The sequence below is a fragment of the Micromonospora sp. DT47 genome, from assembly GCF_049844475.1.
Taxonomy (GTDB): Bacteria; Actinomycetota; Actinomycetes; order Mycobacteriales; family Micromonosporaceae; genus Micromonospora.
This window is the reverse complement of sequence record NZ_JBNCLC010000004.1, coordinates 164,290-220,898: the sequence shown is the minus strand read 5'-3', so window position 1 is coordinate 220,898 and position 56,609 is coordinate 164,290. Positions and strand designations below refer to the sequence as shown.

Sequence of the window (56,609 nt, the reverse complement as noted above, 5' to 3'; positions counted from 1 at the left end):
GAAGTCGCCGAGGGCGGCCGGGGACTCGAGGGTGAGGTCGGCGGCGTCGGCGACCTCGTGACCGGTCTCCGGGTTGGCCACCGCCACGCAGACGCCGAGGAAGTCGGGGTCGGCGGCGGACCGGGCGCGCAGCGCCGCGAAGGCCTTGATGTCGGAGACGTCGTCGCCGAAATACCACGCGCCACCGGCGTCCCGGACCACCTCGCCGATGACCAGGCCCTTGTCCCGGCCGACCGGGGGCTTCAGCTCCAGCACCATCCGGCCGGCCTGCACCTTCAGCCCCAGCCGCTCGGCCTGGGCCCGGCCCCACCGCTCGACCTCCGCCCCCAGGTGCGGCGCGGTACGCCAGTGCAGCGCGACGCTCAGCCGCTTGAACTCCACCAGCGCGCCGGCCGGCAGCTCGGCCCGGGCGAGGTCGGCAAGCTCGGCCATGGTCGGCACCCAGGGCAGGGCGGCCGGCTCGGTGACCGTCTCGCCGCCGGAGTGGCTGTGCTCCAGGCCGTACAGGCCGTAGAGGTCGATGCCGGCGAGACCGCCGAGGTGGTCCCGGAGGAAGTCCACCGGGCGCGCGGAGACGATGGCCACCCGCTGCACCACCGGGGCGAGCGCCTCCAGCGCGGCCAGCACCTTCGGCGCGGGCTGCACCGCGGTGGGGTCGTCGTCGACCGGCGCGAGGGTGCCGTCGAAGTCGAAGAAGAGCACGGTGTCGGCCGCCCGCACGGCGGTGGCACGCCAGGCGTGTTCGGCGTCCAACGGGGTCTTCGGCTGCTGGTTGCCCAGATTCAACGACGGCACGCGCGACAGCGTACCCCGGCGGCGGCGGCTCATTCGTGACCGCGAGACGACGCATTGACACCACCGGGACGGGGTCTCCGGGGAGGGTTCGGTCAGCGCTCGGCGGCCCCCCGACCCCGTCGTCCGAACGGCACCACGGCCGCGTCCTGGCCGTGGCTGAGCAGGTAGCCCTCCACGAAGCCGGTGTTCCGGTCGCCGGTGTGCGTCTCGATCTCGTTGAGCCGGGCCACCAGGAACTCGGTGAGCGCGCTGACCCGGTCGTTGAGCCGTTCGTGCAGCTCGGCGACCACGGCCAGGACGACCGCGGTGCCGGCGGTGGTGAGCGCGAATAGGTTGACGACCAGGGGAATCTGCTCGCCCTCGACCGCGCCGATCACCACGTTGGCGGTCACGCACGATGTCGTCGACACCGCCGCGACCACGACTGCCCACCATTTCAGGGTCACCGAGAGACCCCTCCTTCTGTCCCGCAGGGCTGGGTTCGGCCTTGCCCGTCCCCCCGCCGACGACGAGCCCAAGCAGTACGAATACGGACGCTAGCGCGCCCGTTCCGGCCCCGGAGCGAAACGATCGGGTCTGACCAGCCGTTCTTTCGCCATTTGAGGAACTACCCGGCCTGTTCCTCTCGTTTTCGGACATCGACCGGCAGGGTCGGGCGATATGCGAGGTAGCGGATGGTTTCCCGAATGTGGAACTTCTCCGCGTCCGACACCGCCGGGTCGACCAGCCGACGCAGCAGCGCCTCGACGTCCGGATCCATCGGCGGCGGGGACGTGGTGCTCCGGGGCGCGGCGGCCCGGTCCCAGCCCAGCGCGGCGAAGGCGGCCGCCGGGTTGAGGCCCAGCCCTTCGCAGAAGGCGACCACCCGCTCCGCCTCGGGGTCGCTGGCCCAGTCGCCGCGAACCCAGCGGTTGATGGTCTGTCGGGAGACGCCGGTGCGGCGGGAGACCTCGGTGCCGGTCCAGGCCCGCATGGCCCTTGCGTCCTCGAGGGCGCGGCGGACGAACGTGGCGAAGGCGATCTTCCGTGCGGGGGCGGTCTCGGTCACCTCGTGACGGTACGGCGCGGGAGTCGCCCCGGACTGCCCGGGCATGCGTTTGTCACGTAGGTGGGACGGTCGTCCGGGGTGGCGGGTAAACGATCCAGCGGCCTTTCCGAGGGGTGTCACCTGGGCAGAATAGAAGGACTTAGGTGCGGGGGTAACCGGACGAAAAGCTGATACTGTCACGTTCACGGGACAATCTACGGTGTGTCACGTGCATGAGACGATCAGTGTTCACATGCGTCACGCCGCTGTCTGCGCGAGGGGGGTGTGGTGACCGAGCTCGCGACCCGTGCCCAGGCCTTCGGCCTGGTCGCGGAGGGGGTCGCCGCGGGACTGAGCGCGCCCTGGCGCCTCTACCTCGCCCGGGGTTGCCGCTACCTGTCCCTGAGCGTCGGGGACCGGGCCGAGTGGAACGCCTGGCGTACCCATCTCGGCTGCCCCGAGCTGAGCGTCCGGGTCTACGACGCGGGCGGGGAGATCCGGCGTTCCTCAATGGCCGAGGTGGTCCTGGACGGCTGCCGGATCAGTGTCGAGCTGGTCGAGGAGGTCAGTACCGACGACCTGGAACGCCTGCTGGTCGTCGACCCGACCTCGACCGAGCCGGAGGACCGGTGACCGCGCCGGCGCGGCGCGCGGGAGCCGCCGGATGAGTCCCTTCCTCGCGGTCTTCCTCGTCCTCGTCCTCGGCGCGACCAGCTACGCGGCCGGCCGGCTGCACGGCCAGCTCAGCTACCGGATCGGGTACCGCTTCGGCTACCGGCAGGGGTACTTCGACGGCGACCGGGGGGCGTGGCACCGGCGGCGCCGGGACGCCCAGGCGGCGATCACCTCGGCCCTGTCCGTGCCGGTCAGCGCCCCGTCGGTGACCACCACCCGGGTCGTCCCGACCGGCGGCGCGGCGGCCGGCGGTGCGGCGGCCGGCGGTGCGCCGGGCGCCGGCGTGGTGACCAGCACGGCCGTCCGCCAGGGCACCACCTACACCGGCTCCTCGTTCACCGCTGCGGTCGCGCCGGCCACCGCCCGGCAGCCTGCCGGGACCCTGGTCCGGCGGCAGGGCTGAGGCCGGACCGTACGGCCACCTGACCCGGTGCGTCGTCCGCGGCGGATACGCACCGTCGGGGCCACCTCAGACCGGTGACGGTGGTCCCACCGGCCGGGATGCGCGCAGGGGGCATGCATCCCGGCCGGTCCGCCGCGCCCGGGTTCACGTACCGGTCGGGGGAGATCCACGTGCGACCTCTAGCCGAGGGGGCGCGCCGCAGCTAGCGTCTAGGCATGGCGCGGGGTTCTCCCGGGCCAGCCGGTCCGCCCGGATCTGCGACCTCGCGCACGGGGTTCCGCATCCGACCCCGTGTCCCCGGGCACCGGAGGAGGCGGAACGCGGGTGGCGGGTGCCCATCCGTCGGAGCAGGCCTGTGACCACTCGCCGTACGACCGCCGGTGCCGACCAGACGCCGGCCGCGACCGCCACGACCCGCCGAGCCACCCGGAGCCGCCGTACGACGGCCGCCGCTCCGCCCGGCACCGAGGAGCCCCGACCAGCCGGCCAGGCCTTCGTCCTGGACACCTCGGTGCTGCTCTCCGATCCGGCGGCCTTCCACCGCTTCGCCGAGCACGAGGTGGTGCTGCCGCTCGTGGTCATCTCGGAACTGGAGGGCAAGCGCCACCACCCGGAGCTGGGCTGGTTCGCCCGGCAGTCCCTGCGGATGCTGGACGACCTGCGGGTCAAGCACGGTCGGCTGGACCACCCGGTGCCCGCCAACGACCAGGGCGGCACGCTGCGGGTCGAGCTCAACCACTCGGACGACGGCGTGCTGCCGCCCGGCTTCCGCTCGGGGTCGAACGACGCCCGGATCCTCTCCGTGGCGCTGAACCTCGCCGCCGAGGGGCGGGAGGTGACGCTGGTCAGCAAGGACATGCCCTTGCGGGTCAAGGCCGCCTCGGTCGGCCTGCGCGCTGACGAGTACCGGCACGGCCAGGCCAGCGACCCCACCTGGACGGGCATGTCCGAGTTGGAGCTCGGGGAGGACGAGATCGGCCGGCTCTACGCCGGCGAGGCGCTCGACCTGGGTCAGGCGGCCGGACTGCCCTGCCACACCGGCCTGGTGCTGCACTCCGCGCGCGGCTCGGCGCTGGGCCGGGTGCTGCCCGACAAGACCGTACGGCTGGTCCGCGGCGACCGGGAGGCGTTCGGCCTGCACGGGCGCTCGGCCGAGCAGCGGGTCGCGTTGGACCTGCTGCTGGACGAGTCGGTCGGCATCGTCTCGCTCGGCGGGCGGGCCGGCACCGGCAAGTCGGCCCTGGCGCTCTGCGCCGGGCTGGAGGCGGTGATGGAGCGCCGCCGTCACAAGAAGGTGATCGTCTTCCGCCCGCTGTACGCCGTCGGCGGCCAGGAGCTCGGCTACCTGCCCGGCTCGGAGTCGGAGAAGATGTCGCCCTGGGCGCAGGCGGTCTTCGACACCCTCGGCGCGGTGGTGCACGAGAACGTGCTGGAGGAGGTCACCTCCCGGGGCATCCTGGAGGTCCTCCCGCTGACCCACATCCGGGGCCGGAGCCTGCACGACGCCTTCGTCATCGTCGACGAGGCGCAGTCGCTGGAGCGGGGGGTGCTGCTCACCGTGCTGTCCCGGATCGGTCAGGGCTCGCGGGTGGTCCTCACCCACGACGTCGCCCAGCGCGACAACCTCCGGGTCGGCCGGCACGACGGCGTCACGGCGGTGATCGAGACGTTGAAGGGTCACCCGCTCTTCGCGCACGTGACGCTGACCCGTTCCGAGCGGTCGCCGATCGCGGCGATGGTGACGGATCTGTTGGAGGACATCCCGCACTGACCGGCCCCGGGGGTGAATCGCCCCCCTTCGTCCACATTCATTTTGTGGCGCAGGTCACAAATGGGGCTCTTGGTTTCCCATCAGCCTCACTGTGCGCGATGGTGTCCAACGAGCGCCCACGCCCCGGCAAGATCAATGGGGATCGCTCGCCCCACCCCCGGGCGAGCCTTCTCGCACCGCCGGTGCGTCGGTCGCGACCGGCTCAGGTCGGGGCGCTCGCGGCACGACCGCGCCCGCAGAGGCCGGCCCGCGCCGCTTCCTTGCCCCCGACGAAGGGACCACTTCGTGAGTCGGCTGTGGAGCCGGTTCGGCGCCCGCACGGCCGCTGTCGCGCTGCTCTCCGTGGGCGTTGCCGGCGGTTTCTACCTGGGCGAAGACCGGGAAACCCAGCAACAGGGCCTGACCGCCCAGGTCGGCCTCGAGGTCGACCAGGCCGAGTACGACTACCAGCGCGAACTGCAGGCCGAGCACCGGGTGCAGTCCGCGAAGCAGCGGGCCGCCGAGTACCAGGCGAAGCTGCGCGCCGCCGAGGCGGCCAGGGAGGCCGCCGAGCGGGCCCGCGAGGCCGAGGCCGCGGCGGCGTCCCGGAAGAAGGCACGCGAGGCGGCGGCGAAGGAGGCTGCGGTCGCCAAGGAGGCGGAGACCAAGCCGTTCGCCGGCCCGATCCCCGCCTCCTGCAACGAGTTCAGCGGCAACCGCGAGATCGGCTGCGCGCTGCTGCTCGGCGCCGGGTTCAAGATCGACCAGATGCCGTGCCTGGACAAGCTCTGGACCAAGGAGAGCGGCTGGAACCACAAGGCCAGCAACCCCTCCTCCGGGGCGTACGGCATCCCGCAGGCGCTGCCGGGCAGCAAGATGGGCTCGGTCGCGGACGACTGGCGGACCAACCCGGCCACCCAGATCAAGTGGGGCCTCGGCTACATCGAGGGCCGGTACGGCGACCCGTGCGGCGCCTGGGCGCACAGCCAGAGCGTCGGTTGGTACTGATCGACACCGCGACGGCGGGGCGGGTGGGCGACCACCCGCCCCGCCGTCGTCGTACCCCGCGTCACTGGGCCGCCCGGGTGGCGGTACCGGACGAATGCTGATAGCTCTGTTCAGGTGACCCTGCACCCGACCGGCGGCGGCGACCCGAACCGCTTCGGTACCGAGGCGTTCTACGCCGCGCTCGGCCGCGCCTTCGTCGCCATGTGCGCGGTGGTGCCGTTCCTCTTCCTGATCGAGGCGCTCGACCAGGGGCTCGACTTCGGTCTCGACGTCTCCGCGGGGGTCATCCCGCACCGGATCCAGGGGCTCGACGGGGTCTTCTTCTCGCCGTTCCTGCACCACGGCTTCGACCACCTCTACAGCAACAGCATCCCGCTGATCCTGCTCGGCACCTTCGTGCTCGCCGCCGGCACCCGCCGGTTCCTCTGGTCCACCCTGATCATCATGCTGGTCAGCGGGCTCGGCATCTGGTTCACCGGCTCACCCAACTCGGTGGTGGTCGGGGCCAGCGGGGTCATCTTCGGCTACCTCGGCATCCTGCTCACCCGGGGCGTGGTCGAACGGAGCTGGTGGAACCTCGCGGTGGTGCTGCTGGTCGGCCTGCTCTACGGCTGGCAGCTGCTCGGCATCCTCCCCACCGACGAGCGGATCTCCTGGCAGGGGCACCTGTTCGGGCTGCTCGGCGGGGTGGTCGCGGCGATCCTGTTCCGGCGCCGCCGGCCCGACCCGCACGGGCCGTACCACTCGGAGTCGACTCTCAGCCTGCCCTGACCCCGGCGACCCGCCGGCAGGCGGCGGGAGTGGGGACATGCTTGCCCGAGCCGGGTGGCGGGCCTACCGTCGGCATCAGCACGCGTTGATCCGCCAGCGGAAAGCGACGGTACGCCCATGCGCGAGGTCGATGTCGCCGTGATCGGGGCCGGCCCGGCGGGCCTCTTCGCGGCGTACTACGCCGGGTTCCGCGGGCTCTCCGTGGCGGTGGTCGACGCACTGCCCGAGCCCGGCGGGCAGATCACCGCGATGTACCCGGAGAAGCTGATCCTCGACGTCGCCGGCTTCCCCGCCGTCAAGGGGCGGGACCTGGTGGCCAACCTGGTCGCCCAGGCCGCCCCGTTCTCCCCGCACTACCTGCTCGGCACCCGGGCCGAGAAGCTCTCGTACACCGACGGGCGGCCGGTGCTCGGCCTCGCCGGCGGTGAGCAGCTGAGCTGCGGCGCGGTGCTGGTCACCGGCGGGCTGGGCAGCTTCACCCCGCGCCCGCTGCCGGTCGCGGACAGCTTCGTCGGCAGCGGGATCGTCTACTTCGTACCGGAGCCGGCCGCGCTGGCCGAGCGGGACGTGCTGATCGTCGGCGGGGGCGACTCGGCCTTCGACTGGGCGCTGACCCTGCAGCCGCTGGCCCGCTCGGTGACCCTGGTGCACCGGCGCGAGCGGTTCCGCGCGCACGCGGCCACGGTGTCCCGGGTGCAGGCCCTGCCGGTGCGGGTGATCGTCAACGCCGAGGTGACCCGGCTGTACGGCGAGGACGCGGTGACCGGCGCCGAGATCACCGAACGCGGCGGTGCCGCCGAGACGCTGCCGGTCGACACGGTGGTCGCGGCGCTCGGCTTCACCGCCGACCTCGGCCCGCTGGCCGAGTGGGGGCTGCGGCTGGACCGCCGGCACATCGTGGTGGACAGCGCGATGGCGACCAACCTGCCCCGGGTCTTTGCCGCCGGGGACATCACCGAATATCCGGGCAAGGTGCGGCTGATCGCCACCGGCTTCGGCGAGGCCGCCACCGCGGTGAACAACGCCGCGGTGGTCATCGACCCGACCGCCCACCTCTTCCCCGGCCACTCCTCCGACGCCGCCTGACCGCCACCACCACGCCGTCGATCTTGCAGTTTCGGCCCGTGATCTGCACCGTCTACCCGATTTGTCGGGGCGGCAAGTGCAAGATCGCGAGGGAGGGGGAGGGGGTCAGCGGGGGAGGGGGTGGGGGTCAGCGGGGGAGGCCGATGAGGTCGGCCATGAGGGCGGTCTGGTGGTCGAAGTAGGCGTCCCGGTGCGAGACGGTCCGGTTGAGCCGGCCGAAGAGCTCGAAGCTGATCAGCCCGAACAGTTGCGTCCAGCCGGCCATGCCCCGGGCCAGCAGCGCCTCGGGCAGGCCGGGGAAGAATCCGGCGACGATCTCGGCCAGGTCGGCGCGGACCGGCTCGGGCAGCTCGTCGCCCTCGGGCGCGGTGAGCCGGCCGTCGGCCAGGCCGTCACGCAGGATGCCGACCAGGGTCAGCGGGGGGCGCTGGGCCGGCAGGACGGTGTCGTCGGGGGCGGCGTACCCGGGGACGGGGCTGCCGTAGAGCAGGGCGTACTCGGCGGGGTGGGCGAGCGCCCAGCCCCGGGCCGCGCGGCACACCGCGTGCCAGCGCCCGCGCAGGTCGGCCCGGTCGGCGGCGGCGTCGGCCGCCTCCACCGCGTCGCCGAGCGCGTCGTACGCCTCCAGGATCAGCGCGGTGAGCAGCTCGTCCCGGCTCGGAAAGTAGCGGTAGATCGCGGACGAGACCATGCCCATGTCCCGGGAGACCGCGCGCAACGAGAGGTCGGCGCCGTCGGTGGCCAGGTGGCGGCGGGCCACCGCCTTGATCTCGTCGATCATCTCGGCGCGGACCCGGGCGCGGATCGAGGGAGCGGGCATGAGTTCACTCTGCCACGAATTGGATCGGCAATCAAAAACGAGAGCACCGCTCTTGACGGACCGATGCGGACGGGCCATGCTGGGAACCAACACAACGAGAGCGGTGCTCTCGATTTGGATCCCCGCTTCGAAAGGCGCTCCCATGTCGCTGCACGTCATCGTCGGTTCCGGTCCGGTCGGCACGGCCACCGCCCGGCTCCTCGCCGAGCGGGGCGACCGGGTCCGGGTGGTCACCCGGCGCGGCACCGGCCCCACCCACCCGGCCGTCGAGCGGGTCGCCGCCGACGCGGCCGACGCCGACCGGCTCACCGCGCTGACCGAGGGCGCGGTCGCCCTCCACAACTGCGCCAACCCGGCCTACCACCGCTGGCCGACCGACTGGCCGCCGCTGGCCGGCGCGCTGCTCGCCGCCGCCGAACGCACCGGCGCGGTGCTCGCCACCGTCGGCAACCTCTACGGGTACGGCCCGGTCGACGGCCCGATGACCGAGGAGACCCCGCTCGCCGCCACCGGCGTCAAGGGGCGGGTCCGCAACCGGATGTGGGCCGACGCGCTGGCCGCCCACCGGGCCGGTCGGGCCCGGATCACCGAGGTCCGCGGCTCCGACTACCTCGGCGCCGGCGGCACGTCCCTGCCGATGCTGGTGCTGCCGAGGGTCCTCGCCGGGCAGCGGGCCCTCCTCCCGGTGAACTGGGACGCCCCGCACAGCTGGACGTACATCGAGGACGTCGCCCGTACCCTCGTCGCCGCCGCCACCGACCCCCGGGCCTGGGGCCGGGCCTGGCACGTGCCCAGCGCGCCCGCCGTCTCCATGCGGGAGCTGGCCACCCGGGCGGCGGCCCTGGCCGGCGCGCCCGCACCGAAGCTGACCCGGATGCCCTACCCGGTGCTCTGGCTCGGCGGCCTGGTCAACCCGTTCGCGCGCGAGCTGCGGGAGACCGCCTACCAGTTCGACCGGCCGTTCCTGATGGACTCGGACGCGGCCACCGCCACCCTCGGCATCGCGCCGACCCCGCTGGACCGGTCGTTGAAGGAGATCGTCGCCGCGCTGCGCGGCTGACCGCGACGCCGGTCGGCGTCAGCGGCGGGGCGCCGGCCCGAGCGCGGCCACCAGCACGGCGACCAGGGTCAACCCCGCGCCGGCCAGGGTCGCCGGCCCGGGGTGCGAGGCCTCGGTCGGCAGGGCCAGATCCAGCAGTACGGCGCCGACGATCTGCCCGGCGATGGTGGCCAGGCCGAGCAGCAGCACCCCGGTGAAGTGGACGATGGCCGCCGCGATCGCGATGAACACGATGCCGATCGGGCCGCCCAGATAGAGCCACGGCTCGCCCGGGAAGCTGCCGGCCGGGCGGCCGCGCACGGCCACCTCGACGGCGAAGGTGACGAGCAGGGCGACCGTGCCGACGGTGAAGTTCACCAGGGTGGCGGCGAGCGCGCTGCCCGAGGCGGCCCGGACCCGCCCGTTGACCGCCTGCTGCCAGGCGATGCCGATCCCGGCCAGCAGCGGCAGCAGGGCCAGCGCCAGGGCGCCCGGATCGCCGAGCCGGTCGCCGACCGCCAGCACGACGGCCAGCACGGTCAGCGCCGCGCCGGCCAGCCGGGCCGCGGTGACCGGCTGCCGGCCCATCGGGCCGATCCCGGCCCGGTCCACCGACAGGCCGCTCGCCGACTGGCCGGCGACCACCGCCACGGTGAAGACGGCCACGCCGAGCGTGCCGATGGTGAGCCCCTGGGTGGCGACGAGGAACGCCCCGCACACCCCACCCAGGCACTGCCAGGGGCGCAACGAGCCGTCCCGCAGCGCCGTGCGCAGCTCGGCCATTCCCCGCCGCCCACCCGGGATGGCGGGGACCAGCACCAGCAGCACCAGCAGACCCAGCCCGAACGAGACGACCGCGGCGGCGATCCCGTCGGCCAGGCGTACCCCCAACTCGCCGTTGATCCGGGACTGCACGGCCACAGCGACCCCCGAGGCGGTCGCCAGCCCGATGCCGGCGACCCGCCGGGACGCCGGGACGGTGGCCGGGGCCGCCGTCCCGGTCGCGCTCACTCCTGCTCGGCCAGCGGCCGGCCGTCGAAGTCGACCGCCGAGTAGAGGGCCAGCTTCTCCAGCCGGTGGTACGAGTCGATCACCCGGATCGTGCCGCTCTTCGAGCGCATCACGATCGACTGGGTGTACGCCCCGCCGGCCTTGTAGCGCACCCCGCGCAGCAGGTCGCCGGAGGTGACGCCGGTGGCCACGAAGAAGCAGTTGTCCCCGGTGACCAGGTCGTCGGTCAGCAGCACCCGGTCCAGGTCGTGCCCGGCGGCGAGCGCCTTCTCCCGCTCCTCGGGGTCGCGCGGCCAGAGCTTGGCCTGCATCGCCCCGCCCATGCACTTGAGCGCGCAGGCGGAGATGATCCCCTCTGGCGTGCCACCGATGCCCATCAGCACGTCGACGTCGGACTCGCCGCGGGCCGCGGCGATCGAACCGGCGATGTCTCCGTCGGAGATGAACCGGATGCCTGCCCCGGTACGCCGGATCTGCGCGACCAGGTCGTCGTGCCGGGCGCGGTCCAGCACGCAGACCGTGACCTCGGAGACGTCGGTGCCCTTGACCTTGGCGATCCGCCGGATGTTCTCGGCCGCGCCGGCGTTGATGTCCACCACGTCGGCGTACATCGGGCCGACCGCGAGCTTCTCCATGTAGAAGACCGCGCTGGGGTCGAACATCGCGCCCCGCTCGGAGACGGCGAGCACCGCCAGCGCGTTCGGCATACCCTTGCTCATCAGGGTGGTGCCGTCGACCGGGTCCACCGCGACGTCCACCTCGGGACCGCTGCCGTCGCCCACCTCTTCGCCGTTGAAGAGCATCGGCGCGTTGTCCTTCTCGCCCTCGCCGATCACCACGATCCCGCGCATCGGGATCGAGTTGATCAGTTTGCGCATCGCGTCGACGGCTGCCCCGTCACCGCCCTCCTTGTCGCCCCGGCCGACCCACCGGCCGGCGGCCATGGCCGCGGCTTCGGTGACCCGGACCAGGTCGAGGGCAAGGTTGCGGTCGAGATCCTGGGGGATCCGCGTCCTGGTGTTGGTCATGACGGCTTCCTCCTCGCGACGTTGCGGGGTGGACCGGCAGGTTGCGGCCGTCGCCGCTGCCGGCTTTGTCGCTGATCCTCACACGATGACAGGTCCGCTGTCGGGGCGGGGCGGTGGTGGGCCGGATCGGTCACCCGGACGGCTGCGAGAATGGACCGGTGGAACCCGCACAGCCTGCCGACCGCGTGCCCGCCGACCGGACCCCGCCGGACGGTCAGCCGCCAGTGACCCCGACCGGCCCGACCGGCGCGGTGGCCGGGTCCGGGGCGGCGACGCCCGGGACCGGCCCGACGCCCGCCGGCACCCCGGCGGAGCCGGAGACGGCGCTGGTCGAGTCGCCGGCCGGTCCGGCGACCGGTGAGCCGGCGCTGGTCGAGCCGACGGGCGCCCAGCCGGCGGGCGGCGACTCGGCGCAGGGCGAGCCCACCGACGTGCCGCCGGCCCGTCCGGCCCGGCCCGCGACGCCGGGCGGGAAGGAGAAGTCCCGCGCCGAGCGGTCGCCGAAGGACATGGCGCTGTCGCTGCTGGTGCTGCTCGTCCCGATCGCCCTGCTGATCGCCTTCTACCGGGGCTTCCTCGGCGGCGAGCAGCCGACCACGGTCGACCCGACTCCCGCCTACGAGCAGGCCCGCTCGGCGAACGCCTTCCCGGTCAGCGAGCCGGCCGGGCTGGGCTCCGGCTGGCGTACGGTCAGCGCCAGCTACCGCACCGTGGAGGGCGGCGCCAACCTGCGGATCGGCTACCTCACCCCGGAGGGGCGCGGCGCCCAGCTGGTGCAGAGCAACGTACCGCCGGAGCAGCTGTTGCCCGTCGAGCTGACCGACCAGGGGCAGCCGCAGGGCCCGGCCGACCTGCCGGGGGGCAACTGGCAGCGGTACACCGGCCGGGGCAACGAGCAGGCCCTGGTGCTGCTCGAACCGAACCGCACGGTGATCGTGGTCGGCGACGCCCGGGAGAACGAGCTGCGCCAGCTTGCCGGCGCGCTGCGCTGACACCCGTTTGAGCGAAGCGGACAACAGGGAGATTGTGGAGGACGGCGACAGGGAACAGAAACCAGGTGACCCGACCGGCCGGCCTCGCCGGGCGGACGGGGAGCGTCCAGCTTCCGGCGCCGCTGTGGGCCGGACGACCCACTTGGAGAGTTCCCGTGACTGTTACTGTTCGCCGCTGGAGCGCGGCGGTGTTCGCCGCGACCCTTCTCACCCCCGGCCTCGTCGCCTGCAACGCCAACGGGACGGCCGACCCGGCCGCCTCCGGTTCCGTGACGCCGACGGCGTCCGGCTCGGCCATCGCGCCGAGCGGCAACGCGGACGCCAAGCAGGCCCTGCTGAACTCCACCAACGAGATCCGGAAGGGCAACTTCCGGTTCACCATGGCCGGGGCGGGCTCGACCGCTGAGGGGCAGGTGCACGAGCCGAGCCAGAGCGCCCAGATGAAGGTGACGATCGGTGACCCGTCCTCGGACCTGATGATGAACCTCGACCTCATCCATGCCAAGCCGGACAGTTGGGTGAAGCTCGACCTCGGCGGCAAGTCCGCCAGCAGCATCCCCGGCAGGCAGAAGCTCAACCTCGGCAAGTACCAGCACCTCGACCAGACCCGGATCAAGGGCAACAAGGCGCTGGGCTTCGACTTCGACAAGGTCGACCCGGCCGGCAGCGAGGTGCTCACCCAGGGCATCACCGAGGTCCGGCAGACCGGCGAGGGCACCTACGCCGGCACCCTGGACGTGTCGAAGGCGGCCGAGGCCGGGTCGGTGGACCAGACGCTGATCACCGCGCTCGGCCCGCAGGCGAAGTCGGTGCCGTTCACCGCGAAGCTGGACCCGCAGGGCCGGCTCAGCGAGATGGTGCTCCAGATCCCGGCCGCCGGCCAGACCGCGGCGCAGGACATCAAGGTCACCTACTCCGACTACGGCAACGCCGCCGCCGCGCAGAAGCCGTCGGCCGACCAGGTCGTCGAGGCGCCGCAGGAGTTCTACAACCTGTTCAGCTGAGCCGTCTCCGGTGGCGGGGCGGCGTCGGCCGTCCCGCCACCGCGCGTCTGCGGCCGTCGTCCGACAGCCGGTCAGGAGTCGGCGGCCTGCCGGGCGGCGTCGATCCGGGCCCGGGCGCCGTCCAGCCACCGCTGGCAGACCTCGGCCAGCTTCTCGCCCCGCTCCCAGAGCGCCAGCGACTCCTCCAGCGAGGTGCCACCGGCCTCCAGCTTCTCGACCACCTGGGCCAGCTCGGCGCGGGCCTGCTCGTAGCTGAGCCGCTCGTCCTGCTTCTCGTCAGTCATCGCACCCATCCCACCACATCCGGTCCCCGTCACCTGCCATCGTCTCCGCGCCGCGGAAGGCGGGTCAGCCGTCGACGGTCGCGGCCAGCTCGCCCTCGGCGAGGCGCACCCGCAGCGGGTCGCCCTTGCCCACCTCGGTCGCCGCCCGCACCACGTGCCCGTCGGCGCGCTGCACGATCGCGTACCCACGGTCGAGAGTGGCCGCGGGGGAGAGGGCGCGCAGCCGGGCCAGGGTGTGCCGCAGGTCATCGGCGGCCGCGCCGAGCCGGTGGTCCAGGCAGCGGCCGGTCCGGTCGCGCAGGGCGGTCACCTCGGCGGCCCGCTGGTCGACCATCACCTGCGGGCGGGCCAGCACCGGGCGGGAGCGCAGCAGGTCGAGCCGGTGCGACTCCCGGTCGACCAGGTTGCGGACCGCGCGCTCCAGCCGGGATCGGGCCTGGCCGATCAGGCGTACCTCCTCGGTGAGGTCGGGCACCACCCGCTTGGCCGCGTCCGTCGGGGTGGACGCGCGGACGTCGGCGACGTAGTCGACCAGCGGCGTGTCCGTCTCGTGGCCGATCGCGCTGACCACCGGCGTACGGCAGGCGAAGACCGCCCGGCAGAGCGCCTCGTCGGAGAAGGGGAGCAGGTCCTCGATGCCACCGCCGCCCCGGGCGATGATGATCACGTCGATGCTCGGATCGGCGTCGAGCACCTTCAGCGCGTCGACGATCTGGGGCACTGCGCTCGGCCCCTGCACCGCCACGTTGACGGTGCGGAACTCCACCGCCGGCCAGCGCCGCCGGGCGTTGGTCAGCACGTCCCGCTCGGCGGCCGAGGCGCGGCCGGTGATCAGGCCGATCCGCTGCGGCAGGAACGGCGGCCGGCGCTTGCGGGCCCGGTCGAAGAGCCCCTCCGCGGCGAGCAGCTTCTTGAGCTTGTCCAGCCGGGCCAGCAGCTCACCGAGCCCCACCTGGCGGATCTCGTCGGCCCGCAGGCTCAGCGTGCCCCGGGCCGCGTAGAACTCCGGCTTGGCGTGCAGCACCACCCGGGCGCCCTCGCGCAGCTCCGGCGCGCCGGAGTCGAGGACGTCCCGGTTGGTGGTGACGGTGAGGCTGAGATCCGCCGACGGGTCGCGCAGGGTGAGGAAGACGGTGCTGGCGCCGGGGCGCCGGCTGATCTGCGCCACCTGCCCGTCCACCCAGACCCAGCCGAGGCGGGCGATCCAGGCGCCGACCTTCTGGCTGACCACCCGGACCGGCCAGGGCTCCTCGGGGGTGCTGCGCGGGGCGTCGGTCACCCGCCCACCCTACGGTCAGCCCCCGACGACCTGCGGGAGCCCCGACAGAGCGTGCCGCTCGCCGGGGCGGGCGGTCAGCACCCACGGCCCCTGCTCGGTGATCGCGACCGTGTGCTCCCAGTGCGCGGCGACCGCGCCGTCGATCGTGCTGATCGTCCAACCGTCGTCGGCCACCGTGAAGCCGGGCGAGCCGAGGGTGAACATCGGCTCGATGGCGAAGACCAGGCCGGGCCGCAGCCGCATCCCGCGACCGGGCCGCCCCCGCCCCGGCACCAGCGGGTCCTCGTGCAGCTGCCGGCCGATGCCGTGCCCGCCGACCACGTGCCCGTCGTGCTCCGCGATCACCCCCAGGTCGTGCCGGTCGGCCTCCGCGCCGATCGCGTACGACACGTCGCCGAGCCGGTTGCCGGGGCGCAGCGCGGCGATGCCCCGCCAGAGCGCCGCCTACGCGGCGTCGACCAGCGCGAGGGTGCGCTCGTCGGCCTGCTCCCGGCCGCCGACCACCCAGGTGCAGGCGGCGTCGGAGTGGTACCCGTCCACGACCACCCCGCAGTCCAGCGACACCACGTCACCGGCGCGCAACCGGACGTCGTCGGCGGGAAAGGCGTGCACGATCTGGTCGTTGACCGAGGTGCAGAGGGTGGCCGGATAGCCGTGGTGGCCGAGGAAGGAGGGCTCGGCTCCGCGCGCCGCGATCCCGGCGGCGGCTAGGGCCAGCTCGGCGGTGCTGACCCCGGGGGCGACCGCGTCGGCCACCACCTCGTGCACCTCGGCCAGGACGGCGCCGGCCCGGGCCATCAGCTCGATCTCGTCCGGGGACTTCTGGATCACCATGGCGCGCGTCCTCTCGTACCCGAAAAGGGGTTTCGGGTGGTGCCGGTGGCCCTGCGCGCTGCCGGTCCGCCCATTCTGCCAGCCCGGGCCCCGGCTGTGGTACGGGTCGCAGCCGCTGCCGTCGGCAAACCGGGCACGTACGATGGTCGGGTGACCGAGGCTCAGGCAACCCCCCGGACCGGCAAGCGCGTGCTCCTGGCCAAGCCCCGCGGCTACTGCGCGGGCGTGGACCGGGCGGTGCAGACCGTCGAGGAGGCGCTCAAGCTCTACGGCGCCCCGATCTACGTGCGCAAGCAGATCGTGCACAACAAGCACGTGGTACGCACCCTGGAGGCCGAGGGCGCGATCTTCGTGGAGGAGAACGAGGAGGTGCCCGAGGGCGCCACCGTCATCTTCTCCGCGCACGGCGTGGCCCCCGAGGTCTACGAGCAGGCGAAGGCGCGCTCGCTGAAGGCGATCGACGCGACCTGCCCGCTGGTGACCAAGGTGCACCAGGAGGCGAAGCGGTTCGCCGCCGACGACTACGACATCCTGCTGATCGGCCACGAGGGGCACGAGGAGGTCATCGGCACCGCCGGTGAGGCCCCCGCGCACATCCAGCTGGTGGACGGCCCGGACGGCGCCGACAAGGTCACCGTGCGGGATCCGAACAAGGTCGTCTGGCTCTCCCAGACCACCCTGTCGGTGGACGAGACGCTGGAGACCGTGGCCCGGCTCAAGCAGCGGCTGCCGCTGCTCCAGTCGCCGCCCAGCGACGACATCTGCTACGCCACCTCCAACCGGCAGCACGTGGTCAAGGAGATCGCGCCCGAGTGCGACGTGGTGATCGTCGTGGGTTCGGGCAACTCCTCCAACTCGGTCCGGCTGGTCGAGGTCGCCCTTGACGCCGGAGCCCGCGCCGGCCACCTGGTCGACTTCGCGCACGAGATCGACGACGCCTGGCTGGCCGGCGCCGGCACGGTCGGCGTGACCTCCGGCGCCAGCGTCCCGGACGAGCTGGTGCAGGAGGTGCTGGCCCACCTCGCCGAGCGGGGCTTCACCGACGTCGACGAGATCACCACGGCCAACGAGCGGCTGACCTTCTCGCTGCCGCAGGAGCTCAAGCGGGACATGAAGGCCGCCGCCGCCCGGCGCTGACCCGGAACGGACCACCGACGGGATGCGTCGAAGGGGTATGAAGACTCCTCGGATGGCCCTCGCCGCCCTGGTCGCCTGTGCGGCGTTGAGCGGCTGCGGCGGCCAGGGCGGCGACGACCGGTCGGCCGCCCCGAGCCCCCCGGAAGGATCGCCGGTGACGACCTCACCCGAGCCGGTGGACCCCACCGCGTCGGCGCCTCCCGCGCCGACCGTGGCGCCGCCGACCGCGCTACCGCCGACCGGACGCCCGCCGAGCCGGCCCAGCCGGCCGCCGGGCCCGGGTGCCACCACCATCACCGGCACCGTCCAGCCCGGGGTGGAGCCGAACTGCCTCCTGATCGACGGCTACCAGCTGATCGGCGGCCCCCGGGACGTGCTCGCCCCCGGCGCCCGGGTCACCGTCACCGGCCGGCCCCAGCCCGACATGATGACCACCTGCCAGCAGGGCACCCCCTTCGTGGTGGAGAGCGCGAGGCGGGCCTGACCCGGCTCGGAGCCGGCCACGACGAGTGAGAGGCCCGCCCCCGACGGGGACGGGCCTCTCACCCTGGTAGAGGTGGTCAGCTCACGCTGTGCACCACCACGTCACCGCTGCCGATGAGGATGTTCGTGTCGGTACGCACCTGGACGGTGCCGTAGAGCACCCGGCCGCTGCCCGGAGCCGCGTTCGCGGTCACCGCGCCCGGCACCTCCCACGTCACGCCGCTGGGGCGCGCCGCGTTGGCGTCGGTCACCGACACCGACCCGAAGGCCGGGTTAGTGAAGACGTCGATGTAGTTGTAGGTGGTCGAGCCGGCGGGCACGGCGTACCCCTCGACGCGCACCTTCCAGGCGCCCGGCGCCGGGTTGGCGAGGGTCACCGACTCCTCGGAGTCGCCGTCGGCGCTCCGACCGGCCTCCACACACGTCCCGGACGTGCAGTTGAGCACGTACAGGTCCAGGTCGGCTCCCGGGTCGGAGGTGCCGCCGATGGTCGCCCGCAGCTGGGTCGACCCCGGCGTCACCGTCAGGTCGTACTCCTGGGTCTGGTGGGCGGCGACGGTGAACGGACCCTGCCGGGCGCTGCCCAGCGCGCCGCCGCCGACCGCCCGGCCGGTGAACGAGCCGAGCGTGCTGGTCAGCGTGTACGACCGGGCCACCGGCGTGCCGGTGGTCGCGGAGGCGATCACGTCCGGGTTCGGGGTGACCGTCGCGCCGAGCACCGACGCGGTGAGCGTGAACGGCGTCCACTCCGCGTCGGAGGTGCGCCGACCGTCCACGGTGACCTCCCAGACCCCGGCCAGCGGGTTCGAGGTGGTGCGGGTGTTCGGCGAGCCGGTGGCGCAGACGCCCGCGCTCGGCGAGTAGCAGGAGTTCGACGCGTTGCTGTCGATCGCCACGCCGTACGGGTGGTAGCGCAGGAACCGGGCCTGACCCGTGCCCGCCGCACCGGACGGACCGGTGAAGTCCACCTTGAGCGCGGGGGTGCCGGCCGGCACCGTGAAGAAGTAGTGCAGCGACTGGTTGCGACCGACCTTGTCGGTGATCTGCACCTGGTGGTTGGCGGCCGGCGCGAAGGTGTACGGCGCGATCACCGTGTTCAGCGTCTGCCGGTCGATGCCGGTGGTGGCCGGGTCGTCGAGGCGAAGGACCGCCGAGTGCGCGCCCGGGGTCGCCGGGTTGATCTTCACCGCGACGGTGACCGGCTTGTTCAGCGGCAGCGAGACCGACGCGGCGGTCGCGAAGGTGCCGTCGTTGCCGACCCAGGACAGGTTGTAGGTGATCGCCTTCGACCCGCCGCTGGTCCGGGTGAAGGTGTACGTGCGGGTGTACTCCCGGCCGACGGCGACGCCCTCCCGGTCGTAGATGCCGACGCCGACGCCGGGCGTCGCGAGGAACCCGGAGAGCGCGGTGCTCACCGGCACCGAGGAGCTGATGTCGACCGTCCTGATGTTCTTGCGCAGCAGCTCGTACGCCGCCGTCACGTCGATCAGCCCGGCGCCCTGCTCGTACGCCCCGGCGGTGTCGATGAACCGGGCGGACGACATCATGGCCTGCCGGAGCTGGGCCGGCTTGCGCTGGAAGCCCTGCGCCCTGGCGGCGCCGACGAGCAGCGCCCCGGCGCCCGCGGCCTGCGGCGAGGCCATCGAGGTGCCGTTGAACATCGCGTACCCCGGGGGCAGCTGGTACGTGCCGGGGACCGGCCCGCCCGGCTGCCAGGTGGGGATCGTCGAGATCGCCGAGCCCGGCGCGATCACGTTGGGCTTGAACCCGCCGTCCTCACGCGGGCCGCGGGAGCTGTAGTAGTGCAGGCTCTCGGCGTACGGCGAGCTGGAGCCGTAGTTGGCCCGCCAGGTGGCGTCGGTGACGTACGAGCCGATGCTCATCACCTTCTCGGCCACCGACGGGTCGCCGACGGTGTTGGTGCCGGGCCCGCTGTTGCCGGCCGAGATGAACATCTGCACGTCGTACTGGTCGATGAGCCGGTTGTAGAGCACCGCGCGGGTGTTGTTGCCGTCGTTGAGCGAGGGCAGGCCGCCGATCGACATGTTGATGACGTCGACGTTCGCCTGCTTCGCGGCGAAGATCATGCCCTCGATGAGCGCGCTGGAGGTGCAGCCGGCCACGAAGAGGCAGACCCGGACGGAGACCAGCTTGGCGCCCGGAGCGGCACCGGTCATCGCGCCGCCGAAGAGGCCGTTGCCGGCGGTGATGCCGGCGACGTGGGAGCCGTGGGCCCCGGAGACGATGCCGATGTTGACGAACTTGCGCGTGCCGTCGACCTGGACGACGAACGGCATCGACTCGTTGATGGCGGTCGCCGGGTTGTCGGTGCCGAACGTGCCGACGTCGTTGCGGACCTTGTACTCGGTCATCGCGGCCTGGTCGGCGAAGGAGCCGTCCTGGTCGGCGTCGACCCAGACGGTGCTGCCGCCGTCCCACAGCACGCCGAACAGGCCGTTGCTGCCCGCCGGGTTGCCGTCCCGGTTGACGTCGTTGCCCAGCTCGCCGCCGAGGTTGGCGTCGCGCTCGTTGAAGACACCGAATCGATACGAGCCCGCCCCGGGCGCCGTCCACGTCCGGCCGTCCACGGTGAAGCTCGGGCCGGAGACGTTCCGGCTCATGCTGATCCAGGTCGGGTCGGCGTCGTCGGTCGGGTGGGTGGCGGTGACCCAGTCGACGATCTTGCGCTCGCCGGTCGTGGTCTTCTTCAGCGCGGGGTGCGACAGGTCGATGCCGGTGTCGAGGATGCCGACGGTGACGCCGCGGCCGTCGACGGTGGGGTGGTCGGCCATGAACCGGGTGGCGCCCATGTCGCGGATCGGCATGTACGGGTTGTCCGCCGGGGTGCCGGCCCCCGGGGCCGGCTGCGCCGCCGGCGCCTCGCTGGCCTCCGGGCGCGGGTCGGGCAGCGGCACCGCCGCGTCGATCTCCGCCGCCTGTACGCCGGCGAGCTGGGCGGCCCGGTCGGCCCGCTCGGTCGCCACCTCGGCGCGCAGGTAACCGAGGTCGTCGTCGCGGTAGAGCACGGTGGCGCCGAGGCCGGCGAGGCTGTCCGCCGCGGTGGCGGTCTCACCGGTCCGCGCCGCGACCAGCACGGTGACGCTCTGCCGGCCCTCGGCCCTGGCCTCGGCCAGCCGGTCCTGGTCGGTGGGGGTCCAACCGGTGCTGCTGCTCTTGGGCACATCGGTGGTGGGCTCGGCGCCGGCGGGACTGCCGACGAACGCCAATGTCATGGCGCCGACGGTGACCGCCGACGCCATGAGCGCGGCCGGGGTACGGCCGCGCCGGAAACGGGATGTGCTCACGTCTCTTCCTCCGGGGGAGAGCGAGGGGCCCTGGGGGTGCGGGCCGGGGAGGCACGGCACGCGTCGGGTGACGCGGGCCGCCGTCACTACTCCAGCGACCGTGGTGAACGGGTCGTTACGTGAGTCGATGACCCGGCAACGGTGACGCGAACAGTTGCTCGACAGCAAGCGATAACGGTCAGGACCGGCCGCCCGATCGTCTACTCCGGAGCATCCAGACGGAGGGGGTCACGGCTCGGGTCCCCGACGGGAGGGCCCACCAGCTCCGGGGACTGCGGCTGCCGGGGCGCCACCTCGACCTGGGCGGGGGCGGCCAGCTCCTGGTCGGAGACGCCCAGCTCGGCGAGCTTGCGGGCGCTGACCAGCACCCGCGCCTCCAGCGACCCCACCGCCCGGTTGTACGCGGTCACCGCACCGCCGAGCGACGCGCCCAGCTTGCCGACGTGGTCGCCCAGGGTGGACAGCCGCCCGTACAGCTCGCGGGCCAGCGAGTGCACCGCGACCGCGTTGCGGGCCAGCGCCTCCTGCCGCCACGAGTACGCCACCGTGCGCAGCAGCGCGACCAGGGTGGCCGGTGTCGCCAGCACCACGTTGCGGGCGAACGCGTGCTCCAGCAGCGTCGGATCGCGCTGCAACGCCACGTCCAGGAACGGGTCGGCCGGCACGAAGAGCACCACGAACTCGGGGGTGGAGTCGAACGCCGCCCAGTAGGTCTTGGCAGCCAGCGCGTCCACGTGCCCGCGCAGGTGCCGGGCGTGCGCGTCGAGGTGAGCGTCCCGTCCCCGCTCGTCGCGGGCCTCCATCGCGGTCAGGTAGGCGTCGAAGGGCGCCTTCGCGTCCACCACCACGCTGCGGCCGCCGTGCAGCCGGACCACCAGGTCGGGGCGCACCCCCTGGTGGTCGGTGGCGGCGGTGACCTGCTCGTCGAAGTCGCAGTGCTCCAGCATGCCGGCGGCCTCGACGATCCGGCGGAGCTGGAGCTCGCCCCACCGACCGCGGACCTGTGGCGCGCGCAGCGCCGCCACCAGCTGCTTGGTCTCGGTGCGCAGCTCGCCGGAGACGGCGCTCATCGACCGGACCTGCTCGCGCAGCTCGGCGTAGGCGTCCACCCGGTCGTGCTCCAGCTCGGCCACCCGCTGCTCGTAGCGCCGGAGGGTGTCGTGCAGCGGGGCCACCGCGCGGGCCACCGCCTCCTGCGACTGGGCGGTCGCCTCGTAGGTCAGCGCGCGCATGGACTGCTCCAGCCGCCCCTCACCCTCGCGGGTGGCCGCCAGGGTGGCCTCCAGCCGGGCGATCTCGGTCGCCGACCGGGTCCGGGCGGCGTACCAGCCCACCGCGCCGCCCGCGACGAGGCAGACGACCACCACGGCCAGCGTCGAGAAGTTCATCACCAGAGCTTGCCAAACGGGTACGACTCGACGCCGGTGGGTACGTTCGGGTCATGGAATTTGTGCTCGTGGTCGTCCTCGTGGCGCTGCTGGTCGGTGGCTTCCTGTGGTGGCGCCGGGACAGCGCCGACCGGCGGGCCCGCGCCCTGGGCGACGCGCGGGCGGAGGCCCAGCGCTGGTACGAGCGCCTCGGCGGCCAGGTGATGAACCTGCACGGCGACGATCCCGCCGTACGGCAGGCGCTGCTGGACGCGGGCGAGCGCTACAACGCGGCCGGCAGCCAGCTGGAGCAGGCGCGCACCCCGCAGCAGTTCGCGCTGGCGCGGGAGACCGCGCTGGAGGGACTGGCCTACATCCGGGCGGCCCGGACCGCGCTCGGCATCGACCCTGGTCCGGAGCTGCCGCCGCTGGCCGCCGCGCAGGGCGCCGGGCAGCTCACCCGGGAGCGTCAGGTCGACGTGCAGGGGCAGACCTTCAAGGCAGGCCCGCAGCCGGGCCGGGAAACCCCCTACTACTACCCGGGCGGGCGCTACCAGGGTCGGCCGGTGCCGGCGGGCTGGTACTCCACTCCCTGGTGGAAGACCGCGCTGGGCGCGGGCGCCGGCGTGCTCGGCGGCATGCTGATCGCCGACGCGCTCTTCTCGCCGGCCTTCGCCGACCCCGGCTACGGGGCCGGCTACCAGGAGGGCTTCGGCGACGGCGCCGACCACGGCGACCAGGGCGGGGACGCCGGCGGCGACCAGGCCGGCGACGTCGGCGGTGACCCGGGCGTGGGCGGTGACCCGGGCGTGGGCGGTGACTACGCCAGCGGTGACTTCGGCGGTGCCGGTGGCGGTGGCGACTTCGGTGGTGGCGACTTCGGCGGAGGGGACTTCGGCGGCGGCGACTGGTGACCGCGCACGACGAGGTGCCCCGGTCGCGGCGACCGGGGCACCTCGTCGTCCGTCAGCCGGTGTTGCGCATGCCGGCGGCGATGCCGTTGACCGTGGTCAGCAGCGCCCGCTCCAGCGCCGTACCGTCGCTCGGGGCGCGGCGGCCGCCCGGCGCGGTCGCCACCGCGCGCCCGGCGGCACCGGAGTCCCGGTACTGCCGCAGCAGCGCCACCTGGAGGTGGTGCAGCGGCTCCAGGTAGGTGTCCCGCACCGCGAGGGTGCGCCGGAGCACCGGCGAGTTCTCCAGCAGGGCCGGGGAGGCGGTGACCGCCAGCACCTCCTGCTTGGTCAGCTCGTACTCCTGCTCGATCTTGTCGAAGATCGGGTGCAGCTTCTTCGGCACCAGCGTCTCGACGTAGCGGCGGGCGATGGTCAGGTCGGTCTTGGACAGCATCATCTCGACGTTCGACAGGAACGTGCGGAAGAAGTGCCAGTTCCGGTTCATCTCGGCGAGCACGTCCTCCAGCCCGGCCGCCCGGGCCGCGGCCAGCCCGGAACCGACGCCGAACCAGCCCGGCACGATCTGCCGGGTCTGCGTCCAGCCGAACACCCACGGGATGGCCCGCAGGCCGGCCAGCCCGGCCCCGGTGTTCGGCCGCTTCGCCGGCCGGGAACCGATGTTCAGCGCGCCCAGCAGCTCGGTCGGGGTGGAGGCCCAGAAGTACGCCGGCAGGTCCGGATCCTCGACCAGCCCCCGGTACGACCGGTACGCCGACTCGGAGACCACGTCCATCGCCGCGTCCCAGCGTTCCAGCATCTCGGCCGGCTGCCGGGGCGCGGTGTGCAGCAGCGTCGCCTGGAGCACCGCGGCGACGGTCAGCTCCAGGTTCTCCCGGGCCAGCGCCGGCAGCGTGTACTTGTCGGAGATGACCTCACCCTGCTCGGTCACCTTGATCGCACCGTCCAGGGTGCCGTACGGCTGGGCCAGGATCGCGTCGTGGGTGGGGCCGCCGCCCCGGCCGACCGTGCCGCCCCGGCCATGGAAGAGCCGCAGGTGCACCCCGTGCCGGGCGGCCACGTCCCGCAGTGCGCGTTGCGCCCGGTGGATCGACCACTGGCTGGTGGTGATGCCCGCCTCCTTGTTGGAGTCGGAGTAGCCGAGCATCACCTCCTGTACGTCGCCCCGGGCCGCGACGAGGGCCCGGTACGCGGGCAGCGACAGCAGCTCGTCCAGCAGGTCGCCGCCGGCGTTCAGCTCGGTCGGGGTCTCCAGCAGCGGCACGATGCCGATCCGAGCCCGGCCGCTGTGCACGTCGACCAGGCCGGCCTCGCGGGCCAGCACCACCGCGGCGAGCACGTCGTCCACGCCGAGGGTCATCGAGATGATGTACGACTCGATCACCTCGGAGCCGAACCGGTCCTGCGCCTCGCGGATCGCCCCGAACACGTCGAACGTCTTATGCGCGTTCTCGGTCAGCGGGGTGTCCAGCGTGGAGAGCGGCCGGCGGCCGGCCAGCTCGTCGGCGAGGAGCTTGGTCCGCTCCAGCCGGGTCAGCGACGGGTAGTCGGAGACCTCGCCCACCGCCGCGTAGAGCTGGGCGAGCACCGCGTGGTGCGCGTCGGCGTGCTCGCGGACGTCCATGGTCGCCAGGTGCAGGCCGAACGCGGAGACGGTACGGATGGTGGAGGCGAGCCGGCCGACGGCGGTGAGCTGCCCGGCGTTGCGGGCCAGCGAGGCGCGCAGCAGCTCCAGGTCGGCGATCAGCTCGGCGGAGCCGCGGTAGTCCCGGCCCGGCACGTGCGCGGTGCCCGCGCGCAGCCGCTCCCGGGTGTTGGCCAGCTTCGCCTTCACGCACCGGGCCTTGAGCCGGTACGGCTCCTCGGCGTTGACCCGGCGGAACCGGGGCGCGACCTCGGGCAGCGCGTCGAGGTCGGCGGCGAGGCTGGCGGAGAGGTCCAGCGACACCGCGCGCAGCCGGCGGGAGACCGACACCTCGTTGATCAGGTGTTCCATCGCCGTTTCGGTGGCCGCGATGCCGTGCTCGTGCTGGATGCGCAGCACCTCGCGGGTGACCGTCGGGGTGACGAACGGGTTGCCGTCCCGGTCCCCGCCGATCCAGGTGCCGAAGGTCAGCGGGCGGGACGTCGGCGAGGTCTCCACGCCGAGGGTGCGCAGCGTGTCGGCGAGGTCGTCGAGCACCTGCGGGGCGGCCTCGGCGTGCAGGTCGCGCAGGTAGTAGATGGCGTTGCGGGCCTCGTCGGTCGGGTCCGGCCGGTCCAGCCGCAGCTCGTCGGTCTGCCACATCAGGTCCAGCAGTTCGGCCAGGCGCCGGTTGGCCGGCCCCTCGTCGCTGGCGCCGTAGAGGATCGCGTTGGCGGTCTCGGTGTCCAGCTCGTCGGCGATCGCGCGGAGCTTGGACAGGATCGACCGGCGGGCCGCCTCGGTCGGGTGGGCGGTGAAGACCGGGCGTACCGCGAGCCGGCGGGCCGCGGCGGCGATCTCCTCGGCCGGCACCCCGCGCTCGGCGATCATCTTGGCCGCCTGGTCCAGCCAGCCGCCGTGCATCGCGCGACGCCGGCGCAGGTCCCGGGCCCGGTGCACCTGCTCGGTGATGTTGGCCAGGTGGAAGTAGGTGGAGAAGGCCCGGGCCAGCTTGGTCCCGGTGGTCACGTCGAGCCCGCCGAGCCGCTGCGCGGCGGCCGGGGCGTCGGAGCGGACCTGGGCGCGGATCTCCTCGACGAGGTCGAGCAGCGGCCGGCCCTCCTGGCGGGCCAGGGTCTGCCCGAGCAGGGTGCCGAGGCGGCGGATGTCGGCCCGCAGTGCGGCGTCCGGGCCGTCGTGGTCGTGCTGGTCGGTCACGGTGCGCTCCCTACGTGAGTACGAAGGACAGCGCTGTCCGACTCCCTGGATCGTATCCGCGCCGGCCCCGCCGGAAGGAGGGGGCCGGCGTGATGATCTGCACTCTGGGACGGGCGGGACGGCAGGCGCAACCCGTTGTCCGGGCCGGAGGTGAGCACCGCGTACACCTCGCGGGTGGTCAGTCCGTCGTCGGCGGCCTGCGGACTGTCGTACCGGATCGGTTTGATCTTGTCGGTCCGGGCGCGCAGGGCGGCCATCACCTGCTCCGCGCGCTGATCGCCGACGACCACCCCGACCGGCACGTCGCGCGGGGCGGGCTGGTGCAGCGCCCCCACGTAGGCGGCGATGGACGCGGTGGCCAGGGCGAGCGCGCCGACCAGCAGCGCCGCGGTTCGCGGCAGCCAGTCCCGCACCGCGAGTTCCCGGTCCTCGTCCACGTCGCCAGCCTAGGGTCGCGGTTCGCCCTGGTTGTGGGGTTTCGCCGCCCCGCGCTCCGGCCGGTGCCACCGTCTGAAAACCCCTTGGTCCGACTCGGTAGCGTTCGATCATGGACCTGCCGCGCTATCCGTCGAAGCCCCGCCCCGGCGACCGCGTCGCCGTCGTGTCCCCCTCCGCCGGCCTGCCGGGTCTCTTCCCGCACGTCCAGGAGCTGGGGCTGCGCCGGCTGCGCGAGGAGTTCGGCCTGGAGCCGGTGGAGTACCCGACCACCCGGGTGATGGGCGCCGACCCGCGGGACCGGGCCCGGGACCTCACCGCCGCCTTCGCCGACCCGACCATCACCGCGGTGCTCGCCACCGTCGGCGGGGACGACCTGATCACGGTCACCCCGCACCTGGACGACCAGGTGCTGCGGGCCAACCCGAAGCCGTACTTCGGCTACTCGGACAACACCAACGTGCTCAACCACCTGTACCGGCTGGGAATCGTTTCCTACCACGGCGGGTCGGTGCTGGTGCACCTCGGCCGGCCGGGGGAACCGCACCCGCTGACCTTCGACTCGCTGCGCGCCGCCCTCTTCACCACCGACTGGTACGACCTGGCGCCCGCCCCCGAGTGGGGCGACGAGCCGAACGACTGGCGGGACCCGTCCACCCTGGCCCACGAGCCGGTGATGTTCCCCGGCACCGGCTGGCGGTGGCAGGGGCCGGCGACCGTGGTGCAGGGGCGTACCTGGGGTGGCAACCTGGAGATCCTGCACTGGCTGATGGCCGCTGACCGGGTCGGTACGGTGTCGGACCACGCGGGTGAGGTGCTGATCATCGAGACCTCGGAGGAGCTGCCCTCGGCCACCGAGGTCTTCCGGATCCTGCGCAACATGGGGGAGCGGGGGCTGCTCGCCGGCTTCCCGGCGGTGCTCGTCGGCCGGGCCAAGGCGTGGGACTTCGACCGCCCGCACACCCTGGACGAGCGGCGGGAGTGGGCCGACGCGCAGCGGGACGCGGTGACCCGGGCGCTGGCCGCCTACAACCCCGACGCCGTGGTGGTCTTCGACGTTGACCTCGGCCACACCGACCCGCAGTTGATCATCCCGTACGGCGGCGAGGTCCGGGTGGACGCCCTCGCGCGCCGCATCTCGGTGCGGTACTGATGAGCAACTCGCGGGCGTACCCGATCCTGCGTACGCCGGACATCGACCGGGCGCTGCACGCCGTCGGCCACCTGCTGAGCGTGGCCGACCTGCGGGACACGGAGGTGCAGCTCTGGGCGCGTACGGGGCGGCACTCGGGCCTGCCCCGCTACCTCGACGCGTACGGCCACTGGCTGGGGGCCGACGGGGAGGACCGGATGTGCGTGGACGCGGCTAGCCAGAAGGAGACCGGTCCACAGGACCCGGCGGATCCGCTGGTCGACGTCGAGGTGCTGGTGCACGGTCTCGGCCTGGTGGAGGGGCGGTTGGCGGAGACCGTCGGGCCCGACATGGCGCGGCTGGAGTGGTGGCACCATGGCTGGCCGGCCGTGCCGTACCGGGACCTGGGGTGGCAGTTCAAGCACGCGTACGTCCAGGTGGTGCTCAACGCTGCGGACATCTGGGCCACCGAGCCGGCCGACGGGCACGCGGTCTTCGTCCACGTCGGCCCACAGGAGCCCGAGCGCGCCGAGTGGCTCGCCCGAGTCGCCGGCCTGACCGTGCTCGGCCCCGGCGAACTGGGCTTCTGATCGGCCGCCACCACGGTGCGTGGGACGCCATGCACCACCTGACGGGACACGTCGAACTCGGCGCAGAGTTCGGTGCCGGAGGGCAGCGAGGAGCGGGTCAGCCGACGACGGCGAAGGCGCGGACGGGGAAGGTGCCCATGCCGGCCACCATCGGCGGGGCGGCGGTGAAGCGGAAGCCCTCCGGGGGCAGGGCGTCCAGGCCGGTCAGGTGCTCGACGATCGGGATACCGGCGGCGAGCAGTGTGCTGTGCGCCGGGCGGTCGCCAGCGGCGGCCGGGCTCACGTCGTCGATGTTGATCGAGTCGACGCCGACCAGGGCGGCGCCTGCCTCCACCAGCCACTGCGCGCCGTCTCCGGTCAGGTAGGGCGCGTCATGCGCGGCGTACAGATCGGTGTCGAAGTGGGTGTCCCAGCCGGTGTGCAGCAGCACCGCCCGCCCGGCGACGTCGTACGGGGCCAGCATCAGCCGGTCCACCGCCCGGGTGCCGGCCGGTACCCGGACCACGATCCCGGGTAGGTCGGCGAGGCGGTCCAGGGGCGTACCGGTGAGGTCGGCGCCCTCCGCCCAGCGGTGCGCGGGCGTGTCGAGGTAGGTGCCGGTGTTCGCGATCATGTCGATCCGGGCGACGTGGAACTCGGTGCCCGGGGCGTAGTTCGCCCGGGACGCCTCCCGGGTGAGCCAGTCGCTGATCCGCGGCGCCGGCCAGCCGGGCAGGGTGGTCATCCCGTCGGTGATCACGTGGCTCAGCTCGACCAGCCGCCGACGGGCTGCGCCGGCCGGGTCGCGGGGATGCCCGGGGTGGGTTTCGCTGGCCGGGTCGGCGGCGCGCGGCCGGCCGGTGCCCCGCCCACCCTTGTGCGGCTCCTCGACGATCGTCTTGTCGCTGATCCGTACCTCGGAGACCATCAGCAGCCCGAGGTGCCGCACGAAGAGCGCCGCCAACTCCTCGTCGGTGATCTCCCGACCGGGAATGTCCAGCCGGAAGCCCTCGGTCCGCAGCCCGCCACCGTTGGCGAAGCTGACCCTCGCGTCGAACTGCGCCCGCCACTGCTCTGCCATGCCTCGACCCGATCATGGGCCGGTCACGCGGTCAAGATCCGCGCAGCTTCACGGAAAGAGTGGCCATTCCGCGCCCGGAGGCCGCTCTTTCCCGGAAGCTGCGCGGTTCCTGGGTGGCGGGTGGCGGACGAGCGGGCGGGAAGGGGGAGAAGGTCGGTGGGCGGAGATAGGCTGGCAGGCGTGGACCCCCCGTCCGGTCGGACGCGGGGTATCTGGCGTGCGCGCCCTGCCCATACCGGCGACCTCCCTGGAAGTGATCACACATGCTCACCGGACTCTTCTCCGCCGCCCTGGCCGACCCCGGGCTGGCCCGGGCGCGTGACCTGGCGCGCTCCGGTGCCGCCCAGGTCGACGGGCTCGACGTGACCGCCCCGGCGGCGCTGCGCCCCTTCGCGGTCGCCGCGGTCGCGGCCGATCCGGGCGAGGTCGGCGCCGACGGCAAGCCGGGCGGGGGCGCCGGCCGTCCGGTGCTCGCGGTGACCGCCACCACCCGGGAGGCCGACGACCTCGCCTCGGCGCTGCGCAGCCTGCTCCCGCCGGAGCAGGTGGCGGTCTTCCCGTCCTGGGAGACGCTGCCGCATGAGCGGCTCTCGCCCCGCTCCGACACGGTCGGCCGGCGGTTGGCCGTGCTGCGCCGGCTGGCGCACCCCGGGTCGGCCGACGCGCACGGGCGTACCGGGCCGCTGCGGGTGGTCGTGGCGCCCGTCCGGTCGCTGCTGCAACCGCAGCTCAAGGGGCTCGGCGACCTGGAGCCGGTGCAGCTCACCGCCGGTGAGGAGGCGGACCTGGAGGAGGTCGCCCGCCGGCTCACCGACATGGCGTACGCCCGGGTCGACCTGGTCACCAAGCGGGGCGAGTTCGCCGTACGCGGCGGCATCCTGGACATCTTCCCGCCCACCGACGAGCACCCGTCCCGGGTCGAGTTCTGGGGCGACGAGGTGGAGGAGATCCGTACCTTCGCCGTCGCCGACCAGCGCACCATCGAGGGCGTGCCGCAGCTCTGGGCGCCGCCCTGCCGGGAGCTGCTGCTCACCCCGGCGGTCCGGAAGCGGGCCGCCGCCCTCGCACAGGAGCACCCGGAGCTCGCCGAGATCCTGGACAAGCTGGCCGAGGGCATCCCCGTCGAGGGGATGGAGTCGCTGGTCCCGGCGCTGCTCGGCAACGAGAGCCTGGAACTGCTGCTGGACTGCATGCCGGCCGGGACCCACGTGCTGCTCTGCGACCCGGAGCGGATCCGCACCCGGGCGCACGACCTGGTGCGTACCTCCGAGGAGTTCCTCCAGGCCAGCTGGGCCGCGGCGGCCGTCGGCGGCCAGGCCCCGGTCGACCTCGGCGCCGCGGCCTTCAAGACCCTGGCCGACGTACGCACGGCGGCCCGCGCCCTGCGCCAGCCCTGGTGGACCCTCGCGCCGTTCGGCCTGGTCGAGGCGGGCGCCACCGCCCCGGCCCGGCAGCCCTGGGAGGACCAGCCGACCGAGGTCGACGTCACCCCCGACGACGCGATCGCGGTGAGCCTGGCCGCCCAGCCCGCCCCGCTCTACCACGGCGAGACCGCCCGGGTGGTCGAGGACCTGAAGCGCTGGGCCGGCGAGGGCTGGTCGATCGCGCTGGTCTTCGAGGGGCACGGCCCCGCCCAGCGGGCGGTCGAGGTGCTCCGCGACGCCGGCCTCGGCGCCCGGCTCACCGAGGAGGTGCCGGCCGCGCCCGCCCCCGGCGAGGTGTTGGTCTCCTGCGGCTGCCTGACCGCCGGCTTCGTCGACGAGGCGTCCCGGTTCGTGCTGCTCACCGGCAACGACGTCACCGGTGGTCGGGGCACCTCGACCCGGGACATGCGCAAGATGCCGAGCCGGCGGCGCAACACCATCGACCCGCTGGAGCTCAAGGCCGGCGACCACGTGGTGCACGAGCAGCACGGCATCGGCCGCTACCTCGAGCTGGTGCAGCGCACCGTCAACGGCGCCAGCCGGGAATACCTGGTCATCGAGTACGCGGCGAGCAAGCGCGGCCAGCCCGGTGACCGGCTCTTCGTCCCCACCGACCAGCTCGACCAGCTCTCCCGGTACGTCGGCGGCGAGCAGCCCACCCTGCACAAGATGGGTGGCTCGGACTGGCAGAAGTCCAAGGCCCGGGCGCGCAAGGCGGTCAAGGAGATCGCCGCCCAGCTGATCCAGCTCTACGCGGCCCGCAAGGCGTCCAAGGGGCATGCGTTCGGCCCGGACACGCCGTGGCAGCGGGAGCTGGAGGACGCCTTCCCCTGGCAGGAGACGCCGGACCAGCTCGCCGCGATCGAAGAGGTCAAGCGGGACATGGAGCAGACCGTCCCGATGGACCGGCTGATCTGCGGCGACGTCGGGTACGGCAAGACCGAGATCGCGGTCCGGGCGGCGTTCAAGGCGGTGCAGGACGGCAAGCAGGTCGCCGTGCTGGTGCCGACCACGCTGCTGGTCCAGCAGCACTACAACACGTTCGCCGAGCGGATGAGTCAGTTCCCGCTGGAGATCCGGCAGCTGTCCCGTTTCCAGACGCCGAAGGAGTCCGAGCGGACCCTGGAGATGGCCGCCGACGGCAGCGTCGACATCGTCATCGGCACCCACCGGCTGCTCCAGACGGCCACCCGGTTCAAGAACCTCGGCATGGTGGTCGTCGATGAGGAGCAGCGTTTCGGCGTCGAGCACAAGGAGCACCTGAAGACGCTGCGGGCCTCGGTCGACGTGCTGAGCATGTCCGCCACCCCGATCCCGCGGACGCTGGAGATGGCGATCACCGGCATCCGGGAGATGTCCACCATCGCCACCCCGCCGGAGGAGCGCCACCCGGTGCTCACGTTCGTCGGGGCGTACGACGACCGGCAGGTGGCCGCCTCCATCCACCGCGAGCTGCTCCGCGACGGGCAGATCTTCTACCTGCACAACCGGGTCGAGTCCATCGACAAGGCGGCCCGCCGGATCCGCGGGCTGGTGCCCGAGGCGCGGGTCGCGGTGGCGCACGGCCAGATGGGCGAGGACGCCCTGGAGAAGGTGATGGTCGGCTTCTGGGAGAAGGAGTTCGACGTCCTGGTCTGCACCACCATCGTGGAGTCCGGCATCGACATCCCGAACGCCAACACCCTGATCGTGGAGCGGGCCGACCTGCTCGGCCTGGCCCAGCTGCACCAGATCCGCGGCCGGGTCGGCCGGGGCCGGGAGCGGGCGTACGCGTACTTCCTCTACCCGCCGGAGAAGCCGCTCACCGAGCACGCCCACGAGCGGCTGGCCACCATCGCGCAGCACACCGAGCTCGGCGCCGGCATGTACGTGGCGATGAAGGACCTGGAGATCCGGGGCGCCGGCAACCTGCTCGGCGGCGAGCAGTCCGGTCACATCGAGGGCGTCGGCTTCGACCTGTACGTCCGGATGGTCGGCGAGGCGGTGTCGGCGTTCAAGGGCGAGCGCCCCGAGGAGGAGGCCGACGTCAAGATCGACCTCCCGATCGACGCGCACCTGCCGCACGACTACGTCGGGGTGGAGCGGCTGCGGCTGGAGATGTACCGCAAGCTCGCCGAGGCCCGCGACGACGAGCGGCTGCGTGAGGTGGTCGCCGAGATGGCGGACCGCTACGGCGAGCCGCCCGCCCCGGTGCAGAACCTGGTCGCGGTCGCCCGGTTCCGGCTGCTGGCCCGCCGGTACGGCCTCACCGACGTCTCCATGCAGGGCAAGCACCTCCGGTTCGGCCCGCTGCCGCTGCCCGACTCGAAGCAGCTGCGGCTCAAGCGCTACCACCCGGACTCGGTCTACAAGCAGGCCACCGATCAGGTCAGCGTGCCCCGGCCGAGCACCCGGCGGGTGGGCGGCGAGCCGCTGCGCGACCAGGCCCTGCTGGAGTGGTGCGCGCAGCTGCTGAAGGACGTGCTGGGCGAGCCGGCCGCGCTGGCCGGGGTGACGGCGTGAGCCCGGCCCGCCCCCGGTGGGGGGCGTCACACCGCCGTAGCCGGCATGAGAGAGTGGCCGTCATGCGTGCCCGCCGTCTCATCGCCGCCGTCAGCGTCGCGGCCCTCGGTGTCCTCTCCCTCGCTGCCTGCGGCAAGTCCTCCCCGGACGTGGCCGCGTACGTCGGCGACAGGACGTACCCGGTCGACCGGGTGGACGCGGTCTACGACGACGCGCAGGCGAAGTACGCCGAGGCGGTGCGGCAGAGCGCCACCCAGGCCGGCGCCACCCCGGCCCCGGACCAGCTCCGCTCGACGGTGACCCGGCAGGACGTGGTGAACCTGCTGGTCAGCATCGACCTGGGCAAGCGCGTGGTGGCCGAGCAGGGCCTCCAGGTGCCCGACCAGGTCACCCCGGAGCAGCTCGCCCAGCAGCTGCAGATGCCCCCGCAGGCCGAGTACGCGAAGCTCTGGGGCGAGTGGGCCGACATCTCCCGGGTGCTCAGCCAGAAGCTGCCCCCCGCCGACCTGAGCGACGACGCGGTGATGGCCGTCTACCACGCGATCGAGAAGGCCGGCGGGATCCAGTCGGGCATGTCGGTGGCCCAGGTGCGCCAGCTCTTCGGCGAGGGCGGCTTCGTCCGCAGCGCGTCGGCGCTGAGCGCGGCGCTGGAGGCCGAGGCCGACAAGGTCGACGTGTCGGTCAACCCGCGGTACCGCCCGCTGGGCGTCCCGTCCTGGGTGAACAAGGGCCAGGAGCTGGTCTTCTACGCGCTGCCGTACATCGACGCCAGTGGTCCGGTGACCGACGTCTCGACCCCGGAGCCGGTGGACGCCCCGGCGGAGCAGTCGACCGGGCCGGTGGCGCCCTGAGCACGATCGCCCGGATCGTCCTGCTGGTCACCTCGCCCCGGTTGCCGGCCGGCCTGCTGACCGCCGCCGCCTGGGACGTCGTACGCCAGGCACCGGTGCTGACCGGCGCGGAGAGCGAGCTGACCGCAGCGGTGCGCACGGTGGGCGCCGAGGTCACCGTCGTCGCCGGCAGGGCGACGCAGGCGCTGCTCGACGCGGTGGCCGCGCACGGCACCGCGGTCTGGCTGGCCGGCCCGACCGGCGACGAGGCGCTGGCCCGGGAGCTGGGGCTGCGGCTGGCCCGGGAGCCCGGGCTGGCCGAGCTGGAGCTGATGTACGGCTCGTGGGACCCGCCGGGCGCCCGGCTGCTCGACGCGGTCGCGGTGATGGACCGGCTGGCCTCGCCGGGCGGCGACCCGTGGAAGCGGGCGCAGACCCATCGCAGCCTCGCCGGCTTCCTGCTGGAGGAGTGCTACGAGGCGTACGACGCGATCAGCGCAGACGACACCGACGCGCTCCGCGAGGAGCTGGGTGACGTGCTGCTCCAGGTGCTGCTGCACGCCCGGCTCGCCGAGAACCTGCCCGAGGGCGAGCGGTGGACCGTCGACGACGTGGCCGGGGGCCTGGTGGACAAGATGGTCCGCCGCAACCCGCACGTCTTCTCCGGGGCGGAGCTCGGCAGCCTGGAGGAGATCGAGGCCAGCTGGGAGCGGATCAAGCGGGCCGAGAAGGCCCGTGACTCCGTGCTCGACGGCATCGCGCTGAGTCAGCCGGCGCTCGCCCTGGCCGCGAAGATCCTGGACCGCGCCGCCCGCGTCGGCCTGGCCGTGCCGCCCCCGCTGGCCGACACCCAGGTCGACCCCGAGGCCCGACTGGGCGCCAGCCTCCTCGCCACCGTCGCGGCAGCCCGGGAGGCAGGAATCGACCCCGAAGCAGCCCTCCGCCGCACCACCCTGGCGTACGCCGACGCCGTCCGCGCCGCCGAACGCGGGGCCCCCGACCACTCGCGTTGATCATGAAGTTGCAGCCGCGACACGCCGAGGCGGGTGGCAACAACTTCATGATCAACGCATGGGGCACGGGGCGGGGTGGGGATCGGTAGGGTCGGGGGATGGAATCGTTCGTGCCGCTGGCTGAGCGGATCGTCGAGGCGTTGCTGGTGAGCCGGCCCGGGCTCGCCACGTCCGCTGGTGACCACCGGTACGACGACCGGCTGCCGGATCTCTCCGCGGACGGGGTCGCGGCGGACCAGGGGATGCTGAAGGAGGCCTCCGACGCGCTCTCCGAGCTCGACCCGGACGCGCTCGACGTCGAGGAGCAGGTCGACCACGCGCTACTCAGCGCCCTGGTCGACCGGGAGCTGTTCGAGCTGACCGAGATCCGCGCCCACGAGTGGGACCCGCTGCGGCACAATCCGGGCCCGCTGCTGCACGCCGTGCTCGCCCGCCCGTACGCCCCGGTGGAGGAGCGCCTCACCCACCTGGCCGGGCGGCTGTCGGCCGTACCCGACGCCCTGGCGACCGCGCGCGCGACGCTGCGGGACATGCCGCGGATCCACGCCGAGACGGCGGTCGGGCAGTTCACCGGCACGGCGGCGCTGGTCCGCGACGAGGTGCCGGTGCTGCTCGCCCAGGCACCTGCGTTGTACGACCGGATCGAGCCGGCGGCCATTGCCGCGATCGCCGCGCTGGAGGAGTTCGTCGCCTGGCTGCGTATCGGCCTGGCCGCCGACGCCGGGCCGGGGCGTGACCCACGGCTGGGCCGGCGGCGCTGGGAGGCGCGGCTCTGGCACACCCTGGACACCGAGCTGGGCGCCGCGGAGATCCAGCGCCGCGCCTGGGCGAACCTGGAGCGGGTCACCGAGGAGATCCGGTCGGCGGCCGCCGAGCTGGTCGGCGGGCCGGCCGACGACGCGACGGTACGTCGGGCCCTGGACCTGCTCGCCGCCGAGCACCCGGACGACCACTCCATCGTGGACCTCGCCTCGATCACGCTGGACGAGGCGACCGACTTCGTCCGCGACCACGACCTGGTCACCCTGGTCGACGACCCGTGCGTGATCCAGAGAATGCCGGAGTTCGCCCGGGGCGTCGCCGTCGCCTACTGCGACTCGCCCGGCCCGCTGGAGCCGGCGAACGTGCCCACCTTCTACTGCATCGCGCCCACCCCGGCGGACTGGCCCGCGCACCGGGTCGAGTCGTTCTACCGGGAGTACAACGACCACATGATCCGCAACCTGACCGTGCACGAGGCGATGCCCGGTCACTTCCTCCAGCTCGCCCACGCCCGCCGGCACACCGGCCCGACCCGGGTCCGCCCGCTGACCGAGTCCGGGGTGTTCGTCGAAGGCTGGGCGGTCTACGCCGAGGAGCTGATGGCCGGTCTCGGCTTCGGCGGCCTGCCGGTGCGGTTGCAGCAGCTCAAGATGCAGCTGCGGATGACCATCAACGCGCTGCTCGACCAGCTGGTCCACTGCGAGGGGATGCTCGAGGCGGAGGCGATGGCGCTGATGACCGGGCGCGGCTTCCAGGAGGAGGGCGAGGCGGCCGGCAAGTGGCGGCGCTCGCTGATCACCTCCACCCAGCTCTCCACCTACTTCGTGGGCTACAGCGAGATCGCCGACATCGCGGCGGCCCGCCCCGCCGGGGTGTCGGTGCGGGAGTGGCACGACGCGATGCTGGCGCACGACTGCCCGCCGCCGCGCCACCTGCGTACCCTGCTGGGCGTCTGAGCGGCGGACGGCCGCCGCGCGGGTCAACGCCGCGTGGCCGCGGTCGCGTCGATCAGCCAGCGGGAGATGGAGTACGCCGGTGGCAGCTCCGCCGGCAGCGCGTCCAGTGGGAACCAGCGTGCCTGCGCCAGCTCCTTCTCGTCGACCACCGGCTCGGCGGCCGGGTTGGCGACCGTGGCGGTGAAGCCGGCCAGCAGCACGTTCGGGCCGGACATCGCCCAGGGCTGGCTGCCGAAGTAGCGGACCGTGTCGAGGGCCAGCCCGACCTCCTCGCCGACCTCCCGGCGCACGGCCGCCTCCAACGACTCGCCCGCCTCGACGAAGCCGGCGACCAGGGCCCACAGCTCCGTCGGCCCGTACGTGTGGCGGACCAGCAGCAGCTCGTCGGGGCCGCCGGCCGGGCCGGGGCGGGTGATCGCGGTGAGCACGGCGGCGGAGAGCCGCATCGGGACGTACAGGTCGCAGTCGGGGCAGCGGCGGGCCGTCTCGCCCGGCACGTCGGCCAGCTCGGCCCGGCAGGCACCGCACCACCGGTGGGTACGCCGCCAGGTGACCACCGCCAGCGCCCGCCCCGCCAGGGTGGCGAGCGGTTCGGGCAGCTCGGCGGCGAGCGCCCGCCAGCTCCGCCAGCGGCCGGTCGGTTCGTCGGTCGGGGTCAGCCCGGCGCCCCACGCCGGTACGCCGTCCAGCGTGCCGAGCGGCACCCAGGCGGTGGCGGCGGGGAGGTCACCGACTCGGGGGAAGCGCCCGTCGGCGCCGGTCAGCAACTTCCGCCCGGCCACCGGCAGGGCCAGGTCGGTCGGCGCGGGCGGGAGGCCGCCGCCGGCTCCCGGCAGGAACCCGCGCCGCTCGGAGCCGGCCGCGGTGCCAATCTGCTCGCGCCCGTCGGGCGACGCATCGGTCATGCGGTGGTCGGCCGGTGGTCCACCACACCCGCGCGGGCGGGCGGGTCGAAGGCGCTGGCGTCGACGGTCTCGGTGTAGCGGCTCAACGCCACCTCGGTCGGCCGGCCGTCGAGGGCGCCGGCGAAGCTGCCCAGCACGCCCTCGGTGGTCACGCAGGCGGTGAAGTCGCCGGCGGAGCGCTGCACGTCGACACAGGTGGCATGGTGGCCGGCGACCGTGGTGTCGCTCTGCGCGATGACCGCCTGCGGATCCAGGGCGGCCTCGGTGAGCAGCCCGATCACGGCCGGCGGGGTGACCTGCCCGCGCTTCGCGGCCTCGGTCCAGGCGGCCACCGAGGGCTTGCCGCCCGTGGTCACCGGCGGCACCACGGTGCAGGCGGTACGCCCGGCGGCGTTCTCGCACCGGGTGACCGCTTCCTGGGTCACCGTGATCTTGCCGTCCGGCCAGGTGTACGCCGAGCGGAGCGGTTCCTGCGTCTGGGCCAACGAGGCGGTCCGGCCGCCGGGTAGCCGGTAGTCGGCGGACCAGGTCCCGGTGAGCGACCCGTCCAGCCGGGCGGCGAGGTCGTTGACCAGATCGGCTCGCCCCAGGGCCTGTCCGGCGTCATCGAGGGTCTGACAACCGGTGACCGTGAGCGACGCGATGACCGACACGGCGAGCACGCGGAGGGTGGTCGATACGGCGGGCATGGCGACCAGCGTGGTCGATCGGGTCCACCCGGCGCAAACCCGTTGCCGGTTGACGCCCGAGAATCCGGGAATGTCCGTGTCACCCGCCCCGCCGGTGAGGATTCACGACGCGGTCCGTCCGGCGGGCGGCGGGGTGCGGGCGGCCGCCGCCCGATACGCTGCGTTCAACACCTGCCCCAGCCGCACCGTCGCGGCCCACACCGGACTCGCACACACGAACGAGGAGCGACTCAGTGGCAACCATCGAGGGAATCGTCGCCCGGGAGATTCTCGACTCGCGGGGCAACCCGACGGTCGAGGTCGAGGTAGGGCTCGACGACGGCACGATCGCCCGCGCCGCGGTGCCCTCCGGCGCCTCGACCGGCGCCTTCGAGGCGATCGAGCTGCGCGACGGGGACGCCGACCGCTACCAGGGCAAGGGCGTGGAGAACGCGGTCGCCAACATCGAAGACAAGATCATCGACCAGCTGATCGGGTACGAGGCCAGCGAGCAGCGGCTGATCGACCAGAAGATGCTCGACCTCGACGGTACGGACAACAAGGCCGAGCTGGGCGCCAACGCCATCCTGGGCGTCTCGCTGGCCGTGGCGAAGGCCGCCGCCGGCAGCGCCGAGCTGAGCCTCTTCCGCTACCTGGGCGGCCCGAACGCGCACCTGCTGCCGGTGCCGATGATGAACATCCTCAACGGTGGCGCGCACGCCGACTCCAACGTCGACATCCAGGAGTTCATGATCGCGCCGATCGGCGCGCCCACCTTCCGCGAGGCGCTGCGCTCCGGCGCGGAGGTCTACCACGCGCTCAAGTCGGTGCTGAAGAAGAAGGACCTGTCGACCGGCCTCGGCGACGAGGGAGGCTTCGCCCCCAACCTGCCCACCAACTCCGCGGCGCTGGACCTGATCGCCGAGGCGGTGGAGAAGGCCGGCTACCGGCTCGGCACCGACATCGTCTTCGCGCTCGACGTGGCCGCCACCGAGTTCTTCGACAACGGCACCTACACCTTCGAGGGCGCCGCGAAGACCGCCGAGGACATGAACAACTACTACACCAAGCTCATCGGCGACTACCCGATCGTCTCCATCGAGGACCCGCTGTCGGAGGACGACTGGAGCGGCTGGGCCACCCTGACCGCGGCTGTCGGCGACCGGATCCAGATCGTCGGTGACGACCTGTTCGTCACCAACCCGCAGCGCATCGCCAGGGGCATCACCGAGAAGGCCGCCAACGCGGTGCTGGTGAAGGTCAACCAGATCGGCTCGCTCACCGAGACCCTGGACGCGGTGGACCTGGCCCACCGGGCCGGCTTCATGTGCATGATGAGCCACCGCTCCGGCGAGACCGAGGACACCACCATCGCCGACCTGGCGGTCGCCACCGGCTGCGGCCAGATCAAGACCGGCGCCCCGGCGCGCTCGGACCGGGTGGCCAAGTACAACCAGCTCCTGCGGATCGAGGAGGAGCTGGCCGACGCGGCGCGGTACGCCGGCGCCGGCGCGTTCCCGCGTTACCGTTCGGCCTGAGACGCGCGAGGCCTCGGGGGAGGGTGTGACGATGCAGCAGCGCCGCACACCGGGTGGTCAGCGCCCCGCTCGTCGACCGACCGGTCGGCCGGGCGGGGCCCGCGGCGCCCGGACGTCGGTCCGCGACGGTGGGGTCCGCGCCGAGACGCGGGCCACCGCCGGGCGGGCGCGGGGCGCCGACGGCGTACGCGCCGGCAACCGTCCGGCAGCGGCCCGTCGTACGGCGGCCGGCGGCACCATCAGGCGGCTCACCGCACCCCACCCCCGAGGCTTCACCGGGCGGGCCACCGTGCTCTTCGCGGTGCTGATCGCGCTCGCCCTGGCCTACACCTATCCGGTCCGGGTCTACCTGGACCAGCAGGTCGACATCGAGCGGATGGAGGCGTCCCAGGCCGCCCAGCGGCAGCGGATCTCCGACCTGTCGGCCCAGGCCGCGAAGTGGCGGGACAAGGAATACATCAAGATCCAGGCTCGGGAGCGGTTCCACATGGTCCCGCCGGGGGAGGTTCCGGTGATCGTGCTGAACGACCCGGAGGGCGCGGCCCGGGACGCCAACGGCGGCAGGCCGCCGGCCCCGCCGAAGACCCCCGACCCCTGGTACGACACCCTCTGGTCGAGCGTCCAGGCGGCGAACGCCGACACCCCGGACAAGTGAGCACCACCCGCGCACCGAACGAGAGATGGGCACCGTGACTGTCGTACCACCGCAGGAGCCGGCGGCGGACTCCGTACCCCCGCCGCGGCGGGAACCGGCCACCGAGGCCGACCGGGCCGCGGTGGCCGCGCAGCTCGGACGCCCGCCCCGCGGCACCCGGGCGGTGGCCCACCGCTGCCCCTGCGGCCTGCCGGACGTGGTGGAGACGACCCCGCGGCTGGCCGACGGCACGCCCTTCCCGACGCTGTTCTACCTGACCTGCCCCCAGGCGACCGCGGCGTGCAGCCGGCTGGAGTCGGCCGGGCTGATGAAGGAGATGGCCGACCGGCTCGCCGAGGACCCGGAGCTGGCCGCCCGGTACCGGGCCGCGCACGAGGACTACCTGGCCCGCCGGGAGGCGATCGGCGAGGTGCCGGAGATCGCCGGCATCTCCGCCGGCGGCATGCCCGGGCGGGTGAAGTGCCTGCACGTGCACCTCGGGCACGCGCTCGGCGCCGGGCCGGGGGTCAACCCGTTCGGCGACGAGACGCTGGCCCTGGTGGAGAAGTGGTGGGCCGCCGGTCCGTGCGTGGACGTGCCGGCGGCGCAGTGAGATGAGCGCGCCCGACGAGATCGTCGTGCGCCGGGCCCGCACCGGCGACGTGCGCGGCATCCGGCGGCTGGTGGACACCTACACCGACGACCGGCGGCTGCTCAGCAAGGCGACCGTCACCCTCTACGAGGACGTGCAGGAGTTCCGGGTCGCGGTCGGTCCGGACGGCAGGGTCGTCGGCTGCGGCGCGCTGCACGTGATGTGGGAGGACCTGGCCGAGATCCGGACGGTCGCGGTGGACCCGGCATGCCGGGGTCGCAAGCTCGGCCACCGGATCGTGGGCGAGCTGATCGACGCCGCCCGGGAGCTGGGCGTGGCCCGGATCTTCGTGCTCACCTTCGAGACCCGGTTCTTCGCCTCGTTCGGCTTCACCGAGATCGACGGCGCGCCGGTGCCGCAGCCGGTCTACGAGCAGCTGCTCCGCTCGTACGACGAGGGTGTCGCGGAGTTCCTGGACCTGGAGCGGGTCAAGCCGAACACCCTGGGCAACACCCGGATGCTGCTCCGGCTCTGATCCGCCCTTGATCGCCTGCGGCATGCTGGGCCGGTGACGATCATTCGTCGGGTGGGCGCGCTGGTGGCGGCACTGGTCAGCCTGGCCGCCCTGACGGGCGTGGTACGCCTGGTCGCGCCGGCCACCGCCGGTGGGGCCGGGGACCCGCCCGGGGTGGCCCGGCAGCTGACCTTCCTCCGCGCCGCGCTGGACGACGGCGCCGGCGAGGACGCCCAGGAGCTCTTCCCCGAGGGGTGGTTCTTCGCCCACGTGCTCTACGGCCTGGCCCGGGTCGAGAGCGGGATGCGGCAGCCGGTGGGCGAGCGGGGCGAGGCGCTGCGGGAGGCCCGCTGGGCTCTGGCGCGCCTGGAATCCCCGGCCGGGCGGGCGCCCTTCAGCCCGCAGTTGACCCCCGGCTACGGCGTCTTCTACCAGGGCTGGACGAACTGGCTGCGCGGCGGCGTGCTCGCCCTGCAACCGGCCGACCGCCGTGACCCGGGCGAGGTGCGCCGCTTCGCCGAGGCCTCCACCTCCCTCGCCGCCGCGTTCGACGCGTCGGCCTCCCCGTACCTGCCCGGGTACCCGGGACAGGCGTGGCCGGTGGACTCCACGGTGGCGGTCGCGTCGCTGCGGCTGCACGACACGCTGCTGCCGGCCCGCTTCGATCCGACGGTTCGGCGTTGGCTGGACGGCGTACGCCAGCGGCTGGACCCACGGACGGGCCTGATGCCGCACCGGGTGGAAGCGGCCACCGGCGCGCCGGCCGAGGTGGCCCGGGCGACCTCGCAGAGCGTCGTCCACCGCTTCCTCGGGGAGATCGACCCGGCCTTCGCCCGCGAGCAGTACCTGCGCTTCCGGCAGCTCTTCGTCGTCTCGCCGCTCGGGCTCGGTCCGGCCGTCCGTGAGTACCCGCGTGGCTTCGACGGCCCGGCGGACGTCGATTCGGGGCCGCTGCTGCGCGGGGTGAGCCTGTCGGCCACCGTGGTCACCCTGGGCGCCGCGCAGGTGCACGGCGACACGGCGTTGGCCGGGGCGCTGGCCAACTACGGTGAGCTGGTCGGCCTGCCGCTGGACACCTCGCGCACCAAGCGGTACGCGTTCGGGGTGCTGCCGGTCGGGGACGCCTTCCTGGCCTGGTCGAAGACCGCCCGGCCCTGGGTCTCCGCGCCCCCGGCCGCGCCCCCGGCCACCGTCTCCCGGTGGTGGCGACTGCCGCTGCTCTCGCTGCTGGTGCTGATTGGTCTGCTGCCCTGGCTGCCGGTGCTGGCCCGGCGGTGGCGTCGGCGGCGCCGGTCGCTGTCCCGTGCCGCCGCCGTCCCGCCCTGCCAGCCCGCCGCACCCGGACCGCCGCCGGTCCTGGCGGCGGATCCGCTCGCCCGAGGCGCAGGCACGCCCGACCTCCGGCGTGTCGGTCCGCCGGAGGCATGACCCTCGCGAGCGGTATGACTCTCCGTCATGAATATGACGGAGAGTCATGTCGGTCACCGGGATCCTGCCCGCCGGCCGCCCCGAGTTCCCGCCGTACCGGGCGGTCCGACCGTCGGCCCTCGTCGGCAAGCTGCCGTAGGGTTGCTGCCGTGACGACGCGCGTGGCCGCCATCGACTGCGGGACCAACTCCATCCGACTGCTGGTCGCCGACCTGCCCGACCCGTCGGCCGGTCCGCGGGCGCCGCTGGTCGACCTGACCCGCCGGATGGAGATCGTCCGGCTCGGTCAAGGCGTCGACAAGACGGGCCGACTCGCCCCGGAGGCGATCGAGCGGACCCGCGTGGCGCTCGCCGACTACGCCGCCGAGATCGAGAAGTTCGGCGCCGAGCGGGTACGGATGTGCGCCACCTCGGCCTCCCGCGACGCGGCCAACGCCGGTGAGTTCCGGGCCATGGTCGAGCAGACCCTCGGCGTGGCGCCGGAGGTGCTCACCGGCGATGAGGAGGCCCGGCTCTCCTACACCGGCGCCGTCCGCGGCCTGCCCGCCGACGCCGAGCCGCCGTACCTGGTGGTCGACATCGGGGGCGGCTCGACCGAGTTCGTGGTCGGCACCCGCGAGGGCGGCGTCCAGGCGGCCATCTCGATGGACATCGGCTGTGTCCGGATGACCGAGCGGCACCTGCACGGCGACCCGCCGACCCTGGACGAGATCGCCGCCGCGCAGGCCGACATCGCGGTCGCCGTCGACCGCGCGCTGGAGGCCGTCCCCGGCCGCCAGGCCGCCACGCTGGTCGGCCTGGCCGGGTCGGTCACCACCGTGGCCGCGATCGCCCAGGGCCTTCAGGAGTACGACCCGGAGCGCATCCACCACGCCCGGGTGTCGTACGACGCGGTCGCCGGGGTGACCGCCGACCTGCTGGCGAAGACCCGCGAGCAGCGGCTCGCCATCCCGGTGATGCACCCCGGCCGGGCCGACGTGATCGGCGCGGGCGCCCTGGTGCTCCGGGTGATCATGGAGCGGGCCGGGATGCCGTCGGTCATCGCCTCCGAGCACGACATCCTCGACGGCATCGCCTGGAGCCTTTCGCCGACCGCGGCTTAGGTAATTGGCCTGCATGAGGGCGGTATGATTCCCATATGGTCACCACGGTCAATCTGCCTGACGGGTTGCATGAGCGGCTCAAGCAGCTCGCCGATGAAGAGCATCGGTCGATGAACGCCACCATCGTCGTGGCGGTCGAAGAGTACGTCTCGGCGCGCAGTCGTCGCGGCCGCGTCCAGGATCTCGCGCGTGAGGTCGCCGAGCGCGACGCTGAACTGCTGCGGCGGCTGGCGGAGTGATCAACTATCTGGACGTCGACGACCTCGTGGAGATCGCCTCGATCGTGTTGGGCGAGACCCCGCAGGTCCGTGACTTCGGTCTGCTTTCGTCGGCGGCCGTCCGCCCGGCTACCGTGGCGTTCGGCCAGGAGGCTTACCCCGATCTGTGGAGCAAGGCCGCCGCGCTGCTGCACTCGGTCTGTATGAACCATGCGCTGATCGATGGAAACAAGCGTCTCGCTTGGGCGGCTGCGAGAGTTTTCCTCGCCCTCAACGAGGTGCCGATTCAGGATGTCGACGTGGATCAGGCCGAGGCTCTCGTAATGTCGGTGGCCAGCGGTGCGCTGACCGAGGTCCCGGACATCGCCCGCGAGCTCCGCAAGCTCTATCTATGACCCGTCCAGCGCAGATCCTGTCGCGTATGGCGGACGGCATCGCCTGGTCCCTGGCCTGACGGACAAAGGCTCCGTTCTGCTCGTTGTCCCGAGTTCGGTGTGGTGGTGTGTGACCTTCACGTGCCGCGACTAGTGTGTTCTTGACGGTACTTCGCACTGCACAGTAGTGTGCGAAGCGTGGACACCACACAACTGCTCAAGGGTGTGCTCGACCTCGCCGTCCTCGCCGTGCTGCGCGACGAGGACGGCTACGGTTACGACATCCTGCGCCGGCTCCGCGATGCCGGCCTCGACGAGGTCGGCGACGCCTCGGTCTACGGCACGCTGCGTCGGCTCTTCGTCGCCGGCCTGCTCACCACGTACGTGGTGCCGAGCGAATCCGGGCCGCACCGCAAGTACTACGCGCTCAACGCCGCCGGCCGCGACCAGCTCGCCCGCTCCGGCAAGACCTGGCGCTCGTTCGCCACCACCATGGACGCACTGCTCGACGATCGGGGGATGGCGGCATGACCGTCACTGGGCAGGAGATCACGGAGTACGTGGAGCGGGTGCGGGCCGCGCTGGCCGACCTGCCGCCCGAAACCCGCGACGAGCTGACCGAGGACCTGCCGGAGCATCTCGCCGAGGTGGCCGCCGAGACCGACGGCTCGCTGGTGCAGCGGCTGGGTGAGCCCGAGGCGTACGCCGCCGAGCTGCGGGCCGCCGCCGGCGCGGGCGACCCGGCCGACGCGCACCGTGGGCTGGAGCAGCGGATCGCCGGCGTCACGCACCGGGCCCGCGCCCGGCTGTCCGGCCTCGACGCCCGGCTCGGCCCGATCCTCGGGTACGCCAGGGCGAGCGAGTTCCTCAGGCTGCTCCGTCCGGCCTGGTGGGTGCTGCGCGGCTACCTCGCCGCGTTGCTCGTCTCGGCGATGCTCGGCGCTGGCCTGACCCTGTTTCCACGGCCCTTCCTCAGTGAGTTCGCAGGGCTCGTGGTGCTGGTCGCCGCAGTGCTCGCCTCGATCTGGCTGGGCCGCAGGTCGGATGCGATGCGTAGCTGGCGGCGCACTCTGACGCAGGTTGCCGGCGCGGTGCTCGTCATCTTCGGTCTGGTCCTCGCAGCGAACCTGGACGAGCGTGCGCGATGGGGCAGATACGGCTACGACCCCGCCTCGGTGCGGAACCCGTACGACCAGGTGCAGGACGTCTTCGTCTACGACGGCGAAGGCCGGCTGGTGGAGAACGCCCGGCTCTTCGACCAGAACGGCACCCCGATCCGGCTCGGCTGGCCGGTCTGCACCGACCCTGCCCTCCCGGACGTCAACCCGATCCAGCGCGGCTACCCGTACTGCCCGGAGCAGGCGCCGTTCCGGCCGCGCCCGCCGGCCACCGCGCCGCGCCCGCCTGGCACCGCCCCGACCGCCGGCACCGCCCCGACGGCCGGCACCGCCCCGACGGCCGGCACCGCCCCGACGGCCGGTACCGCCCCGACGGCCGGTACCGCCCCGACGGCCGGCACCGCCCCGACGGCCGGTACCGCCCCGGGCACGCCGGCCCCGACCACGACCGCGCCGGCGGACCCGGCGCCCAGCCCCACCCGCTGAGCGGGGCTGACCCACCGGATCGGAGCGATCGACGGCGGCGCGGGAGACCCCGCGCCGCCGTTGGCGTATGCCCGTTCTCCGCATGGTGAACGCGAGGTATATGCCACTGCTCTCTCGTCTTCCCGGCGCGCTCACGGCGTGGCAGGCTACCGGCACGTAGGACCACTGGGCGACCAGCCAACGATGACTGACCGCTAGGAGGACGGACCCATGGGCGAGATGGTGAGCTACCGCGGTAACGGGGGGACCAGCGAGGGGTATCTCGCGATACCCTCCGGCGGTGCGGCCAGCCCGGCGGTCATCGTCATCCAGGACTGGTGGGGGCTGGTGCCCCACGTCCGGTCGGTCGTGGACCGCTTCGCCGAGGCGGGCTTCGTCGCCCTCGCCCCGGACTTCCGGCACGGCGGCCCGGCCAGTAAGCCGAGTGAGCCTCGGCAGATGCTGAACGGCCCGCAGATGGACGACGCGGCGACGGACGTCGCCGCCGCGGCCGACTATCTCGCCGGCCGTCCCGAGGTCACCGGCAAGGTCGGCTGCGCCGGCTTCTGCGCCGGCGCCAGCCTGGCCCTCTGGTCCGCCACCCGCTCCGATCGGATCGTCGCCGCCGCCGCCTTCTACCCGAGACTGCCGTGGGAGGGGATGGGCTCCGAGTGGGCCGACTACGCGGGCAAGGCCACGGTCATCCACTGCTCCGAAGCGGACGGCACCTCCGCCGCCGAGGGTGTGCAGACCGTCCGCCGGGCCATCGAGGTCGCCGGCGGCACCTGCCAGACCTACGACTACCCCGGCACCGCGCACGCGTTCTTCAACGACGACCGCCCTGAGCACTTCGACCAGCGGGCCGCCGCCACCGCCTGGGCTCGTACCCTCGAACTCTTCCGGGCCAAGCTTGGCTGAGCCCCGTACCCCTGACGAGGTCGTCGCCCGCGCCGCGCGGGCGACCGACCTGGCCGACCTGGACGGCGCGGTCAGCGACTGTTTCGCCTGCCCGCGCCTGGTCGCCTGGCGGGAGGAGGTCGCCCGCACGAAGCGGGCGGCCTTCCGCGACCAGGAGTACTGGGGCCGCCCGGTGCCCGGCTTCGGCGCCCCGGACGCCCGGATCGCCATCCTTGGCCTCGCCCCGGCCGCGCACGGCGGCAACCGCACCGGCCGGATCTTCACCGGGGACCGCTCCGGCGACGTGCTCTTCGCCGCCCTGCACCGGGCCGGTCTGGCCAACCAGCCGACCAGCGTCGCCGCCGACGACGGACTGTCCCTGCGCGACACCCGCATCTTCGCCGCGGTGCGCTGCGCGCCGCCGGACAACAAGCCCACCCCGGCCGAGCGGGACACCTGCGCGCCCTGGCTGCACCGGGAGGTCGCGCTGATCAGGCCCACTTTGCGCGTCGTGGTCGCGCTGGGCGCCTTCGCCTGGGCCGCGTGGTGGCCGGTGTTGCGCCAGGTGTACGACATCCGCCCGCCCAGCCCGCGACCGGTCTTCGGCCATGGGGCACACTGGTCCGGGACGGCCGCCCCCGAGCTGCTCGGCTGCTACCACGTCAGCCAGCAGAACACGTTCACGGGGCGGCTGACACCAACGATGCTGGACGGCGTGTTCGCCCGGGCGAAACAGCTCGCCGGGGTGGACTGAGGCTGCGTGGGGCGGTGGCGATGAACCTCGGCGTGCTGCGCAGGTGGTGGCCCGTCGCCGCGGTGACCCTGCTGCTCGCCGCCGCGGCCCTGTCCGCCGGGCACTCCTCGATCGGCGCCAGCCGCATCCCGCCGGCCGCCGACAACATCCCGTACGTGCCGGACTACCCCTCCGCCGAGCCGGCCCCCTCGATCCCGGTCGAGCCGCGGACCGGCGCGGAGCGGACCCAGCCCGAGGTCCCACAGTGGATCGCGACCGTGGCGATCGTCCTGCTGGCCCTCGCCATCCTGACCGCCCTCGGCTACCTGGCCTGGACGCTGATCAGGGGCGCGCTGCGCCGGACCACCCGGGCCGTCCCGGTCGCGCGGGGCCGGCGCACCGCCGAGGGCACCGCCCGCGAGGTGGTCGCCGCCGTTGACGCCGGCCTGGTCGAGCTGGACGCCGCCGACACCGACCCGCGAACCGCGGTGATCGCCTGCTGGGTCCGCCTCGAGGAGGCCGCCACCGAGGCCGGGGTGCCCCGGCGCACCGGCGACACCCCCACCGACCTGGTCACCCGCCTGCTGCGGGGCGACCCGTCCGCGGGGGTGCCCGCCATCGCCAGCGCCGACGTGCTGGACGGGTTCGCCCACGTCTACCGCGAGGCCCGGTACGCCACCCACACCGTCGACGAGCGGATGCGCGCCCAGGCCCGGTCGGCGCTGCGCCGGCTGCGCGGCGAACTGGCCGCCCTCGCCACCGCCGCCGACGAGGAGGTGCCGGCGTGAGCGAGCGGACCGGTCTGGACGACCTGCTCAGCTTCGAGGAGGAGGCAGCGCCCCGCACCGGCCGGGAGCGGGACGGGCGGGCCCGGGCGCTGCTGCGTACCGTCGCCGTCGCCGCCGCGGTGACCGCGGTGGTCCTCGCCGTGCTGCGCGCGGTCGGCCTACAGGTGTCGGTCCCGATCGTGGTGGCCGGGGTGCTGGCGGTGCTCACCGTCCGCCGGATCACCGCCGCGCTCTCCCCGCCGCCCCCGCCCCGGGCCGGCGGACGGGCACCGGCCGGCGAGGAGCCCGGCTACTGGAACTGGGGCTCCCGGGACGCGCTGCGAGCCGCCATCAACGGCTGGGAGGTGCCGCTGGACTGGTCGGCCACCCGGCCGGAACGCTTCACCAAGGTGGTCCTGCCCCGACTCGCCGAGCTGGCCGACGAGCGGTTGCGCCAGCGTCACGGCTTCACCCGCGAGTCGGACCCGGCCCGCGCCCGCGCCCTGCTGGGCGACCGGCTCTGGGTCTTCCTCAACACCCCGCCCGGACGCACCCCGTCGCCGCGCGACCTCGCGGCGATCGTCGCCGAACTGGAGAAGATCTGATGAACGACGTGGACCGCCGTATCCCCGCCACTGAGGTCGGCCACCTGGCCCGGGCGGTGCTGGACGCGGTCGGTACGGTCGTGGTCGGCAAGCGGGACGCCCTCGAACTGGTCCTCGCCGGCATCCTGGCCGGCGGGCACGTACTCCTGGAGGACCTGCCCGGTCTCGGCAAGACGCTGACCGCGCGCTCCTTCGCACAGGCCCTCGGGCTGGACTTCCGCCGCCTCCAGTTCACCCCCGACCTGCTCCCCGCCGACATCACCGGCTCGTTCCTCTACGACCAGCGCAGCGGCGACTTCTCCTTCCGGGCCGGACCGCTCTTCACCAACCTGCTGCTCGCCGACGAGATCAACCGGACGCCGCCGAAGACCCAGTCCGCGCTGCTGGAGGCGATGCAGGAGAAGCAGGTCTCCGTCGAGGGCGTCACCTACCGCCTCGACGAGCCGTTCCACGTGCTCGCCACCGCCAACCCCATCGAGTACGAGGGGACGTACCCGCTGCCCGAGGCGCAGCTGGACCGGTTCCTGCTCCGGGTGTCCTTCGGCTATCCGGAGCGCGAGGAGGAGTGGGAGGTGCTGCGTCGGCGGATGACCCGCCGCCGCGAGGAGGCGGAGATCAAACCGGTGGTCGACGCCGCCACGCTGCGCGCCATGCAGGCCGCGCTGGAGGACGTGGTGGTGGAGGACTCCGTGGGCCGGTACATCGTCCAGCTGACCGCAGCCACCCGCGAGCACCCGTCGGTGCTGGTCGGCGCCTCGCCGCGCGGCTCGCTGGCGCTGCTGCTGCTCTCCCGCGTCCGGGCCGTCCTAGCCGGCCGCGACTACGTGGTGCCGGAGGACGTCAAGGAGGTCGCGGCGCCGGCGCTGGCGCACCGGATCACGCTGCGCCCGGAGATGTGGCTGCGCCGGGTCGACCCGTCCTTCGTCGTCGGCGAGGTGCTGGAGCAGACCCCCGCACCGGCCAGCGGCGCGTTGCCCAGCCACGCGGCCGGCCGGGCCGGGCGCTGACCGCCGTGCCTGAACGGGAGGAGCCGGCGGCGGGCTGGGCGCCAACCTGGGCGCTGGGCCGGGCGGTGCTGCTCACCGGGCTGCTGCTGATCGCCGCCGTGCTGCTCGGCCGGGTCGACCTGGTCGTGCTGGCCGCCCCGTTCGCGCTCGGCACCGCGTACGCGCTGCGCCGCCGGCCGTCCGCCGCGCCGCAACTGGAGATCACCGCCGAGGACGCCCACCTGGTCGAGGGGGGCGCGCTGGCCGGCACGGTCACCGTCGGCAACCCGGACACCGTGTCTTACCACGTGGCGGTGGTGCGTACCCGGGTCTCGCCCTGGCTGCGGGTGGAGCGGGTCGGCTTCGGCGGCGCGGGGGTCGACGTGAGCCGCTCCGGCGGCGCCGGCCGCCCCTTCGTCACCTCCATCCCCACCGGCAGGGCGGTCGAGCTGGAGCTCACCGGCACCGCGCTGCGCTGGGGCCGGCACCCGATCGGCCCGGCCGGCGTCCGGGTCGCCACCGCCGACGGTCTGCTGCTCTCCCGCGCGGTGATCACCGAGCCGGTGCGGCTGCGGGTCTACCCGATGACCGAACCGTTCGAGGCGGTGGAGGCGATGCCCCGGGCCGCCGGGCTGGTCGGCGCGCACCACTCGCGCCGGCCCGGCGAGGGCGGCGAGCTGGCCGGCGTCCGGGTCTTCGGCCCCGGCGACCGGCTGCGCCGGATCGACTGGCGGGTGTCGCTCCGGACCCGGCAGTTGCACGTCGCGGCCACCCTCTCCGACCGGGATGCCGAGGTGGTGGTGCTGCTCGACGTGCTGGCCGAGGCGGGCCGCTCCGGCGGGGTGAAGGGCGCCGCGTCCGTGGTGGACACCACGGTCCGCGCCGCCGCCGCGATCGCGGAGCACTACCTGCACCGCGGCGACCGGGTGGCGATGCTCGAGTACGGCCCGGCGGCCCGCCGGCTCCGCCCCGCCACCGGCCGCCGGCAGTACCTGACCGTGCTGGAATGGCTGCTCGACGTGCGGGCCGAGTCCTCCCCGCACGAGCCGTACGACCAGGTCTTCGGGCCGCAGGTGCTCTCCTCGGACGCCCTGGTGGTGGTGCTCACCCCGCTGTTGGACGAGCGGTCCGCGCAGATGCTGGCCCGGCTGGCCCGGGGCGGGCGGTTCGTGGTGGCCGTGGACACCCTCCCGGCCGACCTCGCCCCGCCCGGGGACCGGGGCTGGGCGCCGGTGGCGTTCCGGCTGTGGCGGCTGGACCGGGACACGATGATCGCCCAGCTCCGCGAGCACGGCGTGCCGGTGGTGCGCTGGGCCGGCGCGGGCAGCCTGGATCAGGTGCTGCGGGACGTGGCCCGGCTGGCCACCGCCCCCCGGGTGGGAGCGCGATGAACGCGGTGCAGGAACGGGTCCGGGCGCTGCGCGCGGAGGCCAACCGGGTGAGCCTCACGCCGCTGCTGGTGCGCGTCGGCGTCTTCGGCACGGTGCTGGTCGGGTTGCTGCTGGCGTGCCCGGTGGAGATGTTGACCGCCCGGTCACTGCTCGCCCTGGCGGTGGTCGCGGTGCTGCCGGCGGCCGGGCCGCGCCGGGGGTGGCCGACCTTCGCGGCCCTGGTGACCGTCGGTGGCTGGGTGGTCGCCTCCGCCGGGTACGGCCGGCCGATCGCGCTGTGGCGGCTGATCGCCGTGGCCGCGGCGCTCTACCTCGGGCACACCCTCTGCGCGCTCGCCGCGGTGCTGCCGTACGACGCGGTGGTCGACCCGGACCTGGTGGTGCGCTGGGTCGGCCGGGCCGGTGCGGTGCTGCTGGCGACCGCGGTGGTCGGCATCGTGCTGACCTGGTTGGGGGAGATCGGCGGCGATGACGGTTTCCGCGCGGCGACCGTGGCCGGACTGCTGGTGGCGGTGGGGCTGAGCGGGTTGCTGGGCTGGTTGCTGCGTCGCAGATAGCGGAACGACGCGGGACGTTGCGCAGGTCACACCGCTTGTGCTCCGTCACAGAAGGGGGTCTCGGACGGGATTAGCCGAGCCGCCCGGGGAAAGATAGATGACGTGAACCCGAAGCGGATCCTCGTCGTGGGTGCCGGGCACGTCGGCCTGTACGCTGCTCTGCGCCTGTCCAAGAAGCTGAGTTCCCGTGAGGCCGAGGTCATCGTCGTCGACCCGCAGCCGCACATGACCTACCAGCCGTTCCTCCCGGAGGCGGCGGCCGGCAACATCTCGCCCCGGCACTCCGTGGTGCCGCTGCGGCGGGAGTTGCGTAAGTGCAAGATCGTGGCGGGTGCGGTGACGCGGATCGACCACGACCGCAAGACCGCCGTGGTGCAGCCCATCGTCGGCCCCACCCGGGAGATCCCGTACGACCACGTGGTGGTCGCCCCCGGATCGGTCTCCCGCACCCTGCCGATCCCGGGCCTGCACGAGCACGGCATCGGGTTCAAGACCATCGGCGAGGCGATCTACCTGCGCAACCACGTGCTGGACCGGCTCGACGTGGCTGCCGTCACGCCGGACCCAGACGTCCGCCGCTCGGCGCTGACCTTCACCTTCGTCGGCGGTGGTTACGCCGGCATCGAGGCGCTCGCCGAGATGGAGGACATGGCCCGGGACGCGTTGAAGTACTACCCGGAGCTGAAGCCGGAGGACATGCGCTGGGTGCTGGTCGAGGCGACCCAGCGGGTGCTGCCCGAGGTCGACCGGGACATGGGCGCCTACACCGTGCAGCAGCTGCTGAAGCGGAACATGGACATCCGGCTGGACACCCGGCTGGAGTCCTGCCTCGACGGCGTGGTCAAGCTCTCCGACGGCGACACCTTCCGGTCGGACACCATCGTCTGGACGGCCGGCGTCAAGCCGTCGCCGATGCTGGACAGGACCGACTTCCCGCGCGACGAGCGCAAGCGGGTCACCTGCCTGCCGACCCTGCAGATCGTGGACGGCGACCGGGTCGTCGAGGGCGCCTGGAGCGCCGGCGACTGCGCCGCCGTGCCGGACCTGACCAAGGAGCCGGGCAACTACTGCTCGCCGAGCGCCCAGCACGCGGTGCGCCAGGCCGCCCGGATGGCGGACAACATCGTCAACGTGGTCCGCGGTCGCGAGCCGGTCGACTACAAGCACAAGCACGTGGGCAGCGTGGCCAGCCTCGGCCTGCACAAGGGCGTGGCCCAGGTGTACGGCGTGAAGATGACCGGCTGGCCGGCCTGGTTCATGCACCGGACGTACCACATGAGCCGGATCCCGTCGTTCAACCGCAAGGTCCGGGTCGTCGTCGACTGGTCGCTGGCCTTCTTCCTCAAGCGTGAGGTGGTCGCCCTCGGCCAGCTGCACGACCCGCGCGAGGAGTTCGCCGAGGCCTCGCAGCCGGTCGGCGCCGGCAAGGCCGTCTGATCGCCCGCCGAGAAGGGCCCCTCCCGTGACGGGAGGGGCCCTTCTTCGTGATCGGGGTCAGACCCGCCAGATCCAGGCGTCGGCGATCCGGGTGGCCGGGCCGTAGAGCTGCTCCAGGGTGCGGCGCAGGCTCTCCGCGTGCGGGGCGTCGTCGGTCAGCGCCACGCAGGAGGCGCCCCAGAAGTCGGCGTCCTTCGCGGCCTGCCGGCGCTGCTCCGTGCCGATCACCGGTTCCTCGCCCCGCTTGGCGACGTCGGCCAGCAGCGCCGAGGTGGGCTGCTTGTAGGTGCCCATGGTGGCGGCGCCGTCCCGGCCGTACGGGCCGATGAAGAAGCCTTCCGGGATGCCGAACGCCGCGTCGGCCGCCGTCGCCCAGCGCATCGGCCAGGGCTCCTTCGGGGTGGCCGCGGGCACCGGCACCAGCACCCCGCCGGGGCGTACGCACTCCCGCCAGTGGCCGCCGGTGACGAACTCGGGCAGCGCCGGGCGGTCGACGGTGGGCAGCGGGGCGGGGAAGACCGAGAGCAGGGCCGCCCCGACGGCGGCCGGGACGAGTCGGCGGGCCCGGCCGGTGTCGCGCAGCGCCCGGTCCACGGCCAGCGTCAGCAGGGTGCCGGTCAGCGGCAGCAGGGCCAGGCCGAACCGCATCGGCAGCGCACCGTCCACCACCGGCAGCCCGACCAGCAGCGCGTACGGCCCGGGCATCGTGCTCCGGTCGCCGTCGAGCACCAACTGGGGGCCGAGCGACAGCGCACCCATCACCACCGCCGCCACGGCGCAGGCGACGACCAGCGGCCGGCGCCGCAGCCAGACCGCGCAGGCGACGGCGACCAGCAGCAGCGGCCAGCCCAGGAAGGTGTTGTACTCGGCCGGCCCGGTGGTCAGCCGGGCCGAGGAGTCGCTGCCGACCACCGACAGTGGGGAGATGGTCCACCAGCTGGCCAGGTCGGCGGAGAAGTAGTGCGGGCTGAACATGCCGTCGGCCACGCCCTGCGGGCCGGCGAACTGGAACCACAGCGGGTAGCCGAGGACGGTCAGGGCCAGCCCGGCGGCGAGCATCAGGCCGCCGGCGAAGCCGGGCCACGCCCGCCGCAGCAGCTCCCGGTCGGCGACCCCGTACGCGACCGTCATCACCAGCAGGGTGACCGCGGAGAGGAAGAGCACCTCCTCGCCGACGAAGGCCTGGACGGTGACCGCGGCGGCCAGCCCGGCCGCCGAGGTGGTGATGCGGCGCCGGTCCGGCCGGCCGGTGGTGGCCGGTCCCGGGTCGGCGGCCCGCAACAGCCGGACCACCAGCCAGACGATCACCGGGACCAGCCACTGCGCGGTCATGTGCAGGTGGCTGTTGCTCTGGGAGAGCATGCCCGGGCCGAAGCCGCAGAGCCCGGCGCCCAGGGCGGCGGCGAGCCGGCGGGCGTGCAGCGTCCGGTTGAGCAGCAGGTACCAGGCGATCGCGGTGCCGGCCAGGTTGGCCCCGGCCAGCAGGGCGAAGGTGACCGGCGCGCCGAAGAGCAGGGTGACCGGGGCGAAGAGCACGCCGAGCGCGATGACCGTGGTGTTGGTCATCAGGTTCACCCCGTCCGGGGTGTTGAGCCGGTCGGTGAGCAGGCCGAAGTCACCGAGCAGGGCCCGCGAGTCGACCGCCAGGAACCATTCGTAGAGGGTCTGGTCCTCGGGGTTGAGCGCCAGCACGCGGCCGGTGGGGTCCGGCCAGAGACCGTGGGTGAGCCAGCCGGCGAGCAGGACGAAGAGCAGGCCGACGGCCAGGTCGGTGCGGTGCCGGGTGGCGAGCGTCCGCCAGCGGGCGGAGCGGCGTTCGGGCGTGGCCGGCTCGGCGAGGCCGACAGCCAGGTCGGGGTCGGCGTAGGGCGCCGTATGGGCTGCGCTGGTCACGGGGTCGACCCTAGTGCGGCAACGGTGGCGGGGTACGCCGGGTCGCCGCCTAGCGGCTACCGTGACACTGCACCGCCGCGTGTCGACGCACCGGTGCCGCCCGCCCGGGTGGTGGAACGGCAGACACGGCCGCCTTAAAAGCGGCTGCCGCAAGGCGTGCGGGTTCGACCCCCGCCCCGGGCACCACACTCTCAGCTTTCCCACAGCCTGGCGTTCGGCGCGGGTGATGTCGGGCGTCTACGCTGGAAGCGCACGTTTCTGCGTGCGACGACCCCCTGAGGGAGGCCCGACAGTGAAGACCTCGAACCCGGTGCTCGCCCGGCTCGGCCAGGCGGCCGAGCGGGAGCGTTCCGGGTACGCCCAGCCCGGGCCGTACGGTTACGGACAGCCCGGCGTTCCCCAGCAGTACCCGGCGCAGGCGGGCTACCCGGCCGCCCCGCCGGCCGTCACCCCCATGACGCTCGACGACGTGATCGTCAAGACCGTCGCGCTCCTGGGCATCCTCGGCGTCTCCGCCGCGGCCGCCTGGGTGCTGGTGCCGGACGCGCTGATCAGCGCCGCCTGGATCGGCGCCGCGATGGTCGGCCTGGTGCTCGGCCTGATCATCTCGTTCTCCCGGATGGCCAACCCGGCGCTGGTCGTCGCGTACGCCGTCGTCGAGGGCGCCTTCGTGGGCCTGGTGAGCAAGGCGTACGAGACCGCGTTCCAGGGCATCGTGCTCCAAGCCGTGGTGGCCACCTTCGGCGTCTTCTTCGTGATGACCATGCTCTACAAGGCGCGGGTCATCCGGGCGACCCCGAAGTTCGTCAAGGGCATGATCGCGGTGATGGCGGGCCTCTTCGCCGTCATGCTGATCAACTTCGTGTTCGCCATCTTCGGCGTCAACACCGGCCTGCGGGACGGCAGCCCGCTGGCCATCGGCTTCAGCCTGGTCTGCATCGTGGTCGCCGCGCTGAGCTTCGTGCTGAGCTTCAAGGAGGTCGAGGACGGCGTCCGGATGGGCCTGCCGCAGCGCTACTCCTGGACGGCCGCGTTCGGCATCGTGGTCAGCCTGGTCTGGCTCTACCTGGAGCTGCTCCGGCTGATCAGCTACTTCCAGGGCGACGACTGACCGTCCGCCCGCCGTACCGACGCCCGCCACCGCTTCCGCGGCGGCGGGCGTCGTCGTTTCGAGCGCCCGGCCGTCCCGCAGCATGCGCTTCCGCGGCGGCGGGCGTCGTCGTTTCGAGCG

Annotated in this window: 53 protein-coding genes, 1 tRNA gene and 1 pseudogene (1 of these 55 running past the window's edge); 38 read left to right on the top strand and 17 right to left on the bottom strand. The window is 73.5% G+C overall.

Annotated elements, in window-relative coordinates:
- The 3 genes from otsB to ACLQ2U_RS08150 form a co-directional block, all read right to left on the bottom strand.
- Positions 1-795, bottom strand: the 5' portion of a protein-coding gene (gene otsB, locus ACLQ2U_RS08160) for a trehalose-phosphatase (RefSeq protein ID WP_425749936.1). It extends 30 nt beyond the left edge of the window; the window shows 795 of its 825 coding nt (coding positions 1-795); its start codon is at positions 793-795; the stop codon falls past the left edge of the window.
- A gap of 92 nt (positions 796-887) precedes the next feature.
- Entirely contained in the window at positions 888-1,241 is a 354-nt protein-coding gene (locus ACLQ2U_RS08155) for a hypothetical protein (RefSeq protein ID WP_425749935.1), read from the bottom strand.
- A 161-nt stretch (positions 1,242-1,402) separates the two neighbouring features.
- A complete protein-coding gene (locus ACLQ2U_RS08150) occupies positions 1,403-1,843 on the bottom strand; it encodes an XRE family transcriptional regulator (protein WP_425749934.1) in 441 nt (146 codons plus the stop codon).
- Positions 1,844-2,110: 267 nt separating this feature from the next.
- Here ACLQ2U_RS08150 and ACLQ2U_RS08145 point away from each other — a divergent pair, with 267 nt between their 5' ends.
- From ACLQ2U_RS08145 to ACLQ2U_RS08120, 6 genes are all read left to right on the top strand, one after another.
- The gene (locus ACLQ2U_RS08145) at positions 2,111-2,455 is read left to right on the top strand and encodes a hypothetical protein (RefSeq protein WP_425749933.1); all 345 of its coding nucleotides are present in this window, start codon (positions 2,111-2,113) and stop codon (positions 2,453-2,455) included.
- A gap of 31 nt (positions 2,456-2,486) precedes the next feature.
- Entirely contained in the window at positions 2,487-2,900 is a 414-nt protein-coding gene (locus tag ACLQ2U_RS08140; protein WP_425749932.1) for a hypothetical protein, read from the top strand.
- 355 nt (positions 2,901-3,255) lie between these two features.
- A complete protein-coding gene (locus tag ACLQ2U_RS08135; RefSeq protein WP_425749931.1) occupies positions 3,256-4,671 on the top strand; it encodes a PhoH family protein in 1,416 nt (471 codons plus the stop codon).
- A gap of 285 nt (positions 4,672-4,956) precedes the next feature.
- A complete protein-coding gene (locus ACLQ2U_RS08130; protein WP_425749930.1) occupies positions 4,957-5,658 on the top strand; it encodes a lytic transglycosylase domain-containing protein in 702 nt (233 codons plus the stop codon).
- Positions 5,659-5,772: 114 nt separating this feature from the next.
- On the top strand, positions 5,773-6,429 hold the full coding sequence (locus tag ACLQ2U_RS08125; RefSeq protein ID WP_425749929.1) for a rhomboid family intramembrane serine protease: 657 nt from the start codon (positions 5,773-5,775) through the stop codon (positions 6,427-6,429).
- Positions 6,430-6,546: 117 nt separating this feature from the next.
- The gene (locus tag ACLQ2U_RS08120) at positions 6,547-7,515 is read left to right on the top strand and encodes an NAD(P)/FAD-dependent oxidoreductase (protein ID WP_425749928.1); all 969 of its coding nucleotides are present in this window, start codon (positions 6,547-6,549) and stop codon (positions 7,513-7,515) included.
- A gap of 127 nt (positions 7,516-7,642) precedes the next feature.
- Here ACLQ2U_RS08120 and ACLQ2U_RS08115 read toward each other — a convergent pair whose 3' ends face one another.
- Positions 7,643-8,335, bottom strand: a complete 693-nt coding sequence (locus ACLQ2U_RS08115) for a TetR/AcrR family transcriptional regulator (protein WP_425749927.1) — start codon at positions 8,333-8,335, stop codon at positions 7,643-7,645.
- 142 nt (positions 8,336-8,477) lie between these two features.
- On the opposite strand from ACLQ2U_RS08115, the gene ACLQ2U_RS08110 reads away from it, so the two are divergent.
- Entirely contained in the window at positions 8,478-9,395 is a 918-nt protein-coding gene (locus tag ACLQ2U_RS08110; RefSeq protein ID WP_425749926.1) for an NAD-dependent epimerase/dehydratase family protein, read from the top strand.
- An 18-nt stretch (positions 9,396-9,413) separates the two neighbouring features.
- Here the strand turns inward: ACLQ2U_RS08110 and ACLQ2U_RS08105 are convergent, their stop codons facing one another.
- Positions 9,414-10,385: a DMT family transporter gene (locus tag ACLQ2U_RS08105; protein ID WP_425749925.1), complete on the bottom strand. Its 972-nt coding sequence runs from the start codon at positions 10,383-10,385 to the stop codon at positions 9,414-9,416.
- Complete coding sequence (gene glpX / locus ACLQ2U_RS08100) at positions 10,382-11,413, bottom strand: class II fructose-bisphosphatase (RefSeq protein ID WP_425749924.1); 1,032 nt, start codon at positions 11,411-11,413, stop codon at positions 10,382-10,384. Before glpX ends, ACLQ2U_RS08105 begins: the two co-directional genes overlap by 4 nt.
- A 158-nt stretch (positions 11,414-11,571) precedes the next feature.
- On the opposite strand from glpX, the gene ACLQ2U_RS08095 reads away from it, so the two are divergent.
- Together ACLQ2U_RS08095 and ACLQ2U_RS08090 are read left to right on the top strand one after the other, a co-directional pair.
- Entirely contained in the window at positions 11,572-12,405 is an 834-nt protein-coding gene (locus ACLQ2U_RS08095; RefSeq protein ID WP_425749923.1) for a DUF4245 family protein, read from the top strand.
- A gap of 155 nt (positions 12,406-12,560) precedes the next feature.
- Positions 12,561-13,409, top strand: a complete 849-nt coding sequence (locus ACLQ2U_RS08090) for a hypothetical protein (protein ID WP_425749922.1) — start codon at positions 12,561-12,563, stop codon at positions 13,407-13,409.
- Positions 13,410-13,480: 71 nt separating this feature from the next.
- Here the strand turns inward: ACLQ2U_RS08090 and ACLQ2U_RS08085 are convergent, their stop codons facing one another.
- From ACLQ2U_RS08085 to map, 3 genes and pseudogenes are all read right to left on the bottom strand, one after another.
- Entirely contained in the window at positions 13,481-13,693 is a 213-nt protein-coding gene (locus tag ACLQ2U_RS08085; RefSeq protein ID WP_425749921.1) for an exodeoxyribonuclease VII small subunit, read from the bottom strand.
- A 64-nt stretch (positions 13,694-13,757) separates the two neighbouring features.
- Positions 13,758-14,972, bottom strand: a complete 1,215-nt coding sequence (gene xseA / locus ACLQ2U_RS08080) for an exodeoxyribonuclease VII large subunit (protein WP_425749920.1) — start codon at positions 14,970-14,972, stop codon at positions 13,758-13,760.
- 15 nt (positions 14,973-14,987) lie between these two features.
- Positions 14,988-15,806: pseudogene (gene map / locus ACLQ2U_RS08075) on the bottom strand (type I methionyl aminopeptidase).
- A 150-nt stretch (positions 15,807-15,956) separates the two neighbouring features.
- Here map and ACLQ2U_RS08070 point away from each other — a divergent pair.
- Both ACLQ2U_RS08070 and ACLQ2U_RS08065 read left to right on the top strand, forming a co-directional pair.
- Entirely contained in the window at positions 15,957-16,943 is a 987-nt protein-coding gene (locus tag ACLQ2U_RS08070) for a 4-hydroxy-3-methylbut-2-enyl diphosphate reductase (RefSeq protein WP_425749919.1), read from the top strand.
- A 37-nt stretch (positions 16,944-16,980) separates the two neighbouring features.
- Complete coding sequence (locus tag ACLQ2U_RS08065; protein ID WP_425749918.1) at positions 16,981-17,427, top strand: hypothetical protein; 447 nt, start codon at positions 16,981-16,983, stop codon at positions 17,425-17,427.
- 76 nt (positions 17,428-17,503) lie between these two features.
- On the opposite strand, the gene ACLQ2U_RS08060 is transcribed toward ACLQ2U_RS08065, so the two are convergent.
- Both ACLQ2U_RS08060 and ACLQ2U_RS08055 read right to left on the bottom strand, forming a co-directional pair.
- A complete protein-coding gene (locus ACLQ2U_RS08060; protein WP_425749917.1) occupies positions 17,504-20,731 on the bottom strand; it encodes a S8 family serine peptidase in 3,228 nt (1,075 codons plus the stop codon).
- Positions 20,732-20,931: 200 nt separating this feature from the next.
- The gene (locus ACLQ2U_RS08055; RefSeq protein WP_425749916.1) at positions 20,932-22,119 is read right to left on the bottom strand and encodes a DNA recombination protein RmuC; all 1,188 of its coding nucleotides are present in this window, start codon (positions 22,117-22,119) and stop codon (positions 20,932-20,934) included.
- 53 nt (positions 22,120-22,172) lie between these two features.
- Between ACLQ2U_RS08055 and ACLQ2U_RS08050 the strand changes: the two genes are divergently transcribed.
- The gene (locus tag ACLQ2U_RS08050) at positions 22,173-23,012 is read left to right on the top strand and encodes a hypothetical protein (protein ID WP_425749915.1); all 840 of its coding nucleotides are present in this window, start codon (positions 22,173-22,175) and stop codon (positions 23,010-23,012) included.
- A 52-nt stretch (positions 23,013-23,064) separates the two neighbouring features.
- Here the strand turns inward: ACLQ2U_RS08050 and ppc are convergent, their stop codons facing one another.
- Together ppc and ACLQ2U_RS08040 are read right to left on the bottom strand one after the other, a co-directional pair.
- Positions 23,065-25,851, bottom strand: a complete 2,787-nt coding sequence (ppc, locus tag ACLQ2U_RS08045; protein WP_425749914.1) for a phosphoenolpyruvate carboxylase — start codon at positions 25,849-25,851, stop codon at positions 23,065-23,067.
- On the bottom strand, positions 25,848-26,288 hold the full coding sequence (locus ACLQ2U_RS08040; RefSeq protein ID WP_425749913.1) for a hypothetical protein: 441 nt from the start codon (positions 26,286-26,288) through the stop codon (positions 25,848-25,850). The genes ppc and ACLQ2U_RS08040 overlap by 4 nt, the downstream gene beginning before the upstream one ends.
- A 110-nt stretch (positions 26,289-26,398) precedes the next feature.
- On the opposite strand from ACLQ2U_RS08040, the gene ACLQ2U_RS08035 reads away from it, so the two are divergent.
- On the top strand, positions 26,399-27,439 hold the full coding sequence (locus ACLQ2U_RS08035; RefSeq protein WP_425749912.1) for a S66 family peptidase: 1,041 nt from the start codon (positions 26,399-26,401) through the stop codon (positions 27,437-27,439).
- The gene (locus ACLQ2U_RS08030; RefSeq protein WP_425749911.1) at positions 27,439-28,008 is read left to right on the top strand and encodes a hypothetical protein; all 570 of its coding nucleotides are present in this window, start codon (positions 27,439-27,441) and stop codon (positions 28,006-28,008) included. Before ACLQ2U_RS08035 ends, ACLQ2U_RS08030 begins: the two co-directional genes overlap by 1 nt.
- Before the next feature lie 97 nt (positions 28,009-28,105).
- On the opposite strand, the gene ACLQ2U_RS08025 is transcribed toward ACLQ2U_RS08030, so the two are convergent.
- Positions 28,106-29,068, bottom strand: a complete 963-nt coding sequence (locus ACLQ2U_RS08025; RefSeq protein WP_425749910.1) for a cyclase family protein — start codon at positions 29,066-29,068, stop codon at positions 28,106-28,108.
- A 263-nt stretch (positions 29,069-29,331) separates the two neighbouring features.
- On the opposite strand from ACLQ2U_RS08025, the gene mfd reads away from it, so the two are divergent.
- The 4 genes from mfd to ACLQ2U_RS08005 all read left to right on the top strand — a co-directional run bounded on the left by mfd (position 29,332) and on the right by ACLQ2U_RS08005 (position 36,555).
- Positions 29,332-32,994 carry a transcription-repair coupling factor gene (gene mfd / locus ACLQ2U_RS08020; protein WP_425749909.1) on the top strand — a complete coding sequence of 1,221 codons (3,663 nt, stop codon included), beginning with the start codon at positions 29,332-29,334 and terminating at the stop codon, positions 32,992-32,994.
- 62 nt (positions 32,995-33,056) lie between these two features.
- Positions 33,057-33,845 (top strand): hypothetical protein, encoded by a 789-nt coding sequence (locus ACLQ2U_RS08015; RefSeq protein ID WP_425749908.1) that lies wholly within the window; start codon positions 33,057-33,059, stop codon positions 33,843-33,845.
- A gap of 5 nt (positions 33,846-33,850) precedes the next feature.
- Positions 33,851-34,837 (top strand): nucleoside triphosphate pyrophosphohydrolase, encoded by a 987-nt coding sequence (locus tag ACLQ2U_RS08010; protein WP_425750135.1) that lies wholly within the window; start codon positions 33,851-33,853, stop codon positions 34,835-34,837.
- Positions 34,838-34,935: 98 nt separating this feature from the next.
- Positions 34,936-36,555 (top strand): DUF885 domain-containing protein, encoded by a 1,620-nt coding sequence (locus tag ACLQ2U_RS08005; RefSeq protein WP_425749907.1) that lies wholly within the window; start codon positions 34,936-34,938, stop codon positions 36,553-36,555.
- A 23-nt stretch (positions 36,556-36,578) separates the two neighbouring features.
- Here ACLQ2U_RS08005 and nudC read toward each other — a convergent pair whose 3' ends face one another.
- Together nudC and ACLQ2U_RS07995 are read right to left on the bottom strand one after the other, a co-directional pair.
- Positions 36,579-37,460, bottom strand: a complete 882-nt coding sequence (nudC, locus tag ACLQ2U_RS08000) for an NAD(+) diphosphatase (protein WP_425749906.1) — start codon at positions 37,458-37,460, stop codon at positions 36,579-36,581.
- Positions 37,457-38,149, bottom strand: coding sequence for a hypothetical protein (locus tag ACLQ2U_RS07995; protein ID WP_425749905.1), 693 nt, complete (start codon positions 38,147-38,149; stop codon positions 37,457-37,459). Before ACLQ2U_RS07995 ends, nudC begins: the two co-directional genes overlap by 4 nt.
- A 233-nt stretch (positions 38,150-38,382) precedes the next feature.
- Between ACLQ2U_RS07995 and eno the strand changes: the two genes are divergently transcribed.
- The 18 genes from eno (at position 38,383) to ACLQ2U_RS07905 (ending at position 53,485) form a co-directional block, all read left to right on the top strand.
- Complete coding sequence (eno, locus tag ACLQ2U_RS07990) at positions 38,383-39,666, top strand: phosphopyruvate hydratase (RefSeq protein ID WP_425749904.1); 1,284 nt, start codon at positions 38,383-38,385, stop codon at positions 39,664-39,666.
- 31 nt (positions 39,667-39,697) lie between these two features.
- Positions 39,698-40,321 (top strand): FtsB family cell division protein, encoded by a 624-nt coding sequence (locus ACLQ2U_RS07985; protein ID WP_425749903.1) that lies wholly within the window; start codon positions 39,698-39,700, stop codon positions 40,319-40,321.
- A gap of 34 nt (positions 40,322-40,355) precedes the next feature.
- Entirely contained in the window at positions 40,356-40,913 is a 558-nt protein-coding gene (locus ACLQ2U_RS07980) for a DUF501 domain-containing protein (RefSeq protein ID WP_425749902.1), read from the top strand.
- 1 nt (position 40,914) lies between these two features.
- Positions 40,915-41,427, top strand: a complete 513-nt coding sequence (locus ACLQ2U_RS07975; RefSeq protein ID WP_425749901.1) for an amino-acid N-acetyltransferase — start codon at positions 40,915-40,917, stop codon at positions 41,425-41,427.
- A gap of 33 nt (positions 41,428-41,460) precedes the next feature.
- Entirely contained in the window at positions 41,461-42,834 is a 1,374-nt protein-coding gene (locus tag ACLQ2U_RS07970) for a hypothetical protein (protein ID WP_425749900.1), read from the top strand.
- A gap of 161 nt (positions 42,835-42,995) precedes the next feature.
- Positions 42,996-43,937: an exopolyphosphatase gene (locus tag ACLQ2U_RS07965; protein ID WP_425750134.1), complete on the top strand. Its 942-nt coding sequence runs from the start codon at positions 42,996-42,998 to the stop codon at positions 43,935-43,937.
- A gap of 35 nt (positions 43,938-43,972) precedes the next feature.
- Positions 43,973-44,176, top strand: a complete 204-nt coding sequence (locus ACLQ2U_RS07960) for a ribbon-helix-helix domain-containing protein (protein ID WP_425749899.1) — start codon at positions 43,973-43,975, stop codon at positions 44,174-44,176.
- On the top strand, positions 44,173-44,550 hold the full coding sequence (locus ACLQ2U_RS07955; RefSeq protein ID WP_425749898.1) for a type II toxin-antitoxin system death-on-curing family toxin: 378 nt from the start codon (positions 44,173-44,175) through the stop codon (positions 44,548-44,550). The genes ACLQ2U_RS07960 and ACLQ2U_RS07955 overlap by 4 nt, the downstream gene beginning before the upstream one ends.
- A 177-nt stretch (positions 44,551-44,727) precedes the next feature.
- Positions 44,728-45,060 carry a PadR family transcriptional regulator gene (locus ACLQ2U_RS07950; RefSeq protein WP_425749897.1) on the top strand — a complete coding sequence of 111 codons (333 nt, stop codon included), beginning with the start codon at positions 44,728-44,730 and terminating at the stop codon, positions 45,058-45,060.
- Positions 45,057-46,133, top strand: a complete 1,077-nt coding sequence (locus ACLQ2U_RS07945) for an HAAS signaling domain-containing protein (protein WP_425749896.1) — start codon at positions 45,057-45,059, stop codon at positions 46,131-46,133. The genes ACLQ2U_RS07950 and ACLQ2U_RS07945 overlap by 4 nt, the downstream gene beginning before the upstream one ends.
- 210 nt (positions 46,134-46,343) lie before the next feature.
- Complete coding sequence (locus ACLQ2U_RS07940) at positions 46,344-47,030, top strand: dienelactone hydrolase family protein (RefSeq protein WP_425749895.1); 687 nt, start codon at positions 46,344-46,346, stop codon at positions 47,028-47,030.
- On the top strand, positions 47,023-47,763 hold the full coding sequence (locus ACLQ2U_RS07935) for a uracil-DNA glycosylase (RefSeq protein WP_425749894.1): 741 nt from the start codon (positions 47,023-47,025) through the stop codon (positions 47,761-47,763). Before ACLQ2U_RS07940 ends, ACLQ2U_RS07935 begins: the two co-directional genes overlap by 8 nt.
- Before the next feature lie 20 nt (positions 47,764-47,783).
- Positions 47,784-48,530, top strand: a complete 747-nt coding sequence (locus tag ACLQ2U_RS07930) for a DUF4129 domain-containing protein (RefSeq protein WP_425750133.1) — start codon at positions 47,784-47,786, stop codon at positions 48,528-48,530.
- Positions 48,527-49,114, top strand: a complete 588-nt coding sequence (locus tag ACLQ2U_RS07925; protein WP_425749893.1) for a hypothetical protein — start codon at positions 48,527-48,529, stop codon at positions 49,112-49,114. Before ACLQ2U_RS07930 ends, ACLQ2U_RS07925 begins: the two co-directional genes overlap by 4 nt.
- On the top strand, positions 49,114-50,121 hold the full coding sequence (locus ACLQ2U_RS07920) for an AAA family ATPase (protein WP_425749892.1): 1,008 nt from the start codon (positions 49,114-49,116) through the stop codon (positions 50,119-50,121). The genes ACLQ2U_RS07925 and ACLQ2U_RS07920 overlap by 1 nt, the downstream gene beginning before the upstream one ends.
- A complete protein-coding gene (locus tag ACLQ2U_RS07915; protein WP_425750132.1) occupies positions 50,118-51,491 on the top strand; it encodes a DUF58 domain-containing protein in 1,374 nt (457 codons plus the stop codon). Before ACLQ2U_RS07920 ends, ACLQ2U_RS07915 begins: the two co-directional genes overlap by 4 nt.
- On the top strand, positions 51,488-52,048 hold the full coding sequence (locus ACLQ2U_RS07910) for a hypothetical protein (RefSeq protein WP_425749891.1): 561 nt from the start codon (positions 51,488-51,490) through the stop codon (positions 52,046-52,048). The genes ACLQ2U_RS07915 and ACLQ2U_RS07910 overlap by 4 nt, the downstream gene beginning before the upstream one ends.
- A 102-nt stretch (positions 52,049-52,150) precedes the next feature.
- Entirely contained in the window at positions 52,151-53,485 is a 1,335-nt protein-coding gene (locus tag ACLQ2U_RS07905; RefSeq protein ID WP_425749890.1) for an NAD(P)/FAD-dependent oxidoreductase, read from the top strand.
- A gap of 57 nt (positions 53,486-53,542) precedes the next feature.
- Here the strand turns inward: ACLQ2U_RS07905 and ACLQ2U_RS07900 are convergent, their stop codons facing one another.
- Entirely contained in the window at positions 53,543-55,378 is a 1,836-nt protein-coding gene (locus tag ACLQ2U_RS07900; RefSeq protein WP_425749889.1) for a hypothetical protein, read from the bottom strand.
- A gap of 102 nt (positions 55,379-55,480) precedes the next feature.
- Between ACLQ2U_RS07900 and ACLQ2U_RS07895 the strand changes: the two genes are divergently transcribed.
- Together ACLQ2U_RS07895 and ACLQ2U_RS07890 are read left to right on the top strand one after the other, a co-directional pair.
- Positions 55,481-55,564, top strand: a tRNA-Leu gene (locus ACLQ2U_RS07895).
- 106 nt (positions 55,565-55,670) lie between these two features.
- Entirely contained in the window at positions 55,671-56,489 is an 819-nt protein-coding gene (locus ACLQ2U_RS07890; RefSeq protein WP_425749888.1) for a Bax inhibitor-1/YccA family protein, read from the top strand.
- Positions 56,490-56,609 lie beyond the last annotated feature (120 nt).

Excerpts from the sequence above, each read along its gene's own strand:
- ACLQ2U_RS08015 (WP_425749908.1), top strand. The coding sequence starts at position 33,057 with ATGCGTGCCCGCCGTCTCATCGCCGCCGTCAGCGTCGCGGCCCTCGGT.
- ACLQ2U_RS07910 (WP_425749891.1), top strand. The coding sequence starts at position 51,488 with ATGAACGCGGTGCAGGAACGGGTCCGGGCGCTGCGCGCGGAGGCCAAC.
- ACLQ2U_RS08115 (WP_425749927.1), bottom strand. The coding sequence starts at position 8,335 with ATGCCCGCTCCCTCGATCCGCGCCCGGGTCCGCGCCGAGATGATCGAC.
- ACLQ2U_RS07960 (WP_425749899.1), top strand. The coding sequence starts at position 43,973 with ATGGTCACCACGGTCAATCTGCCTGACGGGTTGCATGAGCGGCTCAAG.
- ACLQ2U_RS07920 (WP_425749892.1), top strand. The coding sequence starts at position 49,114 with ATGAACGACGTGGACCGCCGTATCCCCGCCACTGAGGTCGGCCACCTG.
- ACLQ2U_RS08030 (WP_425749911.1), top strand. The coding sequence starts at position 27,439 with ATGAGCAACTCGCGGGCGTACCCGATCCTGCGTACGCCGGACATCGAC.
- ACLQ2U_RS07975 (WP_425749901.1), top strand. The coding sequence starts at position 40,915 with ATGAGCGCGCCCGACGAGATCGTCGTGCGCCGGGCCCGCACCGGCGAC.
- nudC (WP_425749906.1), bottom strand. The coding sequence starts at position 37,460 with ATGACCGATGCGTCGCCCGACGGGCGCGAGCAGATTGGCACCGCGGCC.
- ACLQ2U_RS07985 (WP_425749903.1), top strand. The coding sequence starts at position 39,698 with ATGCAGCAGCGCCGCACACCGGGTGGTCAGCGCCCCGCTCGTCGACCG.
- ACLQ2U_RS07945 (WP_425749896.1), top strand. The coding sequence starts at position 45,057 with ATGACCGTCACTGGGCAGGAGATCACGGAGTACGTGGAGCGGGTGCGG.
- ACLQ2U_RS08055 (WP_425749916.1), bottom strand. The coding sequence starts at position 22,119 with ATGAACTTCTCGACGCTGGCCGTGGTGGTCGTCTGCCTCGTCGCGGGC.
- ACLQ2U_RS08110 (WP_425749926.1), top strand. The coding sequence starts at position 8,478 with ATGTCGCTGCACGTCATCGTCGGTTCCGGTCCGGTCGGCACGGCCACC.
- ACLQ2U_RS08050 (WP_425749915.1), top strand. The coding sequence starts at position 22,173 with ATGGAATTTGTGCTCGTGGTCGTCCTCGTGGCGCTGCTGGTCGGTGGC.
- glpX (WP_425749924.1), bottom strand. The coding sequence starts at position 11,413 with ATGACCAACACCAGGACGCGGATCCCCCAGGATCTCGACCGCAACCTT.
- ACLQ2U_RS08085 (WP_425749921.1), bottom strand. The coding sequence starts at position 13,693 with ATGACTGACGAGAAGCAGGACGAGCGGCTCAGCTACGAGCAGGCCCGC.
- ACLQ2U_RS08140 (WP_425749932.1), top strand. The coding sequence starts at position 2,487 with ATGAGTCCCTTCCTCGCGGTCTTCCTCGTCCTCGTCCTCGGCGCGACC.
- ACLQ2U_RS08035 (WP_425749912.1), top strand. The coding sequence starts at position 26,399 with ATGGACCTGCCGCGCTATCCGTCGAAGCCCCGCCCCGGCGACCGCGTC.
- ACLQ2U_RS08025 (WP_425749910.1), bottom strand. The coding sequence starts at position 29,068 with ATGGCAGAGCAGTGGCGGGCGCAGTTCGACGCGAGGGTCAGCTTCGCC.
- mfd (WP_425749909.1), top strand. The coding sequence starts at position 29,332 with ATGCTCACCGGACTCTTCTCCGCCGCCCTGGCCGACCCCGGGCTGGCC.
- ACLQ2U_RS08065 (WP_425749918.1), top strand. The coding sequence starts at position 16,981 with ATGAAGACTCCTCGGATGGCCCTCGCCGCCCTGGTCGCCTGTGCGGCG.
- ACLQ2U_RS07930 (WP_425750133.1), top strand. The coding sequence starts at position 47,784 with ATGAACCTCGGCGTGCTGCGCAGGTGGTGGCCCGTCGCCGCGGTGACC.
- ACLQ2U_RS07940 (WP_425749895.1), top strand. The coding sequence starts at position 46,344 with ATGGGCGAGATGGTGAGCTACCGCGGTAACGGGGGGACCAGCGAGGGG.
- ACLQ2U_RS08120 (WP_425749928.1), top strand. The coding sequence starts at position 6,547 with ATGCGCGAGGTCGATGTCGCCGTGATCGGGGCCGGCCCGGCGGGCCTC.
- ACLQ2U_RS07995 (WP_425749905.1), bottom strand. The coding sequence starts at position 38,149 with ATGCCCGCCGTATCGACCACCCTCCGCGTGCTCGCCGTGTCGGTCATC.
- ACLQ2U_RS08005 (WP_425749907.1), top strand. The coding sequence starts at position 34,936 with ATGGAATCGTTCGTGCCGCTGGCTGAGCGGATCGTCGAGGCGTTGCTG.